This window comes from Actinoallomurus rhizosphaericola, assembly GCF_024055675.1.
In the GTDB taxonomy this organism is placed as follows: Bacteria; Actinomycetota; Actinomycetes; order Streptosporangiales; family Streptosporangiaceae; genus Actinoallomurus; species Actinoallomurus soli.
In genome coordinates, this window is sequence record NZ_JAMXMW010000034.1 from 1 (window position 1) to 57,671 (window position 57,671).

Genomic DNA, 57,671 nt, shown 5'->3' on the forward strand with positions numbered 1-57,671 from the left:
TGGTTCCGCCGCCTGCGCATCCGCTGGGAGATCCGCGACGACATCCACGAGGCGTTCATGACCCTGGCCGCAGCCATCATCTGCTGGCGACGCCTCGTCCGCTGATCATTCTGTTAGAAGCTCTAAGACGTCGTCTCATTTGGCGGTTTCAGTGGTGAGGCGGTCGAGCCAGTCGTTGAGTAGCTGGTGCTCGGACGGGGACAGGCTGGTCTGGCCGGGAAGGTTGGCTTTGAGGGCGCGGGCGGCATGGGCGACTCCGGGCTGGGGCAGGATCGCGGTCTCGGTGGTGATGGCGGAGATCGTTGCCTCTCGTATCGCCGAGATGAGCACGGGGTCGCGTTGGTCTTCTGGTTGGTCCAGCCATTGGAGGACGGCGCCCCGAGCAGTGGCTTGGAGGATGCCGGCGGCGAGCGTTTCGTCGACGCGGAGGCGGCCGGCTGCGGCGACGCGTTGGATGCGTGCGTGCATGCGCTCTTCTCCGGTTCGGGCTGCGGCGGTCATCGTCGCTGACCGCGGTTCGCCGTAGATCAGCAAGAACAGTTCGGGGTTGTTTTGACCGAACTCGACGGCCAGCGACCAAGCAGAGCGCAGGTCATTCACCGGGTCATCGGAGGGCTGTAGCGGGTTCTTGGTGGCGTGGAAGCGGTCGTGTCCGTATTCGGCAACGGCTGCCAGCAGCCCGTCCTTCTCGCCGAACAGCCGGAAGATCATCGGCGGTGAGACACCGACGCGGCTGGCGACAGCCCTGGTGGTGACCGCTCCCCGTCCACCCTCTGTGAGCAGGTCCGCGGCGGCCTGAACGATCCTGTCGCGCGTCTGGTCCTCCTTGGCTGCCCGAGTGCCGCTCGGCTCTCGTGGGGCGGTTGTGGACTGGTCGTTTCCCATCGCTGGCCCCCTCGTCTTGCCGCTGATCTCCTGTCCGTTCCAACGATACCGCCAGATGCGGACCGGTGGTACGATCAGTGGAACGCTGATTACGTATCACTGATTCAATGCTTTGGAGGGCGTGGCATGATTCTCGTGACTGGGGCGACCGGCAACTTGGGAAGCGCGGCCGTCGGCCAACTGCTCGCGCGCACCGACGCATCGCAGATTGCGGTGCTCGTGCGTGATCGTGACAAGGCCGCCGGGCTGGCGCAGCAGGGCGTGTCGGTTCGGGTTGGCGATTACGACGACCGGGAGTCATTGGCGGGCGCGCTGGAGGGTGTCGATCGCGTCCTGCTGGTCGCGTCCAACCAGTTTCAGCGACGAGAAGCCCAGCATCGGAACGTGCTCGATGCAGTGAAGGCCGCTGGCGTCGAGCTGCTGGGGTTCACCAGTCGCTCGCTCACCGACCCGGAGAACTCCAGGAACGTGATGTTGCACGACTACTTTCAGACTGAGGCGCAGATCCGCCAGAGCGGGCTGCCGTTCGTGATCTTCCGCAACGCCCTGTACCTTGACACCCTGCCGTTCTTCCTCGGCGGCCCGAAGGTGTTCGAGGAGGGCATCCGGCTCCCCACCGGACAGGGAAAGGTCGCGTTTGCGCTGCGGCGCGAGATGGGCGAAGCAGCGGCCAACGCGATGCTCGACCACACCGGCTCTGACCGCACCTACGTCCTCGCCGCCCCCCACGCCTACACCTTCACTGATGTCGCTCAGGCACTCAGCGACATCTCCGGTCAGACCGTCACCTATGAGTCGGTCACCGATGAGGAGTTCGTTGCCCGCGCAGTCAAGGTCGGGGTTCCCGAGCAGACGGCCCGCCATCTCGTCGACTCCCTCCATGACGTTCGCGACAACCAGCTCGACGAGACCAGTACCGACCTGGAGAGGCTGCTCGGCCATGCGCCGGCATCGCTCAGGGACGGGCTGGCGGAGCTGTTCTCGGTCCCGAACCCGGCTTAGGCAGTCGATGGGAGGAGGCGTGAGCACCGGCCCGACGGGTGGCGTATGAGCAGCCGTCAGCTGAACCAGAAGCTCGCGGTCAGCGTCGTGTACGTGGCCGCCCCCGTCGGCGCCGCCCTGGTGTTTCGGACGTTCCCGCCACAGGAGCGTGTGCGTGCCTCCTCGATCATCCTCATACCCACGGCCCTCGCGCCCGCCTTGAGACCCGTCGTCGGAGAGCTGCTGGTCACCTAGGCGACATGGGGGCGGGTGTTCTACGTCAACGTCCCGATCAGCATCCTCGCGGTCATCTTGGCTGTTCTACCTCCAGCACACCGTCGAGGCTCAACTCGGCCGCTTCGACCGTCCCGGCTTCCAGCTCTCCGGGACTGCCTGAAAGTCGGCTCTGTCGCACTTTCGGTGGTAGCGGAGGGTGAGGTTATTGGAGGAGGATGCGGTGGCGCAGGAGACGGAAGCCTGCCCGGCCATACATCTGCCTCTTGATCAGCTTCGTCTTGGTATTGACGCCCTCGGCGCCGCCGTTGTGGTACTTGCTGGTCAGGGCGGCGCGGACGGCATCGTGATCGAGCCGCAGACCGCGGATGAAGGAGTGGACGTGCGGCAGGTTGACCTCTTCCGCGGCACTGATCCACTCCTGCAGCCGGTCGCCGTTGCCGTCGGCGGGGCTGAGGAGCCGAGCGAAGGCGCGGACCAGTGAGTCGAGGTGCCTCATCTCCGTGCAGGCGCTGATGGTCTTGTGGAGGAGTTCCTGCTGGTCAGGTTTGAGGGTGTCCGGGCGACTGAGCAGCAAGCGGGAGAGCTTGCGGGGTGAAATGGCCGGCGGGTCTCGGCGTCGATCAAGATGGTGGCTCAGCTCCGACAGCGCCGCAGCGAGAAGTCATCCACGCCCAGCACCCGCGGCGCACTCGGACAAGCAGCTCCACTCCGCCTGCTCCCCGAACCCACAACCGATCCGGACCAGCTCACCCGCCTCGACATCCGCCGACAAGATCGACTAAGCGGTGCCCTCCACGAGTACCGACATGCGGCCTGACCAGCACGGACGATTATTCGGCACCCGCAGGGCTGACGGTCGGCCTGAGCCTATCTGGCCGAGACCGACGGTGGCGGGCCGGGGATTGACGATCTCGCCGAGCCGCGCCGCGTCGGGATGCATCGCCTAGAGACTCTGACCACCGCTGAGTTCGATGCAGGCGCCGTTCGCCCAGCCGAACGCGGTGGACAGCAGGGCGGGCACGGCGGCACCGAGATCGTCCGGGGTCCCTATTCTGCCCAGGGCGATGACTTTGGCGGACAGCTCCTTCACCGCGTCGGTGTGCATGATGCCACCGCCGAAATCGCTCTCGGTCGCGCCGCCCCTGAGGGTATTCACGCGGATCCCGCGATCGGCCAGCTCGACGGCCTGATACCGGGTCAGCACCTCCACCGCTCCCTTGACCGCGGCATAAGCGGATCCACCGGGAACGACCGCTCTCGTCAACGCGGTGGACAGGTTCAGAATCCGTCCCCCGTCCGCCAGCAGAGGCAGAAGACGCTGCGTGAGGAAGTACGGGGCCTTCAGGTTCACCGCGACCAGTTGGTCGAACTGTTCCTCGCTCGTCTCAGCGTACGGCGGGAAGAACCCGATGCCCGCGTTGTTGATCAGATAATCGAACTGCTGTGCCCCCCAGTCGTGCAGCAAACGCGAAACGCTTTCCGCGAAGGCCGGGAAGAGTTCACTGCGCGACAGGTCGAGCTGCAGGAAGGCCAGCCTGCCGCCGTTCTTCGTGACCTGCGCCGCGAACTCCTGCGCCTCGGTGGCGCTGCGGTTGTACGTACCGATGACCGACACACCGGCATCGGTCAGATGGGCGGCCATGCTGCGGCCGAAACCGCGACTTGCTCCGGTGACCAGAGCAATCTTCGATTCATTCACCCCGGCATCTTGACCGTGCGACCCGCGGCGATGCCAGCACGTGTCCACTCAGTGGCCGCTCCGAGCCGCGAGCGCCTCGATCGCCTTGCCGGCACGCTGGACATGCGCGGCGAAGTTCTCCGCCCGTACGTGGGACGATGTCGCGATCTGCAGCGATGCCCGCTGCCCGCCGGGCAGGGTCAACAACCTCGCGTAGCACGTGAGGCCCTCGAGCAGGTCCTGGTCATCGACGGCGGCGGCGAACGGCCGAACGCGGGGCGACTGCCGGTGTTTCGGATCGAGTACCAATGCCGCGGCCGTCAGGTCGGGCATCTCGATACCGGCGTACGCGTCGATGGGCAGTTCCTCCCGACCGGGGATCATCTCCATCGCCACCAGGGATGTCTCGGTCGGGACGACGAGCGAAACGGTCGCACCGGTCTGATCCCGCAGCGTCTGGATGACACGGTTGACGCTGGTGCGAACGCCCTCGAGCGGTTGCGCCCGGCCGGCGATCCCGAGCAGCTGCGGGGACACCGCCCACCGCCCGTCGGCACGCAACTCGACCGCTTTGCTCCGGCGCAGCTGACGGAGCAGCCGGTGGACCGTGGACCTGGGTATCGATGTCAACTCCGCCAGACTGGACATCTGACGGTGTTCGTCCGCATCCGGCAGTGCGCGCAGGACACGGAAACCACTCTCGAGAACCTCCCGCCCAGACCCCTGGCCAGGTGCCATCGTGTGCTCCTTTCGGGCTGATCGGTAATGATCTCGTGAGAAAGGTAGTCGGCTACATGCCGTCGTCCATCCTCTGTGAGGAACCAAAAATAGGGACCGCTGTCTACCCCGTCTGGGTGGAACAGCACGATGAAGCCTCGGCTGGGTTTCTTGCCGTCTGGGCTGCGTCCCACCGCAAGAGCATGCGGACCCCAGCCCGGCCAGTGACCCGTCCAAGCCGTGATCGCCGGCGAGGGCGATGCGCACCAGGATCCGCCATAGCCAACGTGACAGCAGCGGCTTCGGTGGACCCGCGTCTCGAGGAACTTCAAGCGCAGCACGCGCTACAGCGCGCCCGTGACGGGTCAGGTCAACGCGAGTTCGGGGGACCTCTCTCATGCCGTCGATGCGTACCCGATCACGGTAGGTGGTCCAGCCCACACCACCAGGTCGACTGGAACGACGAGAGTCGTCTGGCTTACCGGCCCATGCCGCTGTACCGGCGTGATCAGGCCGTCGACGCTCGCCAGGTGGCCTACTCGGCGAGAGACCGCCGCCGACCGCAACTACGCTATCGACCACGCTCCCGAATGGGACGACATGCGAGGGCAGGGGCAGAACCTCAACAAGTGCGGTCTGACCCGAAGCCGATCAGGACGGGCGACGTCTTCTGGAACGAGCCGCGCATCAAGGCGATCGACGGCCACCGCGTCGTCTGCGTGGACCGAGCGGCGGTTTACGGCGCCTTCTACTGCCAGCAGGAGACGTCCGCCGGCTACGGTCCCTACCCCAACGGGCTCATGAACCCACCGTCGTGGAAACGCTGGAGGCTCTGTCGTCGACCCGCTGGGAGTGCGCCCGAGTTCTGGTCTCGCTGTTCATCCTGCACACCCTGCGCGAGATCGCTGCGGCTGCGGAACAGCCGATGGTCAAGCCCTCGCTCCTGCGGCGGCGCTACCCCACCCGACGCAAGGCCACCTTCCGGCAGGAATTTGTCCATGACCCCGCCGAACACGCCCTGGTTCTCGCGCGGAGAAGGGATCCCATCAGCTGCTTCCCTTCCAATCGACGCCGTGTGCCCGGCCGCTTCGCGGCAACCGAGCACACGGCGAGCACCCACGCTCCCGGTTGCGGGCCGCGCTCGTGGCACCGCCCGCCGATGACGTGGTGGTGAGGTCCGAGACGGCCGGCAACCGGGAGGAACGAGGCCGGTCAGCCGATGGCGACGGTGAAGATGTGCATCGCCGCTGTGCCGGCGACCGCGCCGTCGCTGATATCCGGCAGCGTGAGGTATCGCACCGTCTTGCCTGTCTGGAGGGGTATCGCGGCGTAATACAGGCTCACCTGCTGGTCCTCCCGGCCGCCGGCGGTGTTGATGTACGGGACCGTGGTGACGATGTCGCCGCCGATCGCCGCGTTGGCCCACCAGTCCGCGAAGCTGATGGTGTGTGAGTCGGTGGTGCCGTCGGTGTAGGTCACGGTCGCGGTCCCGACCGAGCTGCCGTAGTCACCGGTGCCGATCAGGCCGAGTGTGCGGCCGGAGCCGGAGATCGCGATGGTCTGCCCGCCGGCCACTCCGCCGGCGACCACGTTGTCCGGGGTGCCCGGTTGCGCCTTCGGCCAGGTGAAGGTCAATCCATCATGGGTGAATGTGGCGCCTGGGGTGAGGCTGGGCGTCGCGTTCGCCAGCGCTTGGGCGGAGAAACTGGCGCCGTTGCCGTCGATGTCGCCCGTGCCGGGGTCGGCGTCATCACTGATGGCCACGTTGTTGTACGCCGCCGGGAACGATGAGTACGGCGGATGCGGCAGCAGCGTCGTGGTCGCGTCCGTAGAGGTGCCCTGCCCGTTGACGGAGGTGAACGTCGCCTGCGCCGATATAGCGAATTTGCCGGGTTGAGCCGAGGCCGGTACGCCCACGCGCCAGGTCGTGCTGACCGTCTGCCCGGCCGCCACGGTGGTGAAGGTGGACGGTGAGGTGGCCTGGGAGGTCCAGCCGTTGGGCACGGTCAGCGTCAGGCTCACGTTGTGCAGCGGCTGGGCGCCCGCCGGGTTGGGCAGCGTGGTGGTGGCGGTGAACGTCGTGCCCGGCTGTACCTGAGCCGGCGCGCTGAGCGTGAACGGCTGCTTGACCACGACCGGGGTAGAGCCGGTGACCCCGTTCACCGTGACGCTGATGGTTGCCACGCCGGGGGCGACCAGGGTGACCTTGCCGGTCGGGCTCACCCGGGCCACCTGCGGATCGCTGCTGCGGTACCTGACCTGAGTGTGCGTCAGGTCGACGAATGACTCGTCGTTGTTCACCGCCTCGACGATGTGGTCGGCCGGGACGTGCTGGGAGGCCTGTGCCGTGTCATCGGCGATCCACGGGTTCTTACCGGCGAGGTCGATGCTCTCGCCCGGCGCGAACACCACATGATCGGGCTGCACGGTCACGTACCGCGTCCTCGGGGTGATGGCTCCGGTGACGCTCACCGTGCTGGTGGCGACGATGTGGTCGGCGTCGGTGCCCACCCTGAACTGATAGGGACCGTCGTACACCACGTCGCGGTGCCGGCCCTCGTCCCAGAAGGCCAGATCGCTCATGCGCACCGGAATGGCCAAATGCTGGGTCTGGCCGGGTGCCAGGACGTTCGTCTTCTGGAATCCGGCCAGTCGTTCGCGCGGGAGTTCCACGCCGGGCACGGTGAACGGCGTGGCCGCGTAGAGCTGGGCGACGGTGGCGCCGGCCTTGCGGCCGGTATTGGTCACGTCCAGCCGTACGGTCACCTGCCCGTCCGCGTGGACGGTCCTGGTGTCGGTACGCACGTGCGAGTAGGCGAAGCCGGTGTAGGAGAGGCCATAGCCGAACGGATACGTCGGCGTGCCGGTGAAGTACTGGTAGGTGCGGCCGATGCCACCGGTCTGGGACGGGGTGAGGCCGTAGTTCTTCATCCCGGGCAGTTGTGCGTCGTCGGCGTACCAGGTGAAGTCCAGGTGCCCGCTGGGATTCTGCTTGCCGAACAGCACGTCCGCCAGCGCGGTGCCCTGGCTCTCCCCGTTGTAGGCGCTGAAGACGATGGCCGGGAAGTCGTTCTTGACGTTGTCGATGGTGACCGGGCCGCCCGCCTGGATGGCCAGAGCCGTCCGAGGATTGCCGACCGCTTTCACCTGGTCGATCAGCGAGTCGTAGTCGCCCGGCATGGCGATCGTGGTGCGGTCCTTGCCCTCGGTGGCCAGGTTCGTGTCCGTGCCGACGAACACCACCACCAGGTCGGCGGTTCGCATCGCGGCCAGGGTCTGCGCCGAACATTTCGCGGGAGTGGTCGCGCTGGTGGACGTGCCGCACGCGTCGAACGCGACCGTGGCCTTCGGGTTGGCCGCCTTGATCGCAGACGTGATGCCCTGTACCGCGCTCACCTGGAGCGCCGGTTCGCCGGAGTAGTCGCCGAGGTCGACCGTGCCGGCCAGGTCACCGACGACGACCACGTTGTCGAGCGTGGCCGGATCGGCCGGTAGCAGCGGTGCGTCGGTGTGGGGGACCGGGTCGTTCTTCAGTAGCACCAACGAGTTCGCCGCAACCTTTTCGGCCAGCGCCTGATGTGCCGGGCTCTGAATCTGATCCTTAGTGATCTTCGTGTAGGCCACCTTGCTCGGCGGGTCGAACTCGCCGGTCCGCATGCGCATGGTGAACAGGTGCACCAGTGCGTCGTCGATCACGCCCTCGGACAGCACCCCGGCCTGGATGGCCTCCTTGATGTTCGCGGAGGTGTCCTCCGAGCCGGTGCAGTTGAGCTGGGTGCCCGCGCGCAACGCGTACGCCTGGCCGCCGGCGGCACCGGAGACCTGCCGGCCGGTCGCGGTGTTCGTCCACTGTGTCGTGCCGTTGGTGGTGGCCGCGGTCCAGCCCGGCGGCGCCCAGGCATGGCTGCCCGGCGCGTAGACGTCGCCGACGGCGCCGCAGTCGGACGTGGTGTAGCCGTTGAACCCGTACGTTCGCTGCGCCAACTCGTTCGCCGTGTAGGTGTCGGCTGGGGCCGGCGTGCCGTTGATCGCGTTGTACGAGGTCATCAGGCCGGACACGTGGGCGTTCTGGATCAGATCCCGGAACTGCCTGGTGTAGTAGTCACGGATGTTGGCGTCCGTGGTGTCCGAGGAGTCAGCGTGCCGGTCGTTCTCCACGTCGTTGAGCGCGTAATGCTTGGCCGTGGCGGCGACCTTCAGGTAGGGCGTCATCGGCCGGCCCGATCGGGTCTGGCCCTGGTAGCCGTTCACGAACGCACCGGCCATCCGGCCGACCAGGTACGGGTCCTCGCCGAATCCCTCGTCGGTGCGGCCCCATCGGGGGTCGCGGTCCATGTTCACGGTCGGGGCCCAGTAGGTCAGCGAGCCGTAGTCGCTCGCGGACGGGCCGAGGTTGTTCTGGGCGACACCCCACAGCGACTTGTCCAACATGCCGCGGGCTTCGTCGGAGATCGCCGTGGTCTCCTGGTAGATCAGGTTCGGATCCCAGGACATGGTGCTGGCCAGGTTGGTCGGGAAGCTCGTCGCGTGCACCCCGCCGCCGACGGTGCCGTGATCGGTGTTCGCGCCGAGCGTGTTGAGCCCGTGCTGGCCCTCGCTCCAGTACGTGTACTGCTGTACGCCGAGTCGGGGAATGGCCGGAGCGCTGTTCGTGTGCAGCTGCTGCACCTTCTCGTCGAGAGTCATGCGGGAGACGAGGTCGGCAGCCCGCTCGGCGAAGCCGTAGTGGGTATCGCGGTAGTCCGGGAGCACGGTCGCGGTCGGCTGGGCCGCTGGGGCCGCGGACGCGGACGCGGACGGGACCAGTGTGGCCGCCGTCATCGCCGCGACGAGCAAAGGAGCGGCGACGGACCGTGCGCGCCGCCGGCCGGGAGAGGCTAAGGACATCGAAATCTCCATCGTCGGTGTTCGGTGGCGCGTCAGCAGGACCTAAGAGTCGTGAGGTCTGCTCAACGAGGCCCGGGGGAATGTGAAACTCATAGTCCGAACTGGGGTGACATTCGCCATCAAATCGATAGCAGCTGATCGACCATGCTGCAAGCAGCCGAATTCGCCTTCGCACCGAGATGCCGACGGACTTCAAGCCGGGCGAAACTAATCGGCCGGTGAGTCACCCGAGGCCGGCAGCGGACAGGCCCTGGTCGTCGGCTTCCGCCATCGCAACGATGAACTCGTCCTCAATCGGCCGCTCGCGCAATGCGCGGATGAAACTTACACGGCGGATGGCCGCGCCTTCGCCCCTGCCGGGGACGGATCGGCGGGTTGCTTCGCTGGTCCGAGACGGTGTCGGCTGGATATGCCCGCTCGTCCGCCAGGGCGGGCCGTTGACGCGCCGGGCCGACGGGACGAACATCTGGGCTTCTCCGGTAACGACGCGACTCGTTGTTCTGCGCTGACGAAGGCCCACGGGCGAGGAGGTCCCATGCTGCGGTCTCTGTTCCGGTTCCGGTTCCTGAGATCTCGCCTGCTCGGAATCGTCCTGGCGGTCGGGGCTGTGGTCGGTGTGAGCCTGCCCGCCGCGCCCGAGGCCGCCGCCGCCTCGTTGACGCAGATCACGAACTTCGGCACCAACCCGAGCAACCTACTGATGTACCTCTATGTGCCGAACAACGTTAAGCCCAATCCGCCGATTCTGCTGGCTTTGCACGGATGCCAGGGCACTGGGCCCTACCTGTACTCCAGCACCGATTTCGGGAAACTGGCCGACCAGTACGGGTTCATCGTCATCTATCCCTCGACCAATCCCAGCGGCAGTTGTTGGGACGTCTCGTCCAATCAGGCACTGACGCGTAACGGCGGCAGCGACCCGGTCGGGCTGATGTCGATGATCACGTACACCGAGCAGCACTACGGTGGGAACCCCAACGCCGTGTACGTCACCGGCGAGTCGTCGGGCGGGATGATGACCAACGTCATGCTCGCCGACTACCCCGACGTGTTCAAGGCGGGCGCGGCGTTCATGGGCGTGCCCTACCACTGCTTCTACACCGGAACGGTCCGCGGATGGAACGGGTCCTGTGCCGGCGGCCAGGTCAGCATGAGCCCGCAGCAATGGGGCGATCTGGTGCGCAACGACGCCTACCCCGGCTACACCGGTCCGCGGCCCAGGGTGCAGTTGTGGCACGGCACCGCCGACACCACCCTGAACTACAACAATCTCGGTGAAGAGATCAAGCAGTGGACGAACGTGCTGGGGGTGAGTCAAACCCCGTCGTCGAGTGACACCCCGGTCACCAACTGGAACCGGACCCGCTACAACGACAGCTCCGGCACCACGCAGGTCGAGGCGTACAGCATCGCCGGCGCCGGGCATCAGCTGCCGATCCAGGGCACGCAGATGGCCGCCTACGCGATTCACTTCATGGGGCTGGACGGCAGCGGATCCACCGGCGGCAACACCGTCACCGTCACCAATCCCGGCAACCAGACGGCCGCTTCTGGCACCCCGATCAACACACTGCAGATCCACGCCACCGACTCGGCGAGCGGGCAGACACTCACCTACAGCGCCACCGGCCTTCCCCCCGGCCTGGTGATCAGCTCCAGCGGCCTGATCACCGGCACTCCCACCAGCGGCGGAAGCTTCTCCACGACGGTCAGGGCCACCGACCCCACCGGTGCCACCGGTTCCACGACGTTCACCTGGACCGTCAGCGGCGCCGGCAGCACGGGTGCGCTGCGCGCAGTGGGCGCGGGTAAGTGCCTGGATGATCCGAACTCGACCGCCACGCTGGGCACGCAGCAGCAGATCTACAGCTGCAACGGTCAGGCGAACCAGACCTGGACGCACGACTCCTCGAAGGAGCTGACGGTCACGGTCGGCGGCAGCACCCTGTGTCTTGACGCCAACGGCCAGGGCACCACCAACGGCACCAAAGCGGTCATCTGGTCCTGTAACGGCCAGGCGAACCAGCAGTGGAACCTTAACTCCAACGGTACGATCACCGGCGTCCAGTCGGGCCTGTGCCTGGATGTGACCGGCGCGGGAACCGCCAACGGCGCCCTGGTCGAACTTTGGTCGTGCAACGGCGGTGGCAACCAGCAGTGGACCCTCGGATAGCCGGAGCCTGACGCAGACGGAGTTCCGCCGCAAAGTGCTGGACCTGATCAAGGCCGGCAGGCCGGGGAACAGCAGGTCAGTGGGTATCGATGACTCTCCTTGACGTCGGTTGAGGGCAGTTCAGCGACCATGCGTGCTCCCGATGCTCCCGCTCCCGGAGGGAGCACGGTGGGGGAGCATTCCGGGAGCACTATCGCTCACCCGGGCTGGTCGATGGTTCGGGGGATCTGGCGGTTCTCGCAGTGAGCGCCGAGGCTGGGCGGCGAGAGGCCGTGGCCATGCGATCGGCATAGGGGACAGATCGCATGGCTATGAAGTGCCTAAGCGGTCTGCTGCGCGGTGCCGCCGTCGGCGTTGACGTCGATGTGAAGCGGGACTGGCTGAGCGCATGGCTGTCGGCGCGGACCTGGTTTCTGGCGGGTCTGACCGGTCTACGAAGCGGCGGCCGAGGAACCGTCCAGCATGGGCGGCTTCTCGTTCGGCGCCTCATCCGAAGCCCATGCCGCCCCACGTGTGAGGAACGTCCGGGTCGGATGATTATCATGATCGCCGGAGCAGGTGTCCTGCTGACCACAGGACGCCGGATGAGAAGGTCGGACGGGAGTCAGTCGTGACCACCGCACTGATCGTCGGCGATATCCAGCAGGGAATCACGAGCAATTACCCGTTCGCCAAGCAAGTCGTGCCGCGGCTCACCGAACTCCTCCCGCGCGTCCGCGCGGCCGGGGCTCTCGTTGTGTTCGTGCACTTCGCCTTCCGGGGCAACGGGACCGACCTGCCGCCGGGCAACGAAATGTTCAGGACGTTCTACGAAGCCGGCGACGCCTTCCACGAGGGGTCGGCCGGAACCGCGATCGATCTGCCGGTCGCCGACGAGGACGTCGTCGTGCTGAAGCGCCGTGCCAGCGCGTTCGCCGGCACAGACCTCGACCTTGTGCTCCGCGCGGCCGGTGTCGACACTCTCGCGATCGCCGGAGTCGCGACCAGCGCGATGGTGGCTGCGACGTGTTACGACGCGGCAGACCGTGGCTACCAGGTGACCGTGCTACGTGACGGTTGCGCCGACGGCGATCCGGCGATGCACGACTTCTTCATGGACGCCGTCTTCCCCAGCCGGGGATTTGAAGTCCTGTCCTGCGCCGGCTTCACACCGTCCGCCGGGCCCACCGGTCGAGCAGCCCGCAGGCGATGATGACCACGAGGCAGAGGGCCCCGGCTCCGCGCAACAGGACACCTGATGTGCCCCGGGTTCTGTAGAGCCCTGTTGGCTGGCTTTCATGCCGGGTGGGTGTTCGGGTGAACACCGCGCCGGTCCCGGGCGCGCCCTGGTCGCGGGCGCGGTCGAGGCCGGCGCGAGCCGAATGGGCCCAGCGGGGCGAACCTGGCTCCCGAAGCCCTGACGGCTGGGCGGTCTTCGCTGAGGAGGTCGCCACCTACCCGCTCACCGAAGAGGCCCGCGGCAATGTCGCGCGATGTCCGCCGCGAGGTGCGTGGGCGTGTCATCGGGCATGATCTGGGCCGAGCAGTTGGCCGGTGCTCAACGAGCGGGTGAACTCCATGATCCGTCCGCTGGGAGGCGGTGACTCGGCACCGGGGATTCACCCGGCACGCGATCGGAACACGACCACTCCCCGTCCGCGTTCCCCCGGACAGCAGACGGTCAGCGGGTGGCGAGGGTGCGGATGATCTGCGCGATCGTCTCGGTCACCGCGTCGCGGGCCGGGCGGAGGTACTTGCGCGGGTCGGTCAGCGTCTCGTCGGTCAGTATTCGGCGAACGGCGGCGGTGAAGGCGACGTTGAGCTGGGTGCCGACGTTGATCTTGGTGAGGCCGCGGGCGACTGCCCGGCGCAGGTCCTCCTCCAGGACGCCGCTGGAGCCGTGCAGGACCAGTGGCACCGGCACGGCGGCGCGCAGCTTCGCCACGAGCCCGATGTCGAGGCTCGCGCTCTTGGTGGTCATGGCGTGCGAGCTGCCCACCGCGACCGCGAGGGCGTCCACTCCCGTGGCGGCCACGTAGGCGACCGCCTCGCCCGGATCGGTGCGCGCGGTCGGCGAGTGCACGCCGTCCTTGCCGCCGACCTCGCCGAGCTCCGCCTCGATCCAGAGGCCGTGCTCGTGCGCCCAGTCCGCCGCCGACCGGGTCGCGGTGAGGTTGTCCGCGTACTCCAGGTGCGAGGCGTCGTACATCACCGAGCTGAAGCCCGCGTCGGCGGCCCGGTGCAGCAGGTCGAGATCGTCGACGTGGTCGAGGTGCAGGGCGATCGGCACGCGCGCCGTCTCGGCGATCAGCGCGCAGGCGGCGGCGAGCGGTTCGACGCGGCCCTGGTGGTGGCGGACCGCGTTCTGGCTGATCTGCAGGATGGCCGGGGCGCCGGCCAGCTCGGCGCCGGCCACGATGCCCTCGGCGTGCTCGACGGTGATGACGTTGAAGGCGCCGACGCCTTCGCCGGCCTGGCATGCGGCGGCGACCAGGTCGCCGGTACGGCTCAGTGACACGGGCGAGCACCCTCCCTGGGCGAAATGTCCCTTGATGTCCACTCTTGACGATCCCAACGAATCCCAACTATAACCATGTAACCCCCAATTAACCAGGATGAAACTCAAGCCCCGGTGGTGTTCTCTCGTGCCTGACCTGCTCATAGGTGTCGACGTGGGGACCAGCTCCGTCAAGGCGGCCGTCTGTACGGCCGACGGACGGGAGGTCGCCCACGGGAGTGCCGCTCTGACCTGGAGCAGCACGCCGAACGGCACCGAGATCGACCCCGCGCGCGTGCTCGCCGCCGTACAGGCCGCGTTGAACGACGCGTTGGCCTCGGCCCCCGAGGGCCGGGTCGCCGCGCTGGGCGTGGCGAGCATGGCCGAGGCGGGGGTGTACCTCGACGGGGATGACCGGCCGGTGGCCCCGCTCATCGCCTGGCACGACAGCCGGGACAGCGAGCAGGCCGCCCGGCTGGACGCGGACCTCGGCACGAAGACCTTCGCCGCCGCCACCGGGCTGCCGCTCGGCACCCAGTGGTCGCTGACCAAGCACCGCTGGCTGCGCGACCACGGCGGCCTCGATCGGGCCGTCCGCCGGCTGCACGTCGCCGAGTGGGTGGTGTACGCCCTGGGCGGCGAACCCGCGTCGGAGTTCTCCCTCGCCTCCCGTACGGGCTGGTTCCACCTGCGCGACGGGCGCTGGTGGGAACCGACGCTGGAGTGGTCCGGGATGGACCCGGCGCTGCTCCCGCCGACCGTGGCGGGCGGGACCCCGCTGGGGCGGATCGCCGCCGACCGCGCCGGTGACCGCCTCGCGGGGGCCGTGCTCACCCTCGCCGGCCACGACCACCTGGCGGCGGCGGTGGGCGCGGAGGCCACCGGCGACGGTGACGTCCTCGACTCGTGCGGGACCGCCGAGGCCCTGGTCCGTACGGTGCCCGCACCGCTCGCCGAGGCGGCGGTGGTCGAGTTGACGCGTCACGGGGTGACCGTGGGCCGGCACGTCCTGCCGGACCGGCTGTCGGTGCTCGGCGCGACCCGCGGCGGGCTGCTGCTCCAGCACGTGCTGCGGCTGCTCGGCCGGGACCGCGACGACCTGCCCGAACTCGACCGGGCGGCGCTGCGGACCGACCCCGGCCCGCTGCGCGTACGGCTCGCCGGGGACGGCACCGCGACGGTCGGCGGCGCGGGGCGGAACGCCACCCCGGCCGCCGTCTGGCGGGCGGCGCTCGACGAGGCCACCTCGGGGGCGGCGGCTCTACAGAAGATCGTCACCGGCGCCGCCGGTGCGCACCGCGAAGTGGTGATGACCGGGGGCTGGTCGAACAGCGAGGCGATGGTCGAGCTGCACCGCCGCGCTTTCGGCAACGCACGCCGGAGCACGGCCGTGCAGGCGGGCGCCCGCGGCGCGGCCCTGCTCGCCGGGCAGGCGGCGGGACTGTGCCCCGCCATCCCAGGGAGGAACGAATGACCGAACCACTGCTGGAGGCCCGCGGCATCGAGAGGAGCTTCGGGCAGGTCCAGGCCCTGCGCGGAGCCGACTTCACGGTGTACCGCGGCGAGATCGTCGCCCTCATCGGCGACAACGGAGCCGGTAAGAGCACGCTGGTGAAGATCCTGTCGGGAGCGGACCAGCCGAACGCCGGGCAGATCTTCGTCGAGGGCCGGCCGGTGCGGCTCGACAGTCCGCATGCCGCCCGCGACCTGGGCATCGAGACCGTGTACCAGGACCTGGCCCTCGCCTCGGACCTGGATCCGGCGGCCAACCTCTTCCTGGGCCGCGAGGTGTTCCGGCGCGGATTGCTCGGCCGCCTCGGCTTCCTCGACAAGCGCGCGATGGCCCGCGACACCACGGGCGAGATGGAGCGTCTCGGCGTACATCTGAAGGACGCCGCCGCGCCCGTCGCCGCCCTGTCCGGCGGCCAGCGGCAGAGCGTCGCCGTGGCGCGGGCCGCGATGTGGGCCCGCCGAGTGATCTTCATGGACGAGCCGACCGCCGCGCTCGGGGTCGTGCAGACCCAGCAGGTGCTCGAACTGATCCGCCGGGTCCGCGACGCGGGGATCGCGGTCGTGCTGATCAGCCACAACATGCCCCAGGTGCTCGAGGTCGCGGACCGGGTCGAGGTGCTGCGCCTCGGCGCCCGGGTGGCCCGGTTCAAAGCCGCCGACGCCACCGTCGAAGACCTCGTCGCCGCGATGACCAGCGGAACCGCAGAGGAGCGTGCCGCATGACGACCGCCCAGACCAAGGTCGCGGAGCAGCGGCCACCGGCCGCCGACCGTTCGTGGCGGACCGTCGCGGAGCGCCTGCGCCGCGGCGAGACCACCCGGATCTTCGGCGCGCTGGTGCTGCTGTGCGTGGTCTTCTCGGTCCTGCGCCCGCACGCGTTCCCGACCTCGGGGAACATCGTCAACATCGCCTCCGACGCCGCCGTCCTGCTCGTCCTGGCGGTCGGCGCGACGTACGTCATCCTCACCGCCGGCATCGACCTGTCGGTGAGCGGCGTGCTGGTGTTCGCCGGCGTCATCTCCGCCAAGGTCATGCACGGGCTCGGCGGGCAGTCCGTCGGCGTCCTGCTGGTCGGCCTGCTCGCCGCGCTGGCGGCTGGGCTGGTGTGGGGTCTGATCAACGGCTTCCTCGTGGCGAAGGCGCGGATCCCCGCGCTGATCGTCACCCTCGGCACCATGGGCGCCTCCCAGGGCGTCGCGCTGCTCATCACGAACGGCGTCGACGTGCGCGACGTGCCGTTCAACCTGGTCATGAGCGTCGGCTCCGGCACCGTCGCCGGGGTGCCCTGGCTCGTCGTGATCGCGCTCGTTGTGGCCGTCATCGGCGGCGTCATCCTGTCGCAGACCCGGTTCGGGCGCTACACGTACGCGGCCGGCTCCAACAAGGAGGCGCTGCGGCGCACCGGCGTCGACGCCTCCCGTCACCTCATCAAGGTGTACGCCGTCGCCGGGCTGCTCGCCGGCCTGGCCGGTTACCTGTCGCTGGCACGGTTCGCCACGACGACCCTCGGTGGCCACGCCACCGACAACCTGTCCACCATCGCGGCGGTCGTGATCGGCGGTACCAGCCTCTTCGGCGGCCGCGGACTCATGATCGGCACCGTCATCGGCGTCTTCATCCCCACCGTGCTGCAGAACGGCTTCGTCGTGCTCGGCGTCCAGGCGTTCTGGCAGCAGGTCGCGGTCGGAGTCGTTCTGATCGCCGCCGTCTACCTCGACCAGATGCGCCGGGCCGCCCGAGAACGGCCCTAGTACCCCAGGAGGAATCAATGCGGACCATCGGTGTGCTCGGAGCGGCCGCGGCGCTGGCAGTCGGCCTGGCCGCCTGCAGCAGCGGCGGAGGCTCCGGATCCGGTACGACCGGCGGAAGCGTGAAGGGGAAGACCATCTCCTTCGTGCCGGGCGTCTCCGGAGACAGCTTCTACATCACGATGCAGTGCGGCATCCAGGCGGAGGCCGCCAAGAACGGCATGAAGGTCGACATGCAGGCGCCGCAGCAGTTCGACGCGTCGCTGCAGACCCCGATCGTCAACGGCGTCATCGCCAAGAAGCCGGCCGGGATGCTGATCGCTCCGACCGACGCCAAGGCGATGGTGCCGCCGCTGCTGCGGGCCAAGCAGGCCGGGATCACGATCGGCCTGGTGGACACCACCCTCGCGCAGAGCGGCCTCGCCGTCACCGGCGTGTCGACCGACAACAAGGCGGGCGGCGCGGCGGCCGCGGACGCCCTGGCCAAGCTGATCGGGCAGAAGGGCAAGGTGCTGGTCATCGCTTTCAAGGCGGGCGCCTCGACCTCCGACGACCGGCAGCACGGGTTCGAGCAGGAGATCAAGAAGTACTCCGGCATCCAGTACCTCGGCGCGCAGATCAACGACAACAGCCCCGCCAAGGCCGCCTCGATCATCTCCGCCACCCTGGCCGCCCACCCCGACCTGACCGGCGTGTTCGCCACCAACCAGTTCGCCGCCGAGGGCGCGGCCACCGGCCTGCGCAACGCGGGCAAGCAGAACAAGGTCAAGGTCGTCGGTTTCGACGCCGGCCCCGTTCAGGTGCAGCAGCTGCAGCGCGGTGACGTGCAGGCGCTCGTGGCCCAGCAGCCATACCAGATCGGCACCCAGGCGGTCGACCAGCTCGTCGCGTCCCTCACCGGCAAGAAGCCGACGGCTGAAATCGGGACAACGACCACGACGATCACCAAGGATGACTTGTCGACCGACACAGGACGGCAGGCCGTCTACAAGACCACCTGCTAGCCGCGGGCCTCGGCCCGCCTGGAAGAGAAGGGACCGTGGTGGCACCGACTGGTGACTCCGCCCGACGGGCCGGACGCCCTCCGTACGCCGCGCAGCGCCGCCAGCTCCTGCTGCGGACGCTGCGCGACACGGGACGCATCGACGTCACGGACATGGCCGACCGCCTCGACGTGTCGACCGAGACGATCCGCAAGGACCTCACCGAGCTCGAACGGCAGGGCCTGCTGCACCGTGTGCACGGCGGCGCGGTCGCCGTGGAGGACCTGTCGTTCGAGCCGGCCGTCGGGGCGCGCACCGAGTACACCGACGAAAAGCGCCGGATCGGCCGGGCCGCCCTCGCCGAGGTGCCCGCGGAGGGGTCCGTGCTGATCGACGCCGGGTCCACCACGGCCTGCCTCGCCGAGGTCATGCCCGCCGACCGCGACCTCGCGGTGTTCACCAACACCCTGACCATCGCGATAACCCTGACGACGCGGCCCCGGCTGACCGTGCACACCCTGGGGGGCCGGATCCGCAGCCGCACGTTCGCCGAGGTCGATAACTGGGCCGTCCGCGCCCTCTCGGAGATCCGCGTGGACGTGGCCTTCCTCGGCACCAACGGCTTCACCGTGGAGGACGGCCTGCGCACACCGGACGAGTCGGAGGCGACCGTGAAGCGGCTCATGCTCAAGGCCGCCCGCCGACGCGTCCTGCTCACCGACCACAGCAAGCTCGGCCGGATCAGCCTGTTCAAGTACGGGGATCTGGCCGAGATCGACCTTCTGATCACCGACACCGGCATGCCGGACGCCGACGTCCGCAGGCTCGAGGACGGGGGAGTGAAAGTGATACGGGCATGATCGTGACCGTCACGCCGAATCCGAGCGTGGACCGGACTCTCACCGTGGAACGGATGACCCACGGGGACGTTCTGCGGGCCACGAGCAGTTGGAGCGAGCCCAGCGGCAAGGGCGTCAACGTGTCTCTCGCCCTGCGCGGCCACGGCTACGCCACCCAGGCCGTCATCCCCATCGGCGGCGCCGAGGGCGCGCGCCTGGAGGCGATGCTGCGCGCGGCGGGCCTGGACTACGTCCCCGTCCCGATCGACGGCGAGATTCGCAGCAACGTCAGCGTCCTGGAACCCGACGGCACGGTCACCAAGGTGAACGAGCCCGGTCCGGAGCTGTCGGAGGCCGAGCTCAAGGCCCTCATCGATGCGGTCGCCGTGATCGGTGAGCGGGCCGAGTGGATCGTCGGCTGCGGCAGCCTACCGGTCGGCACGCCCGCGGGCTTCTACGCCGACATGGTGGCCGCCGCGCGCGGCACCTCCGCGCGCATCGCCGTGGACAGCTCCGGGCCATCGCTGACGGCCGTACTGGCGGCCGGACCCGACCTGATCAAGCCGAACGCGGCCGAGCTCGCCGAGGCCGCCGGCCGCCCGGTCGAGACCCTGGGCGACGCCCTCACGGCGGCCCGCGTCCTGCAGGACCGGGGCGCGAAGTCCGTCCTGGCCAGCCTCGGCCCGGACGGTGCGGTGCTTGTCGAGGGCGGCGACGCCGTGCACGGCGAAGCGTACGTCGCGGAGACCCGCAGCACCGTCGGCGCGGGCGACGCCCTGCTCGCCGGGTTCCTCGCCGCGGGCGGGCACGGGCCGGAGGCGCTGCGCTCGGCGCTCGGCTGGTCGGCCGCTGCCGTACGGCAGCCGGGCACCGTGCTGCGCGCGGACGGCACCGGCACCACCGCCGAGGTCATCCTGCACGACCGCATCGACGTCGGCCGCCGCCTGCGCCACTCGTAGGGGCCGTTCGCGCGTCGCCATCGGCACGCCGGTGGCGCTGGTCGTGTGAAAGCCACTCCTCCTGTTCCCGCGGGTGACGTCGCCCGGGCTCCCCCGACCCGCGGGGTGACCGATCACCTCCGCCGGCCGGCATCGCCGGCGGCGTGCGGCTTGCCCCCTCGGCGTGGCCCGCGACATGGTCGAGGCGGCGCGCCGGGCGTACGAGTCCGGCATTCCGGTGGCCCAGAGCGAAAGGACCGGGCATACGGAAGCGAGGAGGCCGTGGCCGGGTCGTGACCGCTCTCGGCATCGCCATCGTGACCGTCGCCGCCACGGGCGGGTGGACGACACGGCCGTCCCGCCCGGCGGCCGGCGATTCGCAGGCCGCGGGACCGGCCGCGACATCGAGGGCTCGGGGTCTATGTTCGATGCCGGTTGACCAGGGGCTTTTCGGGCTGGTGGCGAGGGCGAACCGGTGGCCCCGCGGCGTCCCTGGCCCTCGGCGTGGCCTGACCGGTGATTTTTCCGCGCCGTGCTGGTCTGTACGCCGAGTACAGATTCACAGGAGGCTGACGCCATGCGGAGACTGACCTTTGGTATGAACCTGAGCCTGGACGGCTACATCGCCGCGCCCGGCGACGACCTCGGCTGGAGCGTGCCGAGCGACGAGCTGTTCCAGTGGTGGTCCGACCGGGTGGGGGCGACGGGCCTGGCGCTGTACGGGCGCAAGCTGTCGGAGACGATGAGCTCCCACTGGCCGATCGCCGACCAGCGGCCTGGCGCCACGCCGGCGGAGATCGAGTTCGCCCGCCGCTGGCGGGACATGCCGAAGGTGGTGTTCTCCTCGACGACCAGCACGGTCGGCTGGAACACCCGCCTGGTCACCGGCGACGCGGTCACCGAGATCACCCGGCTCAAGGGCGAGGATGGCGGCCCCATTGACATCGGCGGCGCCACACTCGCCGGGGTGGCGATGCGGGCCGGGCTGATCGACGAGTACGTGCTGGTCACCGCACCGGTCTTGGTGGGCAGCGGCACGCCGTTCTTTACGGCCCTGGACAACTGGGTGAACCTGACCCTGATGGAGACCCGGACGTTCCCCGACGGCGTGATCCTGACCAGGTACGAGACCAGGCGCTGAGTACCCAACCTCGGATCGGCCCGTGCTTCAGGCCACCCAATCCCACCAGCGGCGGCCGCAGCGGCGACGGTGAGGCCGTCGAGGTTGTTCCGGTCGCTACGCCCATAGCTCACGCTGTGCCGGCGGCGGCGAGCGTGACGGACACATCCCCGAGCTCGAGGGCAAGTCGATCACCTCCAGCGAGCTGCTGCTGCGCTACCTCCCGGACGCCATGCTCGTGAAGGCGTTCAACAACATCTTCTTCAAGCACCTGCTGGCACTCGCCCGCCCGGCCGGGGCGACCGACCGCTCTTACCTGCCGATCGCCGGGGACTCCGCGCCGGCGAAGGCGGCGGTGACCGAATTCATCGAATCCATCGGGTACGGCGTGGTGGACGCGGGACGGCTGGCCGATAGCCGGCGGCAGGCGACGGGCACGCCGGTGTGGGGGACCCCATACGGGCAAAGGCCGGAACTCACCGCCAACACGCCCGATCGTCCACCGCGGCCACGATGGAAGATGATCTTGCTCACCGCATCGTCATCGGGCGGCCGGCACCCCTTGCCGTCACCGTCCTCCGAACCGAGCCGCATCCTCCGGGGCCGGATCCGCCGGGCGGTCGCTCGTCGTTCGCCCCTGTGAGTACTCGATGCGGGCGAGCACCTTGTCGGAGATCCGTTGCAGCGTCCGCAGGTCGTCCGGGGTCAGGACGTCGACGAACAGGTCCAGCACCCGGGCCACGTGTCCGGGTGCAGCGTCCGCCAGGTGGGCGTAGCCGGCTTCGGTCAGGATCGCTTGCGTGTACCGCCCGTTGTGCGGGTCGGGCTCGCGGCGCACGAATCCGCGTTTCTCGAGCCGTCCCATCATGTGGGACAGGCGGGACAGCTCCGTGTTGGCCAGGAGCGCGAGCTCGCTCATTCTCATGCGGCGCTCGGGCTGATCGGACAGGTGTGCCAGCACGTGGTACTCGAAGAAGCTGAGCTTCGAGTCCTGCTGGAGCTGCGACTCCAGCGCCGCCGGCAGTCGCTGGAGGAGCCTCATGAACCCGCGCCACGCCGCCAGCTGATCGGTGGTGAGCCAGCGTGGCTCGGAAACCTTGGACTCCTCTTGGACAGACACGTGCGCAGTCTACCGAGCAACCTCACTTGAAGATTCAAGTGAGGTTGCTCTACGCTGTCACTTGAACATTCAAGTGAAAGCCCCGCTCGGATCGGAAGGACCGTCCATGAGCAACGTGAAGATAGCCATCATCCTCGGCAGCACCCGCCCCGGCCGTAACGGCGAAGCGGTGGCGAACTGGGTGCTGACCAAGGCCAAGGAGCGCGCCAACGCCGACTACGAGCTGATCGACCTGCTCGACTACCCGCTGCCGCATCTGGACGAGGCCGTGCCTGCGAGCCGGGGCGTGTACGCCGGCGAGCACACGAAGGCCTGGTCCGCCAAGATCAAGGAGTTCGACGGGTACGTCTTCGTCACCCCGGAGTACAACCACTCGACCTCTGGGGTGCTGAAGAACGCCATCGACTACCTCTACACGGAGTGGAACAACAAGGCCGCCGCCTTCGTGTCGTACGGCTCGCTCGGCGGTACGCGGGCGATCGAGCACCTGCGGGCGATCTCGAGCGAGCTGCAACTGGCCCACGTGCGCCAGCAGCTCTCCTTCTCGTTGCTCACCGACTTCGAGAACTTCTCGGTGTTCAAGCCTTCCCCGATGCACGACAACTCTGCTTCCGTCCTGTTCGACCAGCTCGAGTCCTGGGCCGGCGCGCTCAAGTCGGTTCGCAGCTGAGATGAAGCTCTCCGGCCTCGAAGAGCACTTCGTCACCGCCGACGTGGTCGCGGCGTGGAAGCGGCGCGACCCCCAGCTCGCCGAACCGATGATGAAGTGGGCCGTCGCCAGTGACATCACGCCGGCGCTGCTGGATCTCGACGGCGGACGCATCGCCGCGATGGACGACGCCGGGATCGACGTGTCGGTGCTGTCCCTCACGACACCGGGGCTGCAGAACCTCGACACGGCGGAGGCGGTCGCCCTGCAAGGACCCACGAACGACGCGATCGCCGCCGCCGTGCGCCGCCACCCCGGGCGCTTCCAGGGGTTCGCGGCGCTCGCCACCTCCGCTCCATCGGCCGCAGCCGCCGAACTGCGGCGCGCGGTCACCGAGCTGGGGCTCAACGGCACGCTCGTCAACGCCAACTCCGGTGGCCGGGCCCTGGACGCGCCTGAATTCTGGGACGTCTACGAGGCTGCCGAGGACCTGCGCGCGCCCGTCTACCTGCACCCGAGCGTTCCGTTCCCGGCCGTCACCGAGGCCTACTACCGCGGCTTCGGCGCACCGGTGGACAGCATGCTGGCCACCGGTGCGTTCGGCTGGCACTACGATGCCGGGCTGACCGTGCTCCGGATGATCATCGCCGGCGTCTTCGACCGGTTCCCCGAACTGCAGGTCATCCTGGGGCACTGGGGCGAAGTCGTGCTGTTCTATCTGGACCGCATCGCGGCCATGGACAAGCTCACCGACCTGCGGCGCCCGATCGCGGAGTATTTCCGCTCGAACATCTTCATCACCCCGGGCGGCATCTCCAGCCACAAGTATCTGCGGTGGAGCCTGGAGACGGTGGGGATCGAGCGGATCATGTACGCCTCCGACTACCCGTTCAACAGAGAGCATGCCGGATCCGCGAAGCGCTTCCTGGACACGGCGCCGATCGGCGAGGCCGACCGCGAGCGCATCGCCTACCGGAACTGGGAAGAGCTCGTCGCCGGTATCCGACGCTGACCGATCGCGCCGAAAGGGCACGTCGACTTCATGCCCTGACGCGTCACCGCGCCCGTCCAAGCCGCGCTCTCTTCGCACCGAAAAGGAGCCAAGGCACATGAGCCAGGCCCAAACCCGGCTGCAGGTCGTGTTCGCCGATCTGCGCCGCGCCATAGACGACGTCATTCTGAAGCACCAGGTAACCCTCGAGGAACTGCTCGCCGCCATCGAATGGCTGCAGCAGGTCGCCGACGCCGGCGAACTGCCGTCCGCGAGCATCTTCTTCTACAAGACCGTCCTGAAAGCAACCGCGGGCGCGACTTACGCCCATCCGGAGAAGGACGGCGCGAGCCACTGGGAGATGGAGGGCCCCGCCCACCGCCCCGGCGCTCCTGTCCTGCACAGCCCCGCTGTGCTGCCCATGCGCTCCGACGAACCCGGCGAACCCCTCATCGTGTCCGGGACTGTGCGCACCACCACAGGCGACCCGTTGCCCGGAGCGGCCCTCGAGATCTGGCAGATCGACGCCGACAACGTCTATTCCGGCATAGACAGCAGCGACTTCGAGCCGCTGCACATCCCCAACGACTCCACCGGCATCCCCGCCGACAATCTCCGCGCCAGGATCATCGCCGACGCCGCCGGCCGCTACGAGTTCCGCACGGTGATGCCCGGCACCGAAACCTTCGGCCTGGCCGTGGACAGCCCGCTGGCCGCGCTGACCCAGGCGTTGCAGCTCGAAGGCCTGCGCCCGCTGCACATCCACTCCATCATCTCCGCGGACGGGTGCCTGCCACTGACCACCCAGATCTACTTTGACGGCGACCCACTGGTCGACAGCACCGTCGAAGGCCCCGTCCCCGCCGATGCGGTCAAGGCGACCACCCGTCACGACGACCATCTTGCTCGCGGCCTCGACCGGCCCTACCGCACCCTCACCTACGACTTCGTCCTGCGCCCCACTGCCGAAGGCACCGCGCTCACTGCGCGGTGAACGGTTCAGAGTCGGCACACGCACACGGAGAGAGACGAGGACCTGCGATGAAGAAGGCACGTATGAATGCTGCTTCCGATCCCGCGGCCGTCTACGACCGGTTCATGAAAGAGCAGGCTCCCGCCAGTCGCGGTCAGCGTCGCTGGACGCCGGCCGATGGCCCAATGCCCGCGCTCTACCTCAGCCATGGCTCTCCAGCGCTGTTCGAGGACGCGTTGTGGATGAGCGAGTTGTTCGCCTGGTCCCAGGCGCTACCCAAGCCGACAGCGATCCTGATCGTCAGCGCGCACTGGGAATCGGCGCCGCTCGGCCTGTCGGCGTCGGGTCCGCGCACCCCGTTGGTCTACGACTTCGGGGGCTTCGCCCAGCGGTACTTCCGGATGACCTATGAAACGCCGGACGCCGGCGCACTGGCCGCCCGCGTCATGGCCTCAATGCCGGACAATGAACCGGTCCACCAACACGCCGTCCGCGGCCTGGACCACGGCGCGTGGGTCCCGCTGAAGACCATGTACCCCTACGGCGACGTACCAGTCCTACAGATGTCCTTGCCCACCCACGCCCCCGCCCGGCTGATGAACATCGGCCGTCGGCTGCGGCCCCTGCGCGAGGAAGGCGTGCTCGTGATCGGGTCGGGTTACATGACGCACGGGGTTCCCTTCCTCACCCGGGACCAGTTCGTGCACAACATCGTGCCGCCCTGGTCCGCCGACTTCGACGCCTGGGCGGCCGACGCCCTCGCCCGTGGTGACGTCGACACCTTGGCCGGCTACCGCAGCCTCGCCCCCGCAGTGCACTACGCGCATCCCACCGTCGAGCATTACACGCCGATGTTCGTCACCCTCGGGGTCGCGACCGACGCCGAAGTGCCCGTACGGACGACGATCGAGGGCTACCGGTTCGGACTGTCCAAGCGGTCCTTCCAAGTCGCCTGATCCGAGCCGGCGGCCACACGTCGTTGTACTCGAATCTCATCGAGCAACTCGGCGATGTCGACCACCCGGAGCGACCACCGCCGCCAAACCGCCCTGAAACGGAAACTGGGCGCTCTCGGTGCTACCGAGAGCGCCCAGCTCCTTGCCGGTGTGCCGCCAGGGACTTGAACCGCGAACCCGCGGATCAAGAACAGGCGCCGGTGGTTGAACCAGTCCACGTACTCAAGCGTGGCCGGTTCGACATCATCGGCGGTGCGCCATGGGCCGCGCCGGTGGAGGAGTTCGGTCTTGTACAGGCCGATGGTGATTTCGGCCAGGGCGTTGTCGTATGAGTCACCAGTGGAACCCGACCGAGCGCACAGCGCCGGCGGCGAGCCGCTGGGTGTAGCGGATTGAGGTGTACTGGCTGCCACGATCCGAGTGATGCACCAATCCCTCCAACGTCGTGTCGCGCCGCCAGACCGCAACCCACAACCGGTTCGGGCCCGCTGCGGTGAAGTCGCGTTTGACCAGAAGAGCATCGAGGTGACCTACCGGATCTACGGTCACCTGGTGCACAGGACTGCCGGTCAGGTAGTGCTTTCGCTTGATCCCTGCGGTGCGGCACACCCTGGGCCGGTGAGCCGTGGAGAGGAACGCGTCGGCATGCGGCCGGGCGCTGACCGCCGGCCTTGCGTCCGCCCGCGTTCGCGCGGTCGGCCCGGCGCCGGCCGGTGTCGCACGACGAGAGGCGTCAGCTTCGCGCAGGCTCCTCGAAGCCTGCCGCGGTCCATCCGGGCGTGATGTCCTCGCGCTGCACGTCCGTGTTCCGCACCGTGTCGCCGCAGACTCCACAGACGGTGTGGACCACCAGGTCATGGTCCTTGTGCCGCATGCGGACGGGCGGGGAGGTCACAGCCCAGCGGTCACCCCAGCTCATGAGCGCGCTGGTGACATCCGCCAGTTCACGCCCGGCTCGTGTCAGGTAGTAGCCCTGACGCTGGCCGTCGTCCGGGAGTGGGCGCCGTTCGAGGACGCCGTTTTCGACGAGTGCCTTGAGCCGGGCGGCCAGACGGTCCGTCGGCGCGCCGGTGTTCTTGGCGATCTGACGGAACCGATGATTTCCGAGCATGACCTCACGGATCGCCGGGAGAGCCCAGCGATCGCCCACGATCTTGAGGGCGGCGGCAAGGGAGCAGGGGCGTCCGGGGAGGTCCCGGGGATCGATTCGCGTAGTCACACCACCCATACTGCCCCCAGGGGTTTGATTATCAAATTGATTCTTGGTTGACTACCGCCATGGACATGTCGCTTGGATTTCCAAAGCGTTCCCGACTGGGCTCCCTCGTGGTCCTCCTGGCCGTTTTCATGACCAACCTCGACCTGTGGATCGTGAATGTGGCGCTTCCCGCCATGGGCGCGAGCTTCTCCGGTCCGGCACGCGCAGCGAGCCTCGCGTCGCTGTCCTGGGTCCTCAACGGCTACGCGATCACCCTCGCGGCACTCCTCGTCGTCGCCGGGCGCGTTGGCGACCGGATAGGCCAGCGCCCCGTCTTCCTGACCGGTGTGACCGTCTTCACCCTTGCCTCTCTGGGGTGCGCCCTTGCCCCGAACCTGACGGTTCTCGTAGTCGCTCGGGTGGTGCAGGCCATGGGTGCCGCCGCTCAGCTGCCGACCTCACTGGCCCTGCTGCTGGCCACGGTGCCGGCCGAGGGACGTACACGCGCTACACGCGGATGGGCGGCGACCGGCGGGCTGGCCGCCGCTGCCGGACCGGTGGCCGGTGGCCTCCTCGTGCAGGTCGACTGGCGGTGGGTCTTCGTGATCAACCTACCGATCGGGATCGCCGCGCTCGTGGGGGGCCGCGCAGCGCTCCCGGCCGCCGGCGCCCGGGAGACCGGGCGGCTTCCCGATCTCGTCGGCGCGGTTCTGATCACGGCGTCCATCGCCGCGCTCTCCGGGGCGCTGGTGGAAGGTCCCGACTGGGGATGGACCACCGGTGGAACAGTGTCGTTGCTGGTTCTGGCCCTGCTCGCGGCGGCTCTCTTCGTCGCGCGGTCCCTGCGGCACAGCCATCCGCTCTTCGAACTGCACCTCCTGCGGCTTCCGCGCTTCGGCGTGGCGAGCTTCGGATCGTTCGTCTTCGGTGCGGCCTTCGCGATCATGTTGCTGTCCAACGTGTTGTGGTGCCAGGACGTCTGGCGCTGGAGCGCGGTGCGTACGGGCCTCGCGCTGGCGCCGGGCCCGGCTCTAGTTGTACTGACCCGTGAGGTTGGTGACGCGGCTGGCGGGTGGAAGGCCTCCGAGTGCGGTGTGGCTGCGGTGATGGTTGTACATGTGCAGCCAGGGTGCAAGGGCGGCGCGGCGTTCGGCTTCTGAGGTGTAGGGGCGGGCGTAGGCCCATTCGTCGGCCAGGGTGCGGTGGAAGCGTTCGACCTTGCCGTTGGTCTGGGGCCGGTAGGGGCGGGTGCGCTTGTGGGTGATGCCGGCGGCGGTGAGGGCGTCGCGCCAGGCGAAGGATTTGTAGCAGCCGCCGTTGTCGGTCAGGATCCGCCGCACGGTGATCCCGCAGCCGGTGAAGTAGGCGTGAGCGCGTTGGAAGAACGCGACGGCGGTCTCTTTGCGTTCGTCGTCCAAGATCTCGGTATAGGCCAGGCGGGAGTGGTCATCGAGGGCGGTGTGCAGGTAGCCATAGCCCAGGTGTGCTCCGCCGTGCCGGTCGCGGGTGGCGCCGGGGGTGGTGGCCCGGTTGCGTTTGCCGGGGCCGCGGCCGGTGACGCGCCAGCCGCCGCCGTCGGGGATGTTGCCCAGTTTCTTGACGTCGATGTGGATCAGGTCCCCGGGCCGGTCGTGTTCGTAGCGGCGGATCCGGCGGCCGGTTCCTCGGTCCAGGCAGGTCAGGCGCGGGCAGTGGTAGCGGGTCAGGACCCGGTGCACCGTGCTGGGGTTCAGGCCCAGCCGGCCGGCGATCCGGGCCGGTCCCAGCCGGTGGGTCAGGCGGAGTTTGATGATCCGCTGCTCGGTTTTGCGCGGGGTCCGGGACGGGTTGTGGTGCGGACGGCTGGAGCGGTCGGTCATCCCGGCGGCGCCCTGCTGCCGGTACCGGTCCGCCCACCGCTTGGCCGTCGTGGCCGAGACCTGGAACCGCTCGGCCGCCCGTGCCAGCGGCCACTTGTCCTCCACGACGCAACGCGCCAGCTCCAACCGGCCCCGGGGCGTGAGTTTGGCGTTAGCGTGGACCATCAAGGACCTCCAGGACGAGATGTGCATGTTGTGGTGACACACACCTCGCCAGGAGGTCCTCCCTATTTCAAGATCATCCAGCCGTGTCGCCGTTACCAACGTCCGTGGTCAGTACACCTAGTGCCGGTGGTCACCGTGCTGACCACCCGCGTCGCGCGCCGCTTCGGGCACGGCCCGCTGGTGCTGGTCGGCGGCTTGTTGTTCGCCGCCGGCATGGTGTGGCGCGCTGGCTTCGTGTCCGTCTCGCCCGACTATGTCGGTGACCTTCTACCGAGTCAGGTGCTCGGTGGCCTGGGCGTCGGCCTGGCGGTGGGAACCCTCATCGCCGCCGGTGTGCACGCGCTTCCGGCCGACCGTGCGGCCACCGGCTCCGCTCTCGTCAACTCCGTACGGCAGATATCGGCGACGGTCGGCGTCGCGGTTCTGGTGGCAGTGGTCGGTTCGCACGTCGTTCCCGACTCGCGGGTCGATTTCCGGGTTGCCTGGGGCATCGCGGCCGGACTGAGCGTGCTGAGTGCGGCCGTCGGCGTCAGGCTTAGCCGCGACAACGGCGGCAACCGGGCGCCCGCCGGCGCACGGGGTGACGCCGGCTCCACACGACCGCTGACTGATGCGCGCTGAACCGTCCCGCGAGCAGTGGATCAGCGGCGAAGACGGCGCTCTCGTTACACCAAGGCAGTGGCGCCGAGTTCGTACACCGACTCTCACCGCCCGCCGTTCAGACGCACGGCGACCGTGCTGAACGCGGCACGCTGACCCCTGGAGTTTGCGGCGCGGAGCTGCGCGTTCGCCCCGAGGAACTGCGGAGCCGGCGTACGCCGTACCAGTTGATCGCCTACTGCCTGAGTAAGAGGGGCTACATCATCGGGTGGCGGATTCGCCTTCTGCCCTCTTGCGCGGCACTGCGTCGATGGGTAATCAGGTCCGCAGAGGCTGAGCGTCGTCGACGCCGGCATCGGAGGCAACCGGGTCCTCACCGACGGCCCTGCGTCCGGCATCCCGAACATTCACGACCAGGCTCCCTCCTGCCGCGCCCGTACCCCCAGCAGCCGCAGGTCGATCGCGTCGGCCATCAACGGGGGCCTCACCAGGGCATCGCGAACGCCCACGTGCGTGCAGTGCGGTGATGGCCTCCTCGACCTGCGGGGCGTGCGGACGCGTGGCGGCGTGGGCGGCGACACCGACCGACAAGGTGCCGGCTTCGTCGGGCTCGCGGTCATGACCGGCCGACAGCAGCCGCACTCGGCGGGGAGCGTGGCCGACACGTCGACGACCGTGATCCGATCGCTGCCAGGCGAGCCGTGAGCGGAGCCCCCAGGCCGGCGGCTCCCTCGATTGCCCAGGTCGCCTCCGGCCGGCGCCGGGCGAGCGTGCGCAGCCGCCGGTAGATCGGACACGGCGGTCGTCGGATCCGGATCCTGGGCGCGAGACACGCGTCATCGCCTGATCAACCCAGCCCCTGCCGAAGAGCTGCACCCTTCAGGGTTCGCCACGACCCGTCGGCTGAGGGGCAGCCCAGTCTGTCGGTGTCCAGGGGATCGGCCACTCATTCTCGGTGCTGTCGAGCCGCTGCTGCGCAACGGACGCCCTGGGGTGACCGATTTTCTCGAAGAGGTTAAGTGCTTGCTGCCAGGCGTGACGGGCGCGGTCGAAGTGGCCGGCGGTGGCGTGGGTCTCGCCGGTGCCGAAGAGTGCGTCGGCCTGGAGGAAGGGGTCAGAGAGGAGGAGGGCGAGGTGTTGTTGTTCGCGGTAGAGATCGAATGCGCTGTCGAGGTCTGTGCCGACAAGGTGGAACCAGGCGAGATTGCCGATGGCCAGCACTTCGCCGCGGCGGTAGCCCAGCTGCCGGTAGATCGCGAGGGCCTGATGAGTATCGGCGAAGGCTTGAGTCAGGCGTCCCAAGCGTTGTTGCAGCACCCCCCGGTTCAACAGCGCCGTTGCGCGGGCCCGATGCGTGTCTTCGCCGTGGAGCAGGCCAAGGGCCTGGGTGAAGAGGGCGACGCTGTGCTCATGATTGCCCCGTTGGCATTGGACCGTGCCGTAGTCGATCAGGGCTGAGCCCTCGCCAGAAGGGTCGACGACAGTGCGGTAGATCTCGAGCGCCCTCAGGCAGCTGTCTTCTGCCTCGTCGAGGCGGTCCATCCTCCAGTAGGCGCTGCCAAGTCCGGACAGCATCAGGGCCTCGACGGCCTGGTCGCCGGCGGCCCGCGCGGCCACGACAGCGAGTTGCTGTGCGGCGAGTAAGTCGTCGAACTGATTGCGGACGATACAGAACTCCTTCTGGACCGAGGCGAGTTGCCACACGCGGCGGTGAAGTCCGGCTCGGGCAGCAGAGTTCTGGATGGTGGCGAGGTTCTGCCGTTCGTTCTCGAACCACGTCAGGCCTTCGTCGTAGCCGGCGAAACGCCTGGGCCTTGCGGCCTGTTCGGGCGGTAAACCGGACAGGGACGGGGCGCCGATGGCGAGGGCGGCGGCATAGCCGGTGGCCACGGCCCAGGTCGCCAGCCGGGCCACCGGTGCGGTGGGGTCCGGCTCCGGGTCGGCGTCGGCGAGTTCGGCGGCATAAGCCCGCAGCAGGTCGTGGAGTTCGTAGCGGCCGGGCGTGTTCTGGCGGATCAGGTTCTCGTCCTGGAGCTGCTCGAGGGCGACCTCGGCCTCGTGGGCGGGGATGTCGGCGAGCGCGGCGAGGATGGCCGGGGTGAAGTCGGGACCGGGGTGGTGGCCGAGGAGGCGGAAGACGCGCCGGAGCGGCCCGGCGAGGTCCCGGTAGGAGAGTTCGAAGACGGGGCGTATCGCGCGGCCGCCGGCGCGGATCGCCTCCAGCCGCCCGGCCTGCATCCGGTCGGCGTGCTCGGCAAGGCTCCACGCGGGCCGGGAGCGGAGCCGCGCGGCAGTCAGTGCCAAGGCCAGCGGGAGACGGTCGCAGTACTCCACGATCCGGGTGGCCGCGTCGGGTTCGGCGGTGACGCGGTCCCGTCCGGCGATCCGCTTCAGCAGGTCGAGTGATTCGGCGTCGGTGAACGTGCCGATCAGGTGCGGGGTCACGCCGTCAAGGCCGGCAAGGCTACGGCGGCTGGTGATCAGCACCAGGCAGGTCGGGCCGGCGGGGATGAGGTCACGGACCTGGTGCTCGTCGGCGGCGTTGTCGAGCAGGATCAGCGCACCGCGTTCGCGCAGCCGGTCGCGGTACATCGCCGCCCGCTCCTCCCGGCTCACGGGGATCTGCTGTGCGGGCACACCGAGCTGCCGCAAGAACGCCTCCAGTACCGCGGCGGGGTCGGCGGCCGGGACATCAGGGTCGAAGCCGCGCAGGTTAACGTGTAGTTGGACGTCGGTGAAGTGGCCGGCGCGGACCAACTCGTGGGCGACGCGGACGGCGAGCTGGGTCTTGCCCACCCCCGCCATGCCCTCGATCGCGGAGATGACGACTGTTCGAGCATTCCCGCTGCCGTGTCGGCGTGTAGCCGTTTCGATGAGCCGTGTCAGCTCGTCATCACGGCCGGTGAAGGTCGCGAGCTCCGCGGGAAGCTGACCGAACACACCGACCGGACCGCCTGTCTTCGCCAGTCCGTGGACCTTGACGCACGCCTCCCGCCAGCGAGCCACACCGTCCTCGTCCACTCCCAGCGCCCGGACGATCGCGACCACCAGGTCTAGATCCAGGCGACGCCGGCCGGTTTTGAAGGCGTCCACGACCGTGAATGGCGACACGACCCGCGGAGGCTTCATGAAAGGCCCGGCCTGTCGGGCCAGCGTCCGATAGGACGGCATCCCTGCCCACACGCGCAGCTCACCCAGCAAGCCGATGAATTCCGCCAGATCCGCGGCTTTATCCGGATCCGGCATCACACCCTCGTGTCGCACCACAACACCCGCCCCCGAAAGCCGTACACCCCTGAACAACACGGTAAATGAGTGTGTGTGGGATGTGTGGATTCGTGTGGGAAGCGAGACTTCGCCGGGCTTCCTCCCGCAGAGTGATTGTGCTGCGAGGGCGGGTCATACGACCGGACTAGGTGGCCGAGACCGGTCACGCGTCGCCCCCTCGGTACCAGGTGTGGTCCGGGTGACCGTTCCGGCCGGTCCGGTAACGGTGACCGAACCACTGCGAGAACTCCAAACCCGCCATCGGCACACACAAAGAAGGAGCACACGATAACTGTCGGCAACTGGCTACCAGGCAAGGACCATCCGCTACATCGCGCGATGGCTCACGCCACTGGCCGACTGTCGATGGAGATCGTCCGTGCCAATGGCACATCCCTCAAGGAAAAGGAGTACCAAATGAGGCAACCGTTCTCCGGCCGCCGCCTCGGCGCTGCCACTGCACTGACTGCGGTCACCCTCGTCGCTGGAGGCTTGGCGATGGCGCCGGCCGCATCCGCCGCAGTGACCGGGAAGACCGCGACCACGCCCGTGAAACCGGCGTCGTCGGGCCAGTGCCAATACATCCTCGTCACCAGCGGCTACCCGATAACGACCGCCCGAGCCCAGGCCTGCGAAAACGGAGCTGGAGGTACCTGGTATTCCTGGGAGCTGTGCTGGGCCGGACTCGAAGGAACCAACGTATCGGACTATGTCGTAACGCTGGCCTGCAACGCAGCCGCCGACTGACGGCTCGGGGCGGTCGGCCGCGAAGAAGGGCCGCCGCTCGGGTCCGTGAAACAGTCGCAAAGTAGAGCGTTCACCCAGGTCACCGCCCGTCTCAGAACCGTCTCTCAGAACGCCGAGGTTGTGAGAGACGGTTCTGCGAACGGCGACCTAGGGGAACATCCGTGCCGAACGCACGGCGCGTTGCCCTCGCACAAGGTCGCGACCGCTCTCATCAAATACCGGGGCTCGGCTGAGTTACGGCTCAGGGTCAGGCGCCGGCTTCTTGCTGGTCGGATTCGATGTTGTCGAGGACGGCGCCGAGCAGGCCGGGGAAACGGGCCTCGAACTCATCCATGCGGAGTCTGGCGCTTTGTTGCTGCCCATGGTGACTGCGGAACAGCAGCCCGCATTCCCGCAGGATCCGGAAGTGATGGGAGGTGTTGGACTTGCTGATGCCCAGTTCGCGGCGGATCTCCGAGCACTCGGTCTCCCCGTTGCGGGCCAGCAGGGCCACGATCCGTAGGCGGAACGGATCGCTGAGCCCGTGCATCGCGGCCGCCAGGGTCACATCCGCCGGATCGGCGTGGAAGACATCACGCATGGCTCAAAGATATCCAAAGGTTCAAAGATCGTTGTACCGTTGAACTCGTGTCCGAGCTGAACCCACGGATCTATCTCCTTGCTCTCGGTACCTTCACCGTCGGAACGGAGGGCTACGTGATCGCGGGCGTCCTGCCCGCCGTCGCCCACGACACGCACACCTCGGTCGCGGTGTGCGGCCAAATGGTGACCGTCTTCGCCCTGGCGTACGCGCTCGGCGGACCGCCGCTGATCAGGCTTTTCCATGAAGTCCCGCCGAAGCGGGTGCTGATCGGCGCCGCCGTGTTCTTCGCGGCCGCGAACCTGCTCGCCGCACTCTCGCCCGACATCGCCGTGTTGATCACCGCACGGATACTGGCCGCCGGCGGCGCGGCCCTGTTCCTGGCCCCGGCCGCCGCGGCGGCCGCCGCGCTGACCCCGCCCGAACTGCTGCCCCGGGCGCTCTCGGTCACCGCCACCGGTAACGCGTTGGCGCTGACGGCGGGCGCGCCCATCGGGACCCTGATCGGGTCCGCCTTCGGCTGGCGAGGGTCTTTCCTGTTCGTCACCGGCCTGGCGATCCTCAGTGCGCTCATGGTCGGGGCTTTCCTGCCCGAGGTACCGGCGGCCCCGACGCCGGCCGGCGGCCGGCTCGCACTGCTGGGACACCGGCCGATCCAGTCGGCGCTCGCCACCACCTTCGGCCTGTTTCTTGCCTCCTACACCGTCTACACGTATCTGTCCCCGGTCATGGGCACCGCGATCGGGGCGGGCAGCACCGGTGTGGCCATCTTGATGGTGGTCTTCGGAGCGGGCGGACTCATCGGCGGCCGGATGATCGGGCGCGTGCTCGCCCGCTTCCCGCTGGGCGCGGTGCTGCGAGCCGTCCTGCTCGTCGTCACCATCATGATCTCGCTCCTCGCCCTGCTGACCGGCGTGCACGCGCACACCACGGCCGACACCGTCATCGCGTACCCGATCGTTCTGATCTTCGGTGCGGCATGGTGGTCCGGTGGCATCAGCCAGCAGACCCGGCTGGCCACCCTCGCCCCCGACCAGCGCTCGCTGGCCCTGGGCCTGCAGTTCTCCACCCAGTTCCTCGGCGTCGCAACCGCCGGCGCTGTCGGCGGACTCACCCTCGGGCTCTCCGGGCCCGTCGCCGTTCCCACTGTCGCCGGCATCATCGCCATCGCCACAATCGTGACCATCCAGCACACCCCCAGCCTCACCCTCACGAAAGAGCCGGAAGGGCAGGACCACGCGCCCCACAGCAGACCCGCCGCCCGCTGACGGGGCAGATATCCGGAAGGCCACGCTCGCCCAGTAGCTCTACGACGCGCGAGAGAGAACCGCCCAGCCGATCGCCGACCCGTTCGGTGTGCCGCGCTCGACGGTCTACGGACACCTCGACAAAACAAAGATCTTCCGTGGTCGGCGTCGAACCCGCGCATTTCCTTGCGGTGGTGAGGTCGAGTACGCGAGCGCCAGGCGGTGCTCGCCGCTGTCCGTGCCAAGGACCCGGAGGCGGCGGCTCGCGCCATGCGCGACCATCTGGAGGCGTCCAGGTCGCGTCTGAAGAACGCCTACGACTCCTGAGCGGAACGCCTTCTCGCTGCGCCGACGACGCCGGGCCACCGGGACGGCCGCCGACGATGGTTGAGCCCCACCGCGACCTCAGGGCGGGGGAGAGGGCGCGCGGTGTAGTCTCCGTGTACTACACGTCGTAGTTGTTGGGTGAGGTCATGCGTCCGCCTGGCTGGTTCCGCTTGATGCGCGCCGCGGTTTTCGCCGGGGTGTGCGTCGTGCTGTCCCTGGCCGGCCATGATCTGATGGCCTCCCGTCCGGCACCGTTGTGGGCGGGCGGAGCCGCTGTCGCGGGGGTGACCGCGGTCGGCTACTGCCTGGCCGACCGGCGCCGGTCCGCATGGTGGATCCTGCTGGCGGTCGAGGTCGTCCAGGCGTGCCTGCACGAATGGTTCGCCTGGGCCACTCCCGCCGACCCGGGCTCGGCGCTCGCGCACCCGGCCATGACCATGCACGGCGGCGTGCACGCCGCGGTGGGCTCTGGCATGGCCGTGCCGATGAATCACGGTGCCGGCGCGTCCGGCCTGGGCATGGCCGCGGCGCACACGCTCGCCGGGGCGCTGGTCGCGCTGTGGCTGTACGCGGGGGAGCGGGCCGCCTGGCGGGTGCTCGACGTCCTCGCCGAGGCGGTGCTCCGTCCCGCTCTGCGCGTCCTTCTCCTGCTGGCGCACGCCAATCTCCTGGCGTCGCGGCGGCCCGGCGGTGTACGGCGCCGGCGGGGTGTGGATCAGACGCCCCCGGCCGTGGCCGTGCTGCGGCACGTTCTGGTGCGGCGTGGTCCTCCTCGGGGCATCGGCGCGGTTCTTCGCGCCGCCCTGTGATTCACGGCTCTTCCCCGCGCTCACACAGCGCCTCCGACCGGGTTTCCGCCTGCGCGCGGTCCGGCGTTGCGCCCTGCCTCGGGAACGGGTCGTGGTCACCGTCCCCCTGTACGCACGTACTTTTCCCGAGGAACCCATGTCCTTCCCGCATGCCGCCAAGCGCCTGCTGACCGGAGCCGGTGCCGTCACGGCCGCCGTCGTCGCGCTGGCGCTTCCCGCGTCCGCGCACGTCACCATCAACCCGAACACCGCCGAGCCGGGCGGGTACGGCGCCTTCAACGTCCGCGTCCCCAACGAGGAGACCGACGCCGACACCACCAAGGTGCAGCTGTACCTGCCCACCGACCACCCGATCGCGTCGGTGTCGGTACAGCCGGTGCCCGGCTGGACGGCCGAGGTCACCAAGAGCCGGCTGCCCGAGCCGATCAAGATCGAGGGCGGTGAGCTCACCGACGCGGTCACCGCGGTCACCTGGTCCGGCGGCAGCATCCGGCCCGGGCAGTTCCAGCAGTTCTGGATCTCGCTCGGCCCGCTGCCCACCGACACTCCCAAGCTGTACTTCAAGGCCCTGCAGACCTACACCGACCACAGCGGCAAGACCAGTATCGTGCGCTGGATCGACCTGCCCGGCGGTGGCGCCGAGCCGGAGCATCCCGCGCCGTCGCTCACCCTGGCCAAGGCCGCCGCGCCGCAGGCGAAGCCGATCGTGAAGAAGACCGAAGACGGCGCGGGAACCGCCCTGGGCGCCGCCGGCCTGGTCGCCGGACTCCTCGCCCTCGGCGTCGCGATCGTCGCACTCCGCCGAACCGGCAGGTCGACCGGCGCATGAGGGTCGCTCACCTCCGCCCGGCGGTCAGGTCCGCCGGGCGGCGTTCCCGCATGCTCGCGTTCGCCTGCCTGCCACCGTTCCTGCTCGCCGCCTGCGGCGGCAACCGCCGGGGTCTCCGCTAAGGAGTTCGCGGCCGACCTGCCGACACTGCTCGGGGAGGACGGCGGATGGGTCAGGACCCCCGAGCGGCGCGCCGGGCGGTCGGGCTCGGCGCGGTGATGGGCGCCGCGATGGTGGCGGCGACGCCCGCGTCGGCGCACGCCACCTTGACCTCCTCCTCGCCGTCTCCTGCATCGGCGAGGCGGCCTGGACATCCGGTCGCTGCCGGCCGGGCGTGACGGCCGGACGGACACCGCCTGTCACGTGGCCGCCGGCGTTGCCCTGGCCTCCATGCCCCTCGCCATGAACTCGTGAAACCTGAAACAGACATGCAAGGACGTGAAGTGATGTCCCCTTCCTCGACGAAGCAGCCGGTGACGGCGCTGCCATCTCCGCTGGTCCTGTGTTTCGCCGCGTTCTTGGCCGCGCTGTTCGCGGTCGCGTTCGCCGCCGGACGGCTGGCCGGGCCGGTCGCCCCCGGCATGCACCGCACCGCGCCCGGCACCGTGCCGGCCGGTGGGCGCGACACGGGTGGCATGCCCATGCGGGGAGGGCACCGGTGAGCGCCCAGACCACCGACCTGGCCATCGAGGGGATGACCTGCGGTGCGTGCGTGTCCCGCGTGGAGAAGCGGCTGGGCCGGATCGACGGGGTGAGCGCCGCCGTGAACCTGGCCACCGGCCAGGCCCGCGTCACCCACCCGGCCTCGGTCACCACCGAAGACCTGATCGGCGCGGTGGAACGGGCCGGGTACCGCGGACGTCTGGTACACCACACCCCGGAACAGACCCCCGAGGAGGACCAGACCGGCCGGCGCGCACGCGACCGCGTCATCGTGCTGACCGTGCTCACGGTCCCCGTCCTCGTCCTGTCGATGACCCCGGCGCTGCAGTTCCGCAACTGGCAGTGGCTGTGCCTGGCACTGGCCGCCCCCACGGCCACCTGGGGAGCATGGCCGTTCCACCGGCGCGCGGTGGCCGGCCTGCGGCACGCCACGGCGACGATGGACACCCTGGTCGGCATCGGCGTGGTCGCCTCGTTCGCCTGGTCGGTGTACGCGCTGTTCCTCGGCGGCGCGGGCACGCCCAGGATGCGGATGCCGTTCGCCTGGACGGCCACCGCGGAGGGCGCGAGCGCACACCTGTACCTCGAGGCCGCCACCGGCGTCACGCTGTTCGTCTCGATCGGCCGCTACCTCGAAGCCCGCGCCCGGCGGCGTACCGGATCCGCGCTGGCGACCCTGAACGCGCTCGCCCCCACGGAGGCGCACCTGCCGGACGGCGGTCGCGTCCCGGTCGGGGAACTGCGGCCCGGCCGGCGGTTCCTCGTCCGGCCCGGACAGACCGTCGCCACGGACGGCGTCATCGTCGAGGGAGCCTCCGCCCTGGACACCCGCCTGCTGACCGGCGAGGCGGTCCCGGCCGAGTGCGGTCCCGGAGACCCGGTGACCGGCGGGACCATCAACGTCGGCGGCGCGCTCGTGGTCCGCGCCACCGCCGTCGGCGCCGACACCCGGCTCGCGAAGATCACCGCGCTGGTCGGCGACGCCCAGCTCGGCAAGGCACGGGCACAACGCCGCGCCGACCAGATCGCCGGTGTCTTCGTGCCGATGGTGCTGGCGATCGCGATCACCGCACTCGGGTTCTGGCTCGGCGCCGGGGCCGACCCCGGCGCGGCGATCAGCACGAGCATCGCCGTGCTCGTGGTCGCCTGCCCCTGCGCCCTGGGGCTCGCCACCCCGCTGGCGCTGCTGGCCGCCACCGGAGCGGGCGCCCGCCACGGCGTTCTGATCAGCGGCCCGGACGCCCTGGAACGCCTCGGCCGGATCGACACGGTCGTGCTCGACAAGACCGGCACGCTCACGACCGGCCGGATGACGCTGCTGGCGACCACCACCGCGCGCGGCATGGACGCCGACGAAGCGCTGCGCCTCGCGGGAGCCGTGGAAGCTCTGTCCGAGCATCCGATCGGCCGCGCCATCGCACAGGCGGCACGCTCAGGCGGACCACTGCCCGCGGCGGACGGATTCAGCGCCACCGCAGGCCATGGCGTACGCGGAGTGGTCGATGGCCGGTCGATCGGCGTGGCCCGCTGGGACGGCGAGCCGCTGCCCGCTCCGCTGCGAGCCGCGATCGACCGCGCCGATCACGACGGCCACACCAGCATCCTCCTCCGGGCCGAGGACCGGCCGGTCGCCGTGTTCACGGTCGGGGACGATCTGCGCGACGGCGCGGGGAAGGTCATCGCCCGGCTGCATCGGATGGGACTCCGTACGGTGCTGGCCACCGGGGACCGCCTCGCACCCGCGCGTGCCGTCGCCGACCGGCTGGGCATCGACGACCGGCACGCCGAACTCGACCCGGCCGGCAAGGCCCGCCTCGTCACCGACCTGCGCGCGCGAGGCCGGGTCGTCGCCGCGGTCGGCGACGGCGTCAACGACACCGTCGCGCTCGCCGGCGCGGACCTCGGCATCGCGGTCGCCGACGGGACCGACGCCGCCATCGGCGCCGCCGACGTCACGCTCATGCGCTCCGACGTCGGTGCGATCGCCGACGCCATCACCATCGCCCGCCGCGCGAGCACGACGATCAAGGTCAACCTGGCGTGGGCGTTCGCCTACAACCTCATCACCATCCCCCCGGCCGCACTCGGGCGGCTCAACCCGATGCTCGCCGCGGCCGCCATGTCACTCAGCTCCCTGCTGGTCGCCGGCAACAGCCTGCGTCTGCTGCGCGGGAGGAGGGCATGAGCACCGTACGGGCGACAGTCCTGGCGAGCGCGGTGACGCTGGCGCTGCTGGCGGCCTGGACCCTGACCGGCCTGGCCGGGAGCCCCGCGCGGGTGCGCGTCCTCGGAGCATGGGTGATGGCGCCCACCGCCGAACGGACCGGGGCCTACTTCACCATCACCGATACCGGCGACCAGGCCGACGAACTGCTGGGCGTCAGCACACCGGACTCCTCATCGGCGATGCTCGCCCGTCACTCGTACGCGGCCGGGGTCGGGCGGATGACCATGCTCGACGGAGTGGTCGTCCCCGCCCATACGGACGTGCGCATGACGCCCTACACCACCAACGTCATGATCCAGCCGCGCGGACCACTGCCCGTCGGCCGCGAAGTGCCGTTCACGTTGGTCTTCCGGTACGGCGGCACGGTGCGCGTCACCGCCGTCGTCGTCCCTCCCGGCGCCGCATCTGCCGCCCCCTGACGCTCAAGACCCATCGATCGCGCGAAGGAAACCTCACCATGCCCGTACGCACACCGAACCTGATGGCCCTGAGCGCCTTCACCGCGGCGCTCGTCCTGACCGCGGCCGGATGCGGGAAGTCCACTTCCCCGAGCGGTACGCCCGTGACACATGAGACGGCACCCCGGAGGACCGCCTATCCGTTGACCATCGACAACTGCGGCCAGAAGGTCACGTTCACCCGGCCACCCAGCCGGGTGCTGATCCTCAACGGGACGTCGGTGGCGGAGGTGGAGAGCTTCGTCATGCTCGGGCTGACCGGGAGCATCCTGGCGAACGCCCAGCACTATGGCGTGTCGGACGACCCGTCGATGGTCACCGCGATCAAGGCCCTGCCCACGCGTGGCCTGACGATGAACAAGAACTTCGACGTTCCCGCCGAGCAGGTCCTGGCGGCGAAACCCGATCTGGTGGTCTCCACCTGGTCCGGCGGGTTCGACGCCCGGAGCGGCTTCGCAACGCGTGAGCAACTCGCCGCCGCGGGCATCCGTTCCCTCGTCAATCCGGTCAACTGCGCGAACGGGAAACCGAACGCGTCTCCGGCTGAGAAGGAAGCTCTGCGGCACGCGTCGATCGAATCGTCGTTCCAGTTCATGACCCTGCTCGGACGGATCTTCGACGTGCAGGTCAAGGCCGCGCAGATCGTGGCCGGGCTCCGAGCCCGCGTCCGAGCCGTCCAGGCAAGGACCGCAGGGGCGCCGCCGCGCAAGGTGCTCATCGCGTACCCGGGGATGTCGATGATGAACGCCAACGGTCTGCCCGCGGTCATGACGGGCGGCATCTACGACGACGTCATCAAGGCCGCCGGAGGCCAGAACTCCTTCGCGGGACGAGGAGAGGACACGACACGGACGCTCAACGCCGAACAACTCGCCGCCGCACAGGTCGACGTCCTGGCCGTCGGCGTCTTCACACCCGATGAGAAGCCGGCCGAAGAGGCACGGCGGCTGTTCGCGGCCTATCCGCAGTGGCAGGCGTCGAAGACCGGTACCTACGCGATCGTCTCCGACGGCGTGTACTTGGGGCCGATGAACGCCTGGGCGGTCGAGAAGCTGGCCAAGGTGATCCACCCCAATGGCTGAGCGACTCGACCGGCCGCATCTGGTCTCCGGCCGCACGACAGGCGTACTGATCGCCGGGCTGGCGGCGGCACTGCTCATGGCATCTCTGGTGGCGATTTCGATCGGCTCGGTGACGCTGCCGATCGGCGCGGTGTGGCGGGTGGTCGGCGCGCACCTGACCGGCCGGACCCACGGGATCGATCCGCTCCGCGACCAGGTCGTCTGGCAGATCCGCACCCCACGGGTGCTGCTCGCGGCGGTCGCGGGTGCGGGCTTGAGCGTCGCGGGCGTCGCCCTGCAGGCGCTGGTCCGCAACCCGCTCGCCGACCCGTACGTCCTCGGCGTGTCGTCGGGCGCCTCGCTGGGCGCCGTGCTGGTCGCCGCGCTCGGGACGACGGCGCTCGGCGGGATCGGGGTGACCGGCGCCGCGTTCGGTACCGCCCTGCTGAGCGTGCTGGTCGTCTACCTGCTGGCCCAGCGGGCCGGTCGCCTGCTGGACTCCCGGCTGGTCCTGGCCGGCGTCGCCGTCGGCTATCTGTGCTCGGCCGCGACGAGCTATGTGCAGCTCCGGCTCGATCCCGCGCAGTTGCAGGGCCTGATGTTCTGGCTCATGGGCAGCGTCGCCGGTGGTACCTGGCACAGCCTCGGCGTGCCCACCGCCGTGATCGGCCTCTGCCTGACCTACCTGCTGTCGCAGGCCCGGAACCTGAACGCGCTCGCCGCAGGCGACGACGCGGCCGCAGGATTGGGCGTACCGGTGCAGGCGCTGCGCGTCACCCTGCTCGTCGTCGCCTCGCTGCTGACCGCGACGGTGGTGAGCGTCGCCGGCGGGATCGCCTTCATCGGGCTGATGGTCCCCCACATGGCCCGGTTCATCGTCGGCGGCGACCACCGCCGCGTCCTGCCCGTCGCGCTGCTCCTCGGCGCCGTCTTCCTCGTCCTGGTCGACCTGGCCTCCCGCACGGTCGACCGCCCGGACGAGCTCCCACTCGGGATCTTCACCACCGCCCTGGGCGTGCCGTTCTTCCTGTGGCTGCTGCGGCGCCGCGCCGGGGGGAGGATCTGATGCGACTCACCATCGCGGGCCTGTCCGCCCGCATCGACGACCACCCCATCCTGTCCGACGTCGAGATGACCGCCGAACCCGGAGAGTTCGTCGCCCTCATCGGTCCCAACGGCAGCGGCAAGTCGACCCTGCTGCGTACCGTCTACCGGGCGCTTCGTCCCACCGGCGGGGTCGTGCGTCTGGGCGGTGAGGACCTGTGGGCGATGCGGCCCCGCGAGGCCGCGCGCCGTCGCGCGGTCCTCACCCAGCACGGCGACGTCGACGCCGAACTCTCCGTCGCCGAGGTCGTCACCATGGGCCGGACCCCGCACAAAAGACTCCTCGAACGCGAAGACGGCACCGACCGCGCCATCGTCGGCTCCTCGCTCGAACGGGTCGGGATGGGGGCGCAGGCCGCGCGGCTCTTCTCGACCCTGTCCGGCGGCGAACGACAGCGCGTCCTGCTGGCGCGGGCGCTGGCGCAGCAGGCGCCACTCCTGGTACTGGACGAGCCCACCAACCACCTGGACATCCGCGCCCGGCTGGACCTACTGGACCTCGTCCGCGACCTGGGCCTGACCGTGCTCGCGGCGCTGCACGACCTCGACCACGCCGCCGCTTACAGCGACCGCGTCGTCGTGCTTCAGGGCGGCCGGATCGCAGCCAGCGGCCCGCCGTTGGAGATCCTCACCCCCGAGCTGATCGCACACGTCTTCGGAGTCCGCGCGCACATCGGCCCCCACCCCATCACCGGCCGGCCACACATCGCCGTGGCCTCGCGACCGGAGTGAGCGTTCGGCCCGACTCGAGGCCACCGGCGCGAGCCCTTCCCCGTCCGCCGGCTCGTGACCACGCAGTCGAACGGCGTCGGTGCCGGTCACGCCGTGGGGCGGGGCCCTGCGGCGCGGCGGAGCCGGTTGGCGATCGCGAGTCCCAGCCCTTCCTCTGCCGGCAAGGAGGCGATGATGAGGTCGCACCCTCGCTGGTCGAGCTCGCGCAGGAACCCGTACAGCCCGCGCGCATAGGCGGCCATCGAGTCGGGGACCGCCACTACGGTGTGTGCCTTCACCGGAGCGTCGGCGAAGGCCGGGGGAAGAAAGACGCCCACCTGGTGCCCTCGCTCCTGCGCGCTCTCGGCTTCGGCGGCGATGTCCTCGGGCTCGACGAGGATGACCTGCGCACGCGGCGCGTAGTGCGAGGGGTGCTGGCCCGGCACCCGGATGCGGCTGGTCGAGTGGACCGCGAGCGGGCGGCCCAGCGCCGCTTCGAGGTCCTCGCGCGTCACCCCGCCGGGCCGAAGAATGCTCGGAATCTCGCCCGTGGCGTCGACGATCGTCGACTCGACGCCGACGTCGCAGGGGCCGCCGTCCAGCACGAAGTCGACGGCGTCGCCGAGCTCCGTACGGACGTGGTTCGCCGTGGTGGGGCTGACCTGACCGAAGCGGTTGGCGGACGGGGCCGCGACACCGCCGCCGAAGGCGGACAGCAGCGCGAGTGCGACGGGGTGGTCGGGCACGCGCACGGCCACCGTCTCCATGCCACCAGTGGTTTGGAGGGCCACCCGGCGACCGCGCCGCAGGACCAGCGTGAGCGGCCCCGGCCAGAAGCGTTCGGCCAACAGACGCGCTGTCGCGGGCACCTCCTCGACCCAGTCACCCAGGTGTTCCGCGCCGCCGAGGTGGACGATCAGCGGGTGAGAGGGTGGGCGCCCCTTGACCTGGAAGACGCGTGCGACCGCGGCGGAGTCCTCGGCGTTGGCGCCCAACCCGTAGACGGTCTCGGTCGGGAAGGCCACCAGGCCGCCGGCGCGCAGCACACCCGCCGCCTTATCGATGTCACTGGTTATCGCCGTCACCCTCACGATCCTCCCACTGTCCCGCTCACCCCTGGTCCGTGGTCTCGCCGGCGCATGACGTCCGGTCTTCATCCAGTCTCCCGGACGGTCGCATGAGGTGGGCGCCTGAGGTGGCCGGTTCTCCGACCACCCACGAGGCGTCGATCGCCGCGGTGGAGTCGGCCGGCAGGAACCGGGTGAACCGGCGAACCTGGCCGATGTGCTCCGTTATTCCGGCGAACTCGCCCCGTCGTGGCCTGAGACGGCGATCAGACCCGGCTGCGGATGCGGCCGGGTCCACCGCCGACCAGCGCACGTAAGCCCAGAACAGACGGATGACCGGGTACGGGCCGGGAGGATCCTCTATCCCGCGCCAGAGTATGTGGCCGCCAGCGCCTTGGTTGGGTGCTCGTATGTCGCGGTACCACTCGGCACGCATCCACGAGGGAATTCCTCAACCGCAGCGCGATGGCCGGGGGGCGCGTGGTGCCGGTTCGGCGGTTCAACGGCATCAGAGGTTGCCTGCGGGGGTTTGGAGCACGATGGCCGCGGCTCCCCAGGCGGTCGACCAGCGGCCGAGTTTCGCGAGGTCGAGGTGGACGGCGTTGGCGGCCGGAGACATCGCGGTCCGGGCAAGTTTGTTCCGGATCGGGTCGAGCAGGATCTCGCCGGCCGTGCTGAGGGCTCCTCCGATGAGGATCGTGTTGGGGCTGTTGAGATTGACCAGGGTGCCGAGCGCGATGCCGATCAGGTCGCCTGCGTCCTCGATCAGGGTCCGGCAGAACCGGTCTCCTTCTTTGGCACGGCTGGCGAGGTCGAGAACGCTGTCGATCCGCGGCGGGGGGAGACGGTTCGCGGCGCCGGTGGGCCGGGCTTCGATCGTGCGGGCTCTGGCGGCGTGTGCCTGCTCCAGGAGCTTCAGGCCTCCCACGTAGAACTCGAGGCACCCATGGTTGCCGCACGGACAGATGTCGCGCTCGAGGTAGTTGAGCGTGATGTGTCCGAGCTCTCCGGCTGTTCCGTCAGCGCCACGGTGCAGGCGGCCGTTCCGGACGGTGCCCGCGCCGATGCCGGTGCCGACCTTGACGAAGGTGAGCTCGTAATCGCCGTCGATTTCCCGCCAGGGTTGATCAGGGCCGAACAGGGCCTCGCCGAGGCAGCCGAGGCTCGCGTCGTTCTCGACGATGACCGGTACGCCCAGGTGCTCGGACAGGTTCGGGCCTGGTGAAAAGTCGGCCCAGCCGGGAAGCAGGGTGGGGCTTCCGACCACCCCTTCGAGCGTCACGGGAGCCGGGATACCGAGGCCGACGCCGATGACGTCGGCGGCGTCGGTGTGGTTGCGGGTGAGGAGGGCGTTCACCAGCTCGACCACCTTGTCGGTCGCGTCGGTGGGACGCAGGTCGGCGTTTCGGGGATGGACGTGGGAATCCAGCTCAGGACCGGTTGAGATCTTGTCGATGGGCTGATGGCCCAGACTCGTGAGCACCACGGAGATGTGAGAGCGGCCGAGGTCCACGCCCACGGCAAGACCCGCCTTCCGGGTCAGGAAGATCGTCTCTGGTGGTCGGCCGGGCCAATGCCCCGAGGTCTCGTTCTCCTCTTCGGAGGTGATCAGCCCATGGTCTTTCAGCTCGGTCACCGCTGCCGACACGGTCGGCCGCGACATGCCGGTGCGGCGGCTCAATCGTGCCCGCGTGCTGGGACCTTCCGTCCGCAGCGCCTCGGCCAGCCGCAACGCTCCCTTCGTCAGACCGAAGCGGGTCCACGGTGAGCGCACCAGACCATCGGTCATGTCCACATGCTCGGTCCGCCTTCTGCCGCACGTCAAATACCCGGCATCGCAGGCTCGCGGAGGTGCGCCTTATCGAAGGCGTTGGCTCAAACATAGATCCTTGGCAACGAGTTCCGTCAGGTCTTGCCTTAAGTGCCGTGTTCACGAAGGGTAGTTATGTCTGATCCGACTCGTTAGATGCGGGTTGATCGACTTGGTGCGACGAGGCACCCCGCGCGCGGTCAGCGAGCGACCGGTGCGCACGGTCCAGGAGACCGGCTCACCGAGCGCCTCTATCGCGGATGAACGATCGACCGCCTGGCCGCCGTCCACTCGGCTCGGGGTGGCATCCAAGGAGATGAAGTGTCCCAGCACGTCAACCGCCAATCTCTCGTGGACCCCGCCGTGACCAGCGGCCCGGACCACATGCCGGCCGCAGCCGGTGCCGCGATGGGGGGAAACGGCGGCAGCGCCCACGACAGCGTGGCCTGGGCGCGGGAGCGGTTTCTCGAAGCGGGAGACGTGCCACCGGTGGGGTTGCGGGCCGGGATCGTCGAGTCATGGCGCCGTTCCCGGCTGTCGGGCGTCGACAGCGCGGATCTGGATCCGCCGTATGTCGGTGACGTTGACGCCGACGACCGGCTCCTGCGGGCGGCACGGCCGGTGCTGGACCGGTTGGCGGAGACGCTGTTGGAGACCTGGATGAGCCTCGTCGTCTGCGACGCCGGCGGGCGGGTGCTGCATCGGCGGGTCGCCGACCGGTCGTTGCTGGAACGTCTCGACGAGGTCAGGCTCGCCCCGGGCTTTTCCTACGCGGAGGAGTACGTCGGGACCAACGGCATGGGGACCGCCCTTGAGACCCGTCGGGTCTCCTACGTCTCCGGAAGCGAGCACTTCAACGAGCGGCTGCACGCGCTGGCGTGCGCGGCCTCGCCGATCTGGGATCGGCTGACCGGACGCCTGACCGGGCTGTTGAACGTCACCTGGTGGAACAAGGACGCCGATCCGCTGGCCCCTGTCGTGTTGCCCGCGTTGGTGCACAACGCCGCGGATGCCATCGAGCAGCGGTTGTTGGAGTTGGGAGCGGAGCGGGAGCGGGCCTTGTTCACCGAGTTCCTGGCCGTTGGGAGGCACGCAGGTCGGCCCGCCGTCACCCTCAGCGACGATCTCATGATGGCCAACCGGCAGGCCACCGAGCTGCTCGCGCCCGCCGATCACCCGATCGTACGGGACCGGGCAGCCGAACTGCTGCGATCCGGCGAGTCGTCCGGCCAGGTCACGCTGTCCCACGGGGAGGTGGCCACCCTACGGTGCCGCCCGATCGGAACACACGCGGCGGTGGTGGAGATCGATCTGGCCGATGTACCGCGGCCCACGCCCCGGCCGCTGGTCCAGCCCGCCTGCCTGCGCCTCGCGGGAAAGTCCGTGATCTTCAGCAAGGTGTGCGCGGAGCTGTTGGCGTGGTGCCGAAGCGGTGTCCGGGTGCTGGTGGAGGGCGAGCCAGGATCAGGCAAGCTCGCGCTCGTCGAAGCCGTTCATCGCGCGTGCGCGCCCGGGGGATCGCTTGTCGTCATCGAGCCGGACCAGCGGGTCGAAGAGGTCGCGGCCCGCCTGGATCAGGTGCTTTCGAGTTCCTCGGTGAAGCACACGGTGGTGCTGCGCCATCCGGAGCGTTTCACCCCGGCGGTGCTGACGGCGATCACAGTGTGGCTGGACTCGATCTCCGGGTGCTCGGACCGGCTCTGGCTGGTCGCCACGGCGACCGGCGACGCCGAGTTGCCGGACGACCTCCTCCGCGGCCTGCCGGTGACACTGACCGTGCCACCACTGCGTCATCGGATCGATGACCTGCGGGAACTCGTCCCCGTCCTTCTGCGCAGGTTCGCCGGTCACCGGGCGGTCTCGTGCGGCCCGGCCGCGATGCGGGTCCTGCTGCGGGCACCCTGGCCGGGGAATGTCGCCGAGTTGGAACACGCGCTACGGCACGCATTGACCCGCAGGAGGGCAGGGCAGATCCGGCCGGAGGACCTGCCCGAGTCATGCCATGTGACCAGCCGGCGTGTGCTCACCCAATGGGAGACCCTTGAACGTGACGCGATCGTCCGCGCTCTACTGGAAACCGACGGTGACAAGGTCGAGGCGGCCGACCTGCTGGGCATCTCCCGGGCGACGATCTACCGCAAAATCAACTCCTATGGGATCTCGGTGCTCCCTCACGGCAGCAGGTGATCTGAGCGATGCCTTTTCGGCTCAGCAGGGGCCGCCGGAGAAACCGCGTCGCTCCGGCTACAAGACGATGCGGACCGAGACCCGGTCCGTCTCGAACTGAGACGGCTCCACAACGGGATCACACGGTTGACTCTCACCGTGGCCGAGGTGATGACCGCACCGATCTTCGGCTTCGCGTACCGCAACGCACCGGCGTGGGATGCGGCTGAGCCGCCGACTCCCGCGCCATGACGTCGACGCGAGACCAACGGGGATGCCGGGCTTCGACCAGGGGGAGTCGCCACCGTGCGGCCGTTCTCGCGGGCACCGCCCAACGGGGCGCAGGCGGCCGCCGTCATCGCCGATTTGACGGCCCATCACATTCACCGGGGACCGCCCCCGAAAGCGACGAATGGACGGCAAGCATGACCAACCACGGCCTGATCGCCCTTGACCGCCAGGACGGCGCCGAAAGGGAGGCAAGGGCGATCTCCGGGATCGATTACGCGGCGCTGTTCGCCGCCACCCCGACCCCCAACGTGGTGCTCGACCCAGATCTGGTGATCGTGGAGGTCAACCAGGCATATCTGGATGCGACAGGCAGGACCAGGGAAGATCTGCTCGGACAGTACATCTTCGATGCCTTCCCCGATAATCCCGCCGACCCTGAGGCCGAGGGGGTGCAGAACCTGAGCGCCTCGCTGCACCGGGTCCTGAACTCACGGCAACCGGACGTGATGCCGTTGCAGAAGTACGACATCCCGATCATGAATCGGCCCGGGCAGTTCGAGGAGCGGTGGTGGTCAACGATCAACACTCCGATCCTCGCGGCGGACGGGCACGTGACTCAGATCATCAACCGGGTCGAGGACGTCACCGCATTCGTCCAGTCTCGTGTCGCCGGTGACCACCTGCTGTCTGAGCGGATCACCGAGCGTGATGCGCTGGAAGCGGAGCTCTATGAGCGGGCGCGTGAACTGCAGCGGCTGAACGAGGAATTGCGACAGGCTCATGCCCGTGAGCGGCAGGTGGCCGTCACCTTGCAGGAGGCAATGCTCCAGTCGCCGGACCTGGCGCAGCACCCGGACGTCGCGGTGCGGTATCTACCCGCCACCGAATCCCTGAATGTGTGCGGCGACTGGCATGACCTGATCGACCTGTCGGACGACTGTTTCTCGGTGGCGGTCGGCGACGTCGTCGGCCATGGGCTGGACGCCGCCGCCACCATGGGCATGCTCCGCAGCGCCCTGAACGCCGCCGTGCGCGCGACCCAGCGCCCTGCCCAGGCGCTGGAGAGCCTGGGCTTGTACTCCCGGTCGTTCGAAGGTGCGCTGAACACCACCGCCGTCGCGGCGCTGGTGAATCGCCGCAGCCAGGTGATCGTCTACAGCAGCGCAGGACACCCGCCCATGCTGTTGGTGCACCCGGACGGCAGCTGTGACCTGCTGGACCAGGCCACCGACCCGCCGCTGGGAGCCCGACCTCAGCACGTTCCCCGTCCCCAGGCATCCCACTCTTACAGCCCCGGCGACACCCTCGTGCTCTACACCGACGGATTGATCGAACGCCGCGGCGAGGACATCGATGCAGGCCTGGCCCGCCTGACCGGCGTCCTCGGCCGTCACCGCACCCTGGACCCGGAGCCTCTGGCCGACGCCCTGCTGACCCATCTGGGCGCCATCCACGGCACCCGCGACGACATCGCCATCGTCATCGTCCGTCTGTGAGCCCGGCGCCCATGCACTACCCCGTGGACCGACGAATGCTCGGCAGTCTGCCGGTCTCGGCCAAAGGAGCGTTACGGCGGAACACGACATGCCCGCGGCATCGTCGGCGTCTACAGCCGTCACCGACCCATGAGAGGTTCTGCCCCCGACCTGGCGAATGGGCAGTCCCGATCAGCCGTGGAGCACGCTGCTCCTGATGCCGGCCGATCGTTAGCCTCAAAAAGGACTGTACGGTCTTCGGTGTAACTGGATGAGCAGAGTCGGTCAAGCTTGGAGGTGTCCGCATGTCATCGGCTGACACGCCGTCGGCCGCCGGCGGTCGGCGCAAGCGGTCCGACGCGCGCCGGAACGCCCAGACCCTGCTCGACGCGGCCGCGGCCGTCTTCGCCCGCGCCGGCATCGACGCTCCGGTGCGGGACATCGCCGCCGAGGCGGGTGTGGGCATGGGCACCGTCTACCGGCATTTCCCCACCCGCCCCGATCTGGTGGTCGCGGTCTTCCGCCACCAGGTCGACGCGCTCGCCGCCACCCCGGCCGGCGCCTCCGGCGAAGACCCCGAGGCCCCTTATGAGGTGCTGCGCGCATGGGTGGCCCGGTTCACCGACTTCCTGGTGACCAAGCACGGCCTGCCCGAGGCACTGCACTCGGATCAGGCGGGGCTGGAGAGCCTGCACGCCGAGTTCGTCGACCGCCTCGTCCCGGTGCTCGACCGGCTGCTGCGGACGGCCGCCGACGCCGGCCAGATCCGCGTGGACGTACGCCCCCTGGACCTGATGATCGCCATCGGCAACCTGTGCATCGGCGCCGACACCTTCCCCGGCTACCGCGCCCGCCACATGGTCGACGTACTCCTCGCCGGCCTCCTGCACGGCGCCCCCGCCTCAACCGACGCTGACCGACCCAGGACACCTACAGGGCCCTGAGCGACGTCGCCGTGCGGGAGCCGCAACCCTGTCTTCCACGGTGCGCGGCGACTCGGTCGCCTTGTCGCCGGCCACCCCGGCCTCATCGGGACCCGATCGGATCCCTGCGTGCAGGCTATTCGGCTTGGGTCCGGGTCGGCCTTGCGGCGCGCGGCACTGTTGAGCGCCCCGTAGTCGGCGCCGGCGTTGATGCGCCACAGCTTCTGATCCGGCAGGCCGGCCTGCGATGACATCGCCGGTGGGCGGTTGATACCCGTCAAGCATTCCCTGGTGCAGGGTCGCCATGAACGTGCCCATCGCGTCACGGAACAGCGAGGCGCGGGCCGGATCGGCGGTGATCCAGTCGAAGTACGGCATGCCGAGGTACTTCGTCGCGGCCGGCTGTCCCGTGCGAAGCGTGGAACCGAGCGACGTCGGCGTACTGAGCGATTTTGTGTATCGAGCGGGGCGGTGTCCGTGTCCTAGCGTCGCGGTCGTGAGCGAGGTCAAGATCGAACCTTTTCCAGTGAGCATTCCCGAACGCGACCTGACGGACCTGCGGGAGCGTCTCGACCGTGTCCGGCTTCCTGAAGCGGAGACGGTTCCGGACGGTGCGCAGGGCATCGGATTGAGTCGCCTGCGGAGCCTGCTCGACGCGTGGCGACAGCACGACTGGCGGGCCCTGGAGAAGCGGTGGAACGCGATACCGCACTACCGCACCCGTCTGGACGGCCTCGGCATCGCGTTCTGGTGGGTGCGTTCTCCCGAGCCCGACGCGTTTCCTCTGGTGCTGACGCACGGCTGGCCCGGCTCGGTCCTGGAGTTCGAGGACATCATCGGGCCGCTGACCGACCCGGTCGCGCACGGCGGGTCCGCTGAGGACGCCTTCGACGTCGTGGTGCCCGCCCTGCCCGGCTTCGGGTTCAGCGCGCGGCCCCAGGAACCCGGCTGGAAACCCGGCCGTACCGCACGGGCCTGGGCAGATCTGATGACGCGGCTCGGGTACGGACGTTTCGGGGCGCACGGCGGCGACTGGGGCGCGCTCGTCAGCACCGAGCTGGCTCGCCTGGCGCCCGAGCGGGTTGCCGCCCTGCATCTGACCATGCCGTTCGCGTCGCCCCTGCCCGAAGACGTGGCGACGGCCGACGAGACGGAGAAAGGCATGCTCGCCAGACGCGAGAGGTTCATGCTGACCGGCTCCACCCATGTGAGGGTCCAGAGCGTGCTCCCGCAGACGCTGGGCTACTCCCTGCTCGACTCTCCCGCCGGGCTCGCCGCGTGGCTGAGCGAGGCACTGGTCGCCTTTTCGGACACGCGACCAGAGGCGGGCGGTGGGGTCAGCGTGGCCCAGCAACTGGACGACATCGCCCTGTACTGGTTCACCCGCACCGGCGCCTCCGCCGCGCGCTGGTACTGGGAGGCGGCGCGGGGGACGCCGCGGGACGCGGAGACGCAGAACGCGCTGACCGTGACCGTGCCGACCGCCTTCACGCTGTTCCCGGCCGAACCGTTCCCGGTCTCCCGGCGCTGGGCGGCACGCCGGTACCACAATCTCATCAGCTGGAACGAGATGGAGTACGGCGGGCACTTCGCGGGCTGGGAACAGCCCGGCGTCCTGGTCAGCGAGCTGCGGAACGCCTTCCGGCAGGTCCGTGATCACTGAACGGGCCGGGCGATCGCCTGTGCCGTGGTCGCTGGTCGGCTGCCGGCGTGACGGGCGAACCCAGCGTGACGGACGTACACCTGTCTCTCGGAGGAAGACCGCGGACAGGTGTGCCGTACTGGAGAATCCGCACCGTTGCGCCGCCTGCGTGACCGTGACACCACGTTCCAGCAGTCGTTTGGCCTCGGCGACACGCAGCAGGGTGAGGTAGCGGTGCGGCGTGTGACCGGTAGCCCGCTTGAACACTCGCAGGAAGTGGGAGGGACTGAACCGCGCCACACCGGCCAGTTCGGCGACGGTCACCGGCCGATCCAGTCGGTCCCTCATGTACGCCACCGTCTGACGCACGGGGCCTGCGGCCTCGCGCGGGACGAGTTCACCGAGTTCCACCGCCATGTCCTGCCTTCCACGTCGCGGGGCTGCTGGAGCCATGCATGGGATCGGAGGGGCCACGGGCTCCGGGCACGGCTGCTGTGTCTGCGCCGTCCGGACCGCTCAATGGACTTGGCCGAAGCCCGCGACGACTGCGACGCCCCTGATCATCAGTCGGCCGATCGCGCCTCGGAAGACCATCCACTGCCCGTCCACTGCCCATGCGCTGCCCGGTGTGCCTGGCGGATCGGCCGGGGGGCTCTCCGGCCGTTGGTGATCCTGGGCTAACGTTGATCCGTGGCGGTGCTGGGCGAGCGGCTACGAGAGCTGCGCAGGCGTTCGTTCGTCGGCCGGGACAGCGAGGTGTCGCTGTTTCGGACCGCGCTGGCCGAACCGGGCCTGATCTTCGTGCACGGAGCGGGTGGTGTCGGCAAGAGTGCGCTGCTCGAGGTGTTCGGGGAGGTAGCGGAAGCCGCTGGACGCCCCGTGGTCCGAGTCGACGTACGGCATCTGCGGCTGGCTCCGGGCGCGATGCCCGCGGTGGCCGGCGGTGACCGGCCGGTCCTGCTGATCGACACCTATGAACTGCTGGCGGACAGTGACGACTGGGTACGCGAGGAATACCTGCCTTCGCTGCCCGGCGACGTGCTCGTGGTGATCGCCGGGCGTCAGGCGCCCCGTCCGCAGTGGCGGGCGGACCCGGCATGGCGGGACCTGATGCGGGTCGTCGCGCTGGACAACCTGTCGCCTGACGACGGGCGGCGGTACCTGACGGTCCAGCAGGTGCCGCCGGAGTGGCACGGCCGGTTGCTGGCCATCAGCCACGGCCATCCGCTGGCCCTGTCGATGCTGGTCGACGCGGTACGCCGGGGCGCCGAACCGCGCACGCTGGCCGATCTGCCGGACGTGGTGAGCGCGCTGCTGACGCAGGCGGTCGACGCGGCGCCGAGCCCGCGGCACCGGGCGGTGCTGGAGATCTGCGCACACGCGCCCGTGACCACCGAAGAACTTCTGCACGAGGTGATCGGCGCGGATGCCGGGGAGTTGTTCGCCTGGTTGCGCGCGCTGCCGTTCGTGGATGAGGGACCGCGGGGGCTGTACCCGCATGACATCGCTCGTGACGCCCTCGACGCGGACCTGCGCTGGCGCGCCCCCGGCCGGTACGCAGATCTGCAGAGCAGGGTCGCGGCCGCGATGCTCGCCCGGATCCGCGCGTCGGTGGACGAGCGTGAACAAGTCCAGATGCTCGTGGACAGGATCGTCCTGGCCAGTGCCCGCTCGAAGAGCGAAACGTGCACCGCGCCGCCGCCGACGATGCAGGCGTACGCCGACCGGCTGCGGGACGGGGATCGAGATCCGATCATCGCGATGACCTCGGCCTGGCAGGGCGAGCAGCAGGCCACGCTGGCCGCATACTGGATGACGCGGCAGCCCGCGGCATTCTGGGTGTTCCGTTCCCTGTCGGGGGAGCCGCGCGGTTATGCCGCGTGCCTGGAGCTGACCGGGGCGGAGCTCGACGAGGACCCGGGGGCAGCCGCCATGTGGCGCTACGCGCATGACAACGGCGCCCCCCGCGCCGGCGAGCGGGTACGGGCCTGGCGGTTCTTCCTCGACCGCGACCACGGTCAGTTCTCCTCACCGTCGGTGACCCTGTTCTCGGCCTGCCAGACCCTCGACATCCTGATCCGCGGCGACAACTCGGCATGGACGCTGGTGGGCGCGTACGCCGACGCGGCCCAGTGGCGCCGCACCCTGGCCGACCTCGGTTTCCAGCCCGCCCCAGGAGCCGAGTACACGGTCGGCGACAGGCGGTTCCCCGTTTTCGCGCACGACTGGCGCCGCGTCGACGTCACGGAGTGGCTGCGCTTCGTCCGCGCCCGCCAAACCGGTGCGCCGGTTCACCTGACCGAACCCGGCAACGGCAAGGCGGTGCTCTCTGAGCCGGAGTTCGCGCAGGCCGTCCGGGATGCTCTGCGGGACCTGCACGCGCCGGAGCGGATACGAGACAACCCGCTGCTGCGCTCGCGCGTGGTGCGGCAGCACGAGCGCGGCGATCGGCCGTCCGTCGACACGCTCCGAGACCTGTTCGCCACGGGCGCGGGTGTGCTGCGGCCCGATCTGGGCGTGTTGGTGGACCGCACGTTCCTGCACCCGGCCACCACCCAGGAACGCATCGCCCAGCAGCTGCACCTGTCCTTCAACACCTACCGGCGCCACCGGGACCGGGCGGTCGCCCACCTCACGGAGTGGCTCTGGGCCCGCGAGGTCGGACAGCGGCCCACCATGGAGTGACCCCGCCAGGGACATCGTCCTTCGGGCTCGGCCCGGCGGCCGGGTCCGCCGTCGACGCCTTCGGCGGACTGGACGTCTTGGCCAACAATGTTGGACGCATCCTGAACAAGCCCGTCACGCACACCACCGCAGAGGACGGGACAGTCTGATTGGTTTCAGGCACGATGAGTGGCCCCGGCCAGGGGTGGATTCTGGCCCCACCTCGCTTCTCGATGCCGGGGCCTTGAGCGCGTTCTGTCCCGTCTTGTCGAACGCGAGGCAGTCTCGTCGGTCAGAGGCATTCGCCGATTCGGCTCACGTAGCCTGACGTCGTCAGGACGAGATCCCCCTTAGGATCGGCGTGCACCGCCATCACGAATGGAGTACGCGCATGTCCCCGCCGGTGACCGTCCCCGATTGGCGTGAGTTCTTGACCGCTCCCGGCACCCGATGGCCCGGCACGCAGCCTGCGGGGGAGGACGCGGTCCGCGCCGCCGAGCAGCGGCTCGGCGTCCCGCTGCCGCCCAGCTACCGGAACTTCCTGCTGGTCAGCGACGGCTGGGCCAAGATGCCGACCAACGCGGGCACGTTGCGAAGGGTCGAGGCGATCGGCTGGTACCCGGAGGCGGACCCCGAGATGTGGACCGCGTGGTTCGGGGACATGGACTTCCCCGAATTGGAGTCCGAGCTCAGGCGGTGCGTACTGATCTCCACCGACACCAACCAGGGCGACGTCTGGGTGCTCAGCGCGGACCACATCGGCGCGGACGGCGAGTGGCGGGCCTACGAGTGGTGGCCGGGTGACGGTGGCGATCTGTTGCCCCACGACAGCTTCGGCGCGCTGCTGCTCAGTGCTCGCGACAAGTGGCTGGCCGAGGCGGAGGCCTGACGCTCACGGCCCGCTGTCCTGAGCGGCGTACCCGCCGAGGAGCTGGTCGGCGCCCCGAACAACGGACCCCCCTCCGAGGCCGTGGATGAGACGCTTCACCACTTCGCCAGAGCAGGTGTGACCGAGAAGGGTACTCAGGCAGCACTGGCGGACTGCTGGGCACGGGTGTGTGCGAGACGGTAGGAGTCGGTGCCGGTTTCGATGATGGTGCCGTCGAGGTGAGCCGGTCGACGATGGCGGCGCATGGCGAGTCCGCCGGCATGTAGTTGGCCCAGCTCCCACTCCACCGTCGAGACGATTGGTCTAATGGCGCTCTAGACGACTGGTCTAATCCGATGCTACGGTTCAGTCATGCCGGCCACCAAGATGGAAACACGCCAGAGCCTTCTGGATACCGCACGGCGGATCGTGGCCGCGAAGGGCTACGCCGCGGTCGGCATCAATGAGATCCTCGCCGCGGCCGGCGTCCCGAAGGGGTCCTTTTACCACTACTTCAGTTCCAAGGATGCCTTCGGCGAGGCGATGATGAAGAGCTACTTCGACGACTACCTCGCGACCATGGACGGCATCGTTGCCGAGAAGGACAAGAGGTCCGCGGAGCGTCTGATGAGGTACTGGCAGAACTTCTACGACACGCAAGTCGTGGACGACTGTCAGGGCGGGTGCCTGGTCGTCAAGCTCGGTGCGGAGATCGCCGACCTCTCCGAGGTGATGAGGGTGGCGACGAAAACGGGGACCACGGCGATCGTCGACCGCCTGGAGCAGATGATCACCGACGGTGTCGCGGATGGGTCCGTGTCCGTCGATGGCAGCCCCCGTACGACGGCCGAGGCTCTGTACAGTCTGTGGGTCGGAGCGAGCATGATGGCGAAGATCCATCGCAGCCCGGATCATCTCGACCGCGCCATGACCGTCACGCGCCAGGTCCTCCACGTCTGACAAGCCCCCGCCGCCTGCGGCACACCGGCCTCGGCGGCAGCCAGCAGTAGACTGGTCTATTGGAGTAGACCGGTCTAGTAAGGACAATGATCATGACCACCGACCTCATCTACTCCGACGCGAGCGAACTCGCTGAACTGATCCGCAACA

50 protein-coding genes and 4 pseudogenes (1 of these 54 running past the window's edge) are annotated in these 57,671 nt (G+C 69.2%); 38 read left to right on the top strand and 16 right to left on the bottom strand.

The genetic code is table 11. From position 1 onward, the window contains the following. Positions 1-135: 135 nt before the first annotated feature. A complete protein-coding gene (locus NE234_RS42510) occupies positions 136-885 on the bottom strand; it encodes a TetR/AcrR family transcriptional regulator (protein WP_252786850.1) in 750 nt (249 codons plus the stop codon). A gap of 126 nt (positions 886-1,011) precedes the next feature. Here NE234_RS42510 and NE234_RS42515 point away from each other — a divergent pair, with 126 nt between their 5' ends. Both NE234_RS42515 and NE234_RS42520 read left to right on the top strand, forming a co-directional pair. Further along, the gene (locus NE234_RS42515) at positions 1,012-1,887 is read left to right on the top strand and encodes an SDR family oxidoreductase (RefSeq protein ID WP_252786851.1); all 876 of its coding nucleotides are present in this window, start codon (positions 1,012-1,014) and stop codon (positions 1,885-1,887) included. A 45-nt stretch (positions 1,888-1,932) separates the two neighbouring features. Continuing rightward, positions 1,933-2,121, top strand: a complete 189-nt coding sequence (locus tag NE234_RS42520; protein ID WP_252786852.1) for a hypothetical protein — start codon at positions 1,933-1,935, stop codon at positions 2,119-2,121. A 184-nt stretch (positions 2,122-2,305) separates the two neighbouring features. Here NE234_RS42520 and NE234_RS42525 read toward each other — a convergent pair whose 3' ends face one another. The 3 genes from NE234_RS42525 to NE234_RS42535 all read right to left on the bottom strand — a co-directional run bounded on the left by NE234_RS42525 (position 2,306) and on the right by NE234_RS42535 (position 4,519). Next, positions 2,306-2,749 carry a transposase gene (locus NE234_RS42525; protein WP_308207005.1) on the bottom strand — a complete coding sequence of 148 codons (444 nt, stop codon included), beginning with the start codon at positions 2,747-2,749 and terminating at the stop codon, positions 2,306-2,308. Positions 2,750-3,046: 297 nt separating this feature from the next. Then, complete coding sequence (locus NE234_RS42530; protein WP_252786854.1) at positions 3,047-3,802, bottom strand: SDR family NAD(P)-dependent oxidoreductase; 756 nt, start codon at positions 3,800-3,802, stop codon at positions 3,047-3,049. A gap of 48 nt (positions 3,803-3,850) precedes the next feature. After that, positions 3,851-4,519 carry a helix-turn-helix domain-containing protein gene (locus NE234_RS42535; RefSeq protein WP_252786855.1) on the bottom strand — a complete coding sequence of 223 codons (669 nt, stop codon included), beginning with the start codon at positions 4,517-4,519 and terminating at the stop codon, positions 3,851-3,853. Between the two features lie 793 nt (positions 4,520-5,312). On the opposite strand from NE234_RS42535, the gene NE234_RS42540 reads away from it, so the two are divergent. After that, entirely contained in the window at positions 5,313-5,672 is a 360-nt protein-coding gene (locus NE234_RS42540) for a hypothetical protein (protein ID WP_252786856.1), read from the top strand. Positions 5,673-5,710: 38 nt separating this feature from the next. On the opposite strand, the gene NE234_RS42545 is transcribed toward NE234_RS42540, so the two are convergent. Next, complete coding sequence (locus NE234_RS42545; protein ID WP_252786857.1) at positions 5,711-9,385, bottom strand: glycoside hydrolase family 3 C-terminal domain-containing protein; 3,675 nt, start codon at positions 9,383-9,385, stop codon at positions 5,711-5,713. Positions 9,386-9,608: 223 nt separating this feature from the next. After that, positions 9,609-9,851 (bottom strand): hypothetical protein, encoded by a 243-nt coding sequence (locus NE234_RS42550; protein ID WP_252786858.1) that lies wholly within the window; start codon positions 9,849-9,851, stop codon positions 9,609-9,611. Positions 9,852-9,920: 69 nt separating this feature from the next. Here NE234_RS42550 and NE234_RS42555 point away from each other — a divergent pair, with 69 nt between their 5' ends. Both NE234_RS42555 and NE234_RS42560 read left to right on the top strand, forming a co-directional pair. After that, positions 9,921-11,558: an extracellular catalytic domain type 1 short-chain-length polyhydroxyalkanoate depolymerase gene (locus tag NE234_RS42555; RefSeq protein ID WP_252786859.1), complete on the top strand. Its 1,638-nt coding sequence runs from the start codon at positions 9,921-9,923 to the stop codon at positions 11,556-11,558. A 610-nt stretch (positions 11,559-12,168) separates the two neighbouring features. After that, positions 12,169-12,750 (top strand): cysteine hydrolase family protein, encoded by a 582-nt coding sequence (locus NE234_RS42560; RefSeq protein WP_252786860.1) that lies wholly within the window; start codon positions 12,169-12,171, stop codon positions 12,748-12,750. A 468-nt stretch (positions 12,751-13,218) separates the two neighbouring features. Here NE234_RS42560 and NE234_RS42565 read toward each other — a convergent pair whose 3' ends face one another. After that, on the bottom strand, positions 13,219-14,055 hold the full coding sequence (locus NE234_RS42565) for a class II fructose-bisphosphate aldolase (RefSeq protein WP_252786861.1): 837 nt from the start codon (positions 14,053-14,055) through the stop codon (positions 13,219-13,221). Between the two features lie 97 nt (positions 14,056-14,152). On the opposite strand from NE234_RS42565, the gene NE234_RS42570 reads away from it, so the two are divergent. The 8 genes from NE234_RS42570 (at position 14,153) to NE234_RS42605 (ending at position 21,817) form a co-directional block, all read left to right on the top strand. Beyond that, positions 14,153-15,508 (top strand): FGGY-family carbohydrate kinase, encoded by a 1,356-nt coding sequence (locus tag NE234_RS42570; protein WP_256530287.1) that lies wholly within the window; start codon positions 14,153-14,155, stop codon positions 15,506-15,508. Beyond that, positions 15,505-16,269: an ATP-binding cassette domain-containing protein gene (locus tag NE234_RS42575; protein ID WP_252786863.1), complete on the top strand. Its 765-nt coding sequence runs from the start codon at positions 15,505-15,507 to the stop codon at positions 16,267-16,269. The genes NE234_RS42570 and NE234_RS42575 overlap by 4 nt, the downstream gene beginning before the upstream one ends. Continuing rightward, complete coding sequence (locus NE234_RS42580; RefSeq protein WP_252786864.1) at positions 16,266-17,297, top strand: ABC transporter permease; 1,032 nt, start codon at positions 16,266-16,268, stop codon at positions 17,295-17,297. The genes NE234_RS42575 and NE234_RS42580 overlap by 4 nt, the downstream gene beginning before the upstream one ends. Before the next feature lie 17 nt (positions 17,298-17,314). Then, the gene (locus tag NE234_RS42585; protein WP_252786865.1) at positions 17,315-18,298 is read left to right on the top strand and encodes an ABC transporter substrate-binding protein; all 984 of its coding nucleotides are present in this window, start codon (positions 17,315-17,317) and stop codon (positions 18,296-18,298) included. Positions 18,299-18,333: 35 nt separating this feature from the next. Beyond that, positions 18,334-19,137: a DeoR/GlpR family DNA-binding transcription regulator gene (locus tag NE234_RS42590; RefSeq protein ID WP_252786866.1), complete on the top strand. Its 804-nt coding sequence runs from the start codon at positions 18,334-18,336 to the stop codon at positions 19,135-19,137. After that, complete coding sequence (locus tag NE234_RS42595) at positions 19,134-20,075, top strand: 1-phosphofructokinase family hexose kinase (RefSeq protein ID WP_252786867.1); 942 nt, start codon at positions 19,134-19,136, stop codon at positions 20,073-20,075. The genes NE234_RS42590 and NE234_RS42595 overlap by 4 nt, the downstream gene beginning before the upstream one ends. 556 nt (positions 20,076-20,631) lie before the next feature. Then, positions 20,632-21,195: a dihydrofolate reductase family protein gene (locus NE234_RS42600; protein ID WP_252786868.1), complete on the top strand. Its 564-nt coding sequence runs from the start codon at positions 20,632-20,634 to the stop codon at positions 21,193-21,195. 211 nt (positions 21,196-21,406) lie between these two features. Next, a complete protein-coding gene (locus NE234_RS42605; RefSeq protein WP_252786869.1) occupies positions 21,407-21,817 on the top strand; it encodes an NAD(P)-binding domain-containing protein in 411 nt (136 codons plus the stop codon). Here NE234_RS42605 and NE234_RS42610 read toward each other — a convergent pair. Further along, the gene (locus tag NE234_RS42610; protein WP_252786870.1) at positions 21,743-22,294 is read right to left on the bottom strand and encodes a MarR family winged helix-turn-helix transcriptional regulator; all 552 of its coding nucleotides are present in this window, start codon (positions 22,292-22,294) and stop codon (positions 21,743-21,745) included. The two genes, NE234_RS42605 and NE234_RS42610, sit on opposite strands and share 75 nt — an antisense overlap. A gap of 106 nt (positions 22,295-22,400) precedes the next feature. Between NE234_RS42610 and NE234_RS42615 the strand changes: the two genes are divergently transcribed. The 4 genes from NE234_RS42615 (at position 22,401) to NE234_RS42630 (ending at position 25,863) form a co-directional block, all read left to right on the top strand. Next, a complete protein-coding gene (locus NE234_RS42615; protein WP_252786871.1) occupies positions 22,401-22,964 on the top strand; it encodes an NADPH-dependent FMN reductase in 564 nt (187 codons plus the stop codon). Position 22,965: 1 nt separating this feature from the next. Continuing rightward, positions 22,966-23,955 (top strand): amidohydrolase family protein, encoded by a 990-nt coding sequence (locus NE234_RS42620; RefSeq protein WP_252786872.1) that lies wholly within the window; start codon positions 22,966-22,968, stop codon positions 23,953-23,955. Positions 23,956-24,052: 97 nt separating this feature from the next. Further along, positions 24,053-24,928 (top strand): dioxygenase family protein, encoded by an 876-nt coding sequence (locus NE234_RS42625; protein ID WP_252786873.1) that lies wholly within the window; start codon positions 24,053-24,055, stop codon positions 24,926-24,928. Between the two features lie 164 nt (positions 24,929-25,092). Beyond that, complete coding sequence (locus NE234_RS42630; protein WP_252786874.1) at positions 25,093-25,863, top strand: dioxygenase family protein; 771 nt, start codon at positions 25,093-25,095, stop codon at positions 25,861-25,863. Between the two features lie 191 nt (positions 25,864-26,054). Here the strand turns inward: NE234_RS42630 and NE234_RS42635 are convergent. Then, positions 26,055-26,301 (bottom strand): annotated as a pseudogene (locus NE234_RS42635) (integrase core domain-containing protein); the annotation flags it as partial. 295 nt (positions 26,302-26,596) lie between these two features. Further along, on the bottom strand, positions 26,597-27,082 hold the full coding sequence (locus tag NE234_RS42640) for a winged helix-turn-helix transcriptional regulator (protein WP_252786875.1): 486 nt from the start codon (positions 27,080-27,082) through the stop codon (positions 26,597-26,599). Between the two features lie 65 nt (positions 27,083-27,147). Between NE234_RS42640 and NE234_RS46200 the strand changes: the two are divergent. Further along, positions 27,148-27,687, top strand: a pseudogene (locus tag NE234_RS46200) (MFS transporter); the annotation flags it as partial. Between the two features lie 405 nt (positions 27,688-28,092). Here NE234_RS46200 and NE234_RS42650 read toward each other — a convergent pair. Then, positions 28,093-29,085 carry an IS481 family transposase gene (locus NE234_RS42650; protein WP_252786876.1) on the bottom strand — a complete coding sequence of 331 codons (993 nt, stop codon included), beginning with the start codon at positions 29,083-29,085 and terminating at the stop codon, positions 28,093-28,095. A 126-nt stretch (positions 29,086-29,211) separates the two neighbouring features. Here NE234_RS42650 and NE234_RS42655 point away from each other — a divergent pair, with 126 nt between their 5' ends. Continuing rightward, complete coding sequence (locus NE234_RS42655) at positions 29,212-29,706, top strand: MFS transporter (protein ID WP_252786877.1); 495 nt, start codon at positions 29,212-29,214, stop codon at positions 29,704-29,706. A gap of 858 nt (positions 29,707-30,564) precedes the next feature. On the opposite strand, the gene NE234_RS42660 is transcribed toward NE234_RS42655, so the two are convergent. Further along, positions 30,565-32,931 (bottom strand): tetratricopeptide repeat protein, encoded by a 2,367-nt coding sequence (locus NE234_RS42660; protein ID WP_252786878.1) that lies wholly within the window; start codon positions 32,929-32,931, stop codon positions 30,565-30,567. Between the two features lie 438 nt (positions 32,932-33,369). Here NE234_RS42660 and NE234_RS42665 point away from each other — a divergent pair, with 438 nt between their 5' ends. Continuing rightward, a complete protein-coding gene (locus NE234_RS42665) occupies positions 33,370-33,699 on the top strand; it encodes a hypothetical protein (RefSeq protein ID WP_252786879.1) in 330 nt (109 codons plus the stop codon). Positions 33,700-33,946: 247 nt separating this feature from the next. Here the strand turns inward: NE234_RS42665 and NE234_RS42670 are convergent, their stop codons facing one another. Next, a complete protein-coding gene (locus tag NE234_RS42670; protein WP_252786880.1) occupies positions 33,947-34,279 on the bottom strand; it encodes an ArsR/SmtB family transcription factor in 333 nt (110 codons plus the stop codon). A gap of 47 nt (positions 34,280-34,326) precedes the next feature. Here NE234_RS42670 and NE234_RS42675 point away from each other — a divergent pair, with 47 nt between their 5' ends. The 10 genes and pseudogenes from NE234_RS42675 to NE234_RS42715 all read left to right on the top strand — a co-directional run bounded on the left by NE234_RS42675 (position 34,327) and on the right by NE234_RS42715 (position 43,736). Beyond that, entirely contained in the window at positions 34,327-35,547 is a 1,221-nt protein-coding gene (locus tag NE234_RS42675; RefSeq protein ID WP_252786881.1) for an MFS transporter, read from the top strand. A 198-nt stretch (positions 35,548-35,745) separates the two neighbouring features. Then, a pseudogene (locus NE234_RS46205) lies at positions 35,746-35,853 on the top strand (hypothetical protein); the annotation flags it as partial. A gap of 173 nt (positions 35,854-36,026) precedes the next feature. Beyond that, entirely contained in the window at positions 36,027-36,662 is a 636-nt protein-coding gene (locus NE234_RS42680; protein ID WP_252786882.1) for a hypothetical protein, read from the top strand. Between the two features lie 136 nt (positions 36,663-36,798). Next, positions 36,799-37,491: a YcnI family copper-binding membrane protein gene (locus NE234_RS42685; RefSeq protein ID WP_252786883.1), complete on the top strand. Its 693-nt coding sequence runs from the start codon at positions 36,799-36,801 to the stop codon at positions 37,489-37,491. A 446-nt stretch (positions 37,492-37,937) separates the two neighbouring features. Continuing rightward, complete coding sequence (locus NE234_RS42690) at positions 37,938-38,153, top strand: hypothetical protein (RefSeq protein WP_252786884.1); 216 nt, start codon at positions 37,938-37,940, stop codon at positions 38,151-38,153. After that, on the top strand, positions 38,150-40,339 hold the full coding sequence (locus NE234_RS42695; protein ID WP_308207004.1) for a heavy metal translocating P-type ATPase: 2,190 nt from the start codon (positions 38,150-38,152) through the stop codon (positions 40,337-40,339). Before NE234_RS42690 ends, NE234_RS42695 begins: the two co-directional genes overlap by 4 nt. Then, positions 40,336-40,800: a copper chaperone PCu(A)C gene (locus NE234_RS42700; RefSeq protein ID WP_252786885.1), complete on the top strand. Its 465-nt coding sequence runs from the start codon at positions 40,336-40,338 to the stop codon at positions 40,798-40,800. The genes NE234_RS42695 and NE234_RS42700 overlap by 4 nt, the downstream gene beginning before the upstream one ends. A gap of 38 nt (positions 40,801-40,838) precedes the next feature. After that, positions 40,839-41,921, top strand: coding sequence for an ABC transporter substrate-binding protein (locus tag NE234_RS42705; protein ID WP_252786886.1), 1,083 nt, complete (start codon positions 40,839-40,841; stop codon positions 41,919-41,921). Next, on the top strand, positions 41,914-42,966 hold the full coding sequence (locus NE234_RS42710; protein WP_252786887.1) for a FecCD family ABC transporter permease: 1,053 nt from the start codon (positions 41,914-41,916) through the stop codon (positions 42,964-42,966). Before NE234_RS42705 ends, NE234_RS42710 begins: the two co-directional genes overlap by 8 nt. Next, positions 42,966-43,736: an ABC transporter ATP-binding protein gene (locus NE234_RS42715; RefSeq protein WP_252786888.1), complete on the top strand. Its 771-nt coding sequence runs from the start codon at positions 42,966-42,968 to the stop codon at positions 43,734-43,736. Before NE234_RS42710 ends, NE234_RS42715 begins: the two co-directional genes overlap by 1 nt. An 86-nt stretch (positions 43,737-43,822) precedes the next feature. On the opposite strand, the gene NE234_RS42720 is transcribed toward NE234_RS42715, so the two are convergent. After that, positions 43,823-44,800 (bottom strand): L-threonylcarbamoyladenylate synthase, encoded by a 978-nt coding sequence (locus NE234_RS42720; protein ID WP_252786889.1) that lies wholly within the window; start codon positions 44,798-44,800, stop codon positions 43,823-43,825. Between the two features lie 490 nt (positions 44,801-45,290). Further along, positions 45,291-46,571, bottom strand: coding sequence for an ROK family transcriptional regulator (locus tag NE234_RS42725; protein WP_256530290.1), 1,281 nt, complete (start codon positions 46,569-46,571; stop codon positions 45,291-45,293). A 342-nt stretch (positions 46,572-46,913) separates the two neighbouring features. Here NE234_RS42725 and NE234_RS45730 point away from each other — a divergent pair, with 342 nt between their 5' ends. From NE234_RS45730 to NE234_RS42745, 4 genes are all read left to right on the top strand, one after another. Continuing rightward, entirely contained in the window at positions 46,914-48,779 is a 1,866-nt protein-coding gene (locus NE234_RS45730; protein WP_252786891.1) for a sigma-54-dependent Fis family transcriptional regulator, read from the top strand. A 404-nt stretch (positions 48,780-49,183) separates the two neighbouring features. After that, on the top strand, positions 49,184-50,485 hold the full coding sequence (locus NE234_RS42735; RefSeq protein ID WP_252786892.1) for a PP2C family protein-serine/threonine phosphatase: 1,302 nt from the start codon (positions 49,184-49,186) through the stop codon (positions 50,483-50,485). 284 nt (positions 50,486-50,769) lie between these two features. Continuing rightward, positions 50,770-51,408 carry a TetR/AcrR family transcriptional regulator gene (locus tag NE234_RS42740; protein ID WP_252786893.1) on the top strand — a complete coding sequence of 213 codons (639 nt, stop codon included), beginning with the start codon at positions 50,770-50,772 and terminating at the stop codon, positions 51,406-51,408. Between the two features lie 475 nt (positions 51,409-51,883). Then, entirely contained in the window at positions 51,884-53,050 is a 1,167-nt protein-coding gene (locus NE234_RS42745) for an epoxide hydrolase family protein (protein WP_252786894.1), read from the top strand. 66 nt (positions 53,051-53,116) lie between these two features. Here NE234_RS42745 and NE234_RS46210 read toward each other — a convergent pair. Continuing rightward, positions 53,117-53,482: pseudogene (locus tag NE234_RS46210) on the bottom strand (helix-turn-helix domain-containing protein); the annotation flags it as partial. Positions 53,483-53,719: 237 nt separating this feature from the next. Here NE234_RS46210 and NE234_RS42750 point away from each other — a divergent pair. The 4 genes from NE234_RS42750 to NE234_RS42765 all read left to right on the top strand — a co-directional run. Further along, on the top strand, positions 53,720-55,714 hold the full coding sequence (locus tag NE234_RS42750; protein WP_252786895.1) for an ATP-binding protein: 1,995 nt from the start codon (positions 53,720-53,722) through the stop codon (positions 55,712-55,714). A gap of 370 nt (positions 55,715-56,084) precedes the next feature. Then, complete coding sequence (locus NE234_RS42755) at positions 56,085-56,582, top strand: SMI1/KNR4 family protein (RefSeq protein ID WP_252786896.1); 498 nt, start codon at positions 56,085-56,087, stop codon at positions 56,580-56,582. Between the two features lie 366 nt (positions 56,583-56,948). Further along, positions 56,949-57,521: a TetR/AcrR family transcriptional regulator gene (locus tag NE234_RS42760; RefSeq protein ID WP_256530301.1), complete on the top strand. Its 573-nt coding sequence runs from the start codon at positions 56,949-56,951 to the stop codon at positions 57,519-57,521. Between the two features lie 92 nt (positions 57,522-57,613). Next, on the top strand, positions 57,614-57,671 hold the start of the coding sequence (locus NE234_RS42765; protein WP_252786898.1) for an amidase. 1,349 nt of this gene lie beyond the right edge of the window; only the first 58 of its 1,407 coding nucleotides appear in the window; it begins with the start codon at positions 57,614-57,616; its stop codon lies beyond the right edge, outside the window.

Coding starts and splice junctions, on each gene's coding strand:
- NE234_RS42510 (WP_252786850.1), bottom strand. CDS start 885: ATGGGAAACGACCAGTCCACAACCGCCCCACGAGAGCCGAGCGGCACT.
- NE234_RS42515 (WP_252786851.1), top strand. CDS start 1,012: ATGATTCTCGTGACTGGGGCGACCGGCAACTTGGGAAGCGCGGCCGTC.
- NE234_RS42520 (WP_252786852.1), top strand. CDS start 1,933: ATGAGCAGCCGTCAGCTGAACCAGAAGCTCGCGGTCAGCGTCGTGTAC.
- NE234_RS42535 (WP_252786855.1), bottom strand. CDS start 4,519: ATGGCACCTGGCCAGGGGTCTGGGCGGGAGGTTCTCGAGAGTGGTTTC.
- NE234_RS42545 (WP_252786857.1), bottom strand. CDS start 9,385: ATGTCCTTAGCCTCTCCCGGCCGGCGGCGCGCACGGTCCGTCGCCGCT.
- NE234_RS42550 (WP_252786858.1), bottom strand. CDS start 9,851: ATGTTCGTCCCGTCGGCCCGGCGCGTCAACGGCCCGCCCTGGCGGACG.
- NE234_RS42555 (WP_252786859.1), top strand. CDS start 9,921: ATGCTGCGGTCTCTGTTCCGGTTCCGGTTCCTGAGATCTCGCCTGCTC.
- NE234_RS42570 (WP_256530287.1), top strand. CDS start 14,153: ATGAAACTCAAGCCCCGGTGGTGTTCTCTCGTGCCTGACCTGCTCATA.
- NE234_RS42575 (WP_252786863.1), top strand. CDS start 15,505: ATGACCGAACCACTGCTGGAGGCCCGCGGCATCGAGAGGAGCTTCGGG.
- NE234_RS42580 (WP_252786864.1), top strand. CDS start 16,266: ATGACGACCGCCCAGACCAAGGTCGCGGAGCAGCGGCCACCGGCCGCC.
- NE234_RS42585 (WP_252786865.1), top strand. CDS start 17,315: ATGCGGACCATCGGTGTGCTCGGAGCGGCCGCGGCGCTGGCAGTCGGC.
- NE234_RS42595 (WP_252786867.1), top strand. CDS start 19,134: ATGATCGTGACCGTCACGCCGAATCCGAGCGTGGACCGGACTCTCACC.
- NE234_RS42600 (WP_252786868.1), top strand. CDS start 20,632: ATGCGGAGACTGACCTTTGGTATGAACCTGAGCCTGGACGGCTACATC.
- NE234_RS42605 (WP_252786869.1), top strand. CDS start 21,407: ATGCTCGTGAAGGCGTTCAACAACATCTTCTTCAAGCACCTGCTGGCA.
- NE234_RS42615 (WP_252786871.1), top strand. CDS start 22,401: ATGAGCAACGTGAAGATAGCCATCATCCTCGGCAGCACCCGCCCCGGC.
- NE234_RS42620 (WP_252786872.1), top strand. CDS start 22,966: ATGAAGCTCTCCGGCCTCGAAGAGCACTTCGTCACCGCCGACGTGGTC.
- NE234_RS42625 (WP_252786873.1), top strand. CDS start 24,053: ATGAGCCAGGCCCAAACCCGGCTGCAGGTCGTGTTCGCCGATCTGCGC.
- NE234_RS42630 (WP_252786874.1), top strand. CDS start 25,093: ATGCCCGCGCTCTACCTCAGCCATGGCTCTCCAGCGCTGTTCGAGGAC.
- NE234_RS42650 (WP_252786876.1), bottom strand. CDS start 29,085: ATGGTCCACGCTAACGCCAAACTCACGCCCCGGGGCCGGTTGGAGCTG.
- NE234_RS42660 (WP_252786878.1), bottom strand. CDS start 32,931: ATGCCGGATCCGGATAAAGCCGCGGATCTGGCGGAATTCATCGGCTTG.
- NE234_RS42665 (WP_252786879.1), top strand. CDS start 33,370: ATGAGGCAACCGTTCTCCGGCCGCCGCCTCGGCGCTGCCACTGCACTG.
- NE234_RS42670 (WP_252786880.1), bottom strand. CDS start 34,279: ATGCGTGATGTCTTCCACGCCGATCCGGCGGATGTGACCCTGGCGGCC.
- NE234_RS42680 (WP_252786882.1), top strand. CDS start 36,027: ATGCGCGCCGCGGTTTTCGCCGGGGTGTGCGTCGTGCTGTCCCTGGCC.
- NE234_RS42685 (WP_252786883.1), top strand. CDS start 36,799: ATGTCCTTCCCGCATGCCGCCAAGCGCCTGCTGACCGGAGCCGGTGCC.
- NE234_RS42690 (WP_252786884.1), top strand. CDS start 37,938: ATGTCCCCTTCCTCGACGAAGCAGCCGGTGACGGCGCTGCCATCTCCG.
- NE234_RS42700 (WP_252786885.1), top strand. CDS start 40,336: ATGAGCACCGTACGGGCGACAGTCCTGGCGAGCGCGGTGACGCTGGCG.
- NE234_RS42705 (WP_252786886.1), top strand. CDS start 40,839: ATGCCCGTACGCACACCGAACCTGATGGCCCTGAGCGCCTTCACCGCG.
- NE234_RS42710 (WP_252786887.1), top strand. CDS start 41,914: ATGGCTGAGCGACTCGACCGGCCGCATCTGGTCTCCGGCCGCACGACA.
- NE234_RS42715 (WP_252786888.1), top strand. CDS start 42,966: ATGCGACTCACCATCGCGGGCCTGTCCGCCCGCATCGACGACCACCCC.
- NE234_RS42725 (WP_256530290.1), bottom strand. CDS start 46,571: ATGACCGATGGTCTGGTGCGCTCACCGTGGACCCGCTTCGGTCTGACG.
- NE234_RS42735 (WP_252786892.1), top strand. CDS start 49,184: ATGACCAACCACGGCCTGATCGCCCTTGACCGCCAGGACGGCGCCGAA.
- NE234_RS42740 (WP_252786893.1), top strand. CDS start 50,770: ATGTCATCGGCTGACACGCCGTCGGCCGCCGGCGGTCGGCGCAAGCGG.
- NE234_RS42755 (WP_252786896.1), top strand. CDS start 56,085: ATGTCCCCGCCGGTGACCGTCCCCGATTGGCGTGAGTTCTTGACCGCT.
- NE234_RS42760 (WP_256530301.1), top strand. CDS start 56,949: ATGGAAACACGCCAGAGCCTTCTGGATACCGCACGGCGGATCGTGGCC.